The following is a 54,361-nucleotide window of genomic DNA, read 5'->3' on the forward strand; positions in this document are numbered from 1 at the left end:
TCCTTTCGAGGTTTATGGTAAAGGTATTCGGCATTCCCCCTGTTATTCCTACCAACTTAGCCAAACAAAAAAACCCCCGCCAGCCAAACGGCCAAGGGGGGGGGGGGGGGATTCGTCATTTCGTATTTCCACTGCGCGGGTTAAAGGCGAGCTCGTAGAGTCCAGTCGACGAAAGACCGGCAAAGCCGCCGGCCCATAGCCGCAGTACCAATTCCAACTCGGTGAACGGATAGGCCGCGGCGCCGATCGCGATCCCAATAGCCAATCCGACAATCGGCACAACGTTCTTCGGCAAGGTAACCGTGGTCTTGACCAGCTGCACCAGTGCCATGACTACCACAGCCAGAAGCGAAGCGAAGGCCATTACTTGCGACATCATTCCATTATCCATAAACTAATCCTCCCCCTTATTTATTTGCTTGTCGTTATGCCAGCTGCTGCGCGCAGCTCGTTTGCAAGGTAATGCTGCCAATCACGAAGCTGCTTGCAGGCAGCCGCCTTCTTCTCATCCCCGAGTTTAAGGGCTTGCTCCATCTGAGTGTTCAAGGAATACCACTCCGGCGAGAGATACGAATCGATAATATTCCGGGCCACGTCGGGGTTCAACTTCGGCACGCCGACTTCCTCCTCTTCCATTTTCAAGTCGCATTGCTGCCCCCACAAACCGGCTTCACCGTACAAGTCATTCCAGTCCACGCCGATCCCGTTAGCTCGGACATCGATTTGCCGCTGGTAGACGTTTGCTCGCGACGAGATGCTTCCTCGGCTCCAGGCGACGGTCTGCCAGAAGTATTTGACTGCGCCGCGTGCAGCCATGGCCTCCACGACCGAATAAGAGCCGTAGACACCGATCGCATAGCCGGGGATCTCTTTTGCGGCAGCTCGCAAGTATGCTTCGATCCGGTCGAAGTCGCTGGCCGGTGCATCGTAGTCAACGGCAAAATAAATGGCCGAACCCGTAGGCTGGCCAATTGATCGTGCATGGGCGTAAGCGATTTGTCCGTCTTCTCTTCCTGCTACCGCTCCGCCTTTTGTGCGGTCCGCTGTGCGTTCGAAAACAGAAAGAATGGAAAGCCCAGATGCCCGGATCACGGCGGCCTCAGATGGCCCAAGCGTCTTCCAACTGCCGGGTGTAACGTACCGACCAACGAACCGGACTCCTTGCGCTCGAAACTTAAGCGCAAGCTCTGCAGTGAGAGCAGTTGCACAGTCGATACCGATTTCTTTGAGCATTTCATCCACCTCCCCTTGTCAGTAAGTTCAAAATAAGCGCCCCGACCGTTGCCCCGATCACGTAGGTCAGAAACGACATCCACGACTTCTGCATGGACTTGCGTTCCGAGAGACTATCTTTCTGATTTTGCTGAAGAAGCGTAAACAGCTTCATCTCAAGCGTGTCGAACCTCGCCATAATTTGATCAAACTGGAATTTCATCTGCCGAGTGGAATCCTTCAATTCACGGATTTCTTCTTCGTACCGTTTGGAGCTCTCCTCGAGAAGTTTTAGATGCTCTTGATGTGTTAGGGACTCCCGGTTAAGCCGCAGCAGCTCCCCGCTCATACCTTGGAGTTGCTTCTCGACTTCCTCCAGCTTGTCCAGCGCCTCCTTGCTCATGAGCTCCATGGCGGCCCTCCTCCCCCTCAAAAGAAAAAGGACCCTCGATCAGGGTCCTCGTCAACTTGCTCATTTAGGTGTAGCGATGATGTCCCGCTTCTCTTGCTCCGTGATATAGTTCTTCGCGACGGCCGTCTCTAGTTGCTGCTCTGACACCGTATCATTTATCCAGCACATCAAGAAATAGTTGAACAATCTGCTTGCCATATTTAATCATCCTTTCGTATTAGAGTCCGAGCAAGAAGTTGATCGTTTCCTGCATCTCTTTCAGGTTTCTATCTTGAACCGCCAGTTTCTCCCGAAGTTCATTGACCTCAGGTTTGGTGGCGACAGTTAAGAATGTGAGCTCTCCTGACCCGTCTTGGTTTCGATGCTCTGCGATGATCGGGTTATCCTTATTCTCTTCCACAATCAGGCCACGCTCATCCATGTCCCCATAGGGAACGGTTAGGTTGATACTAGACACTGGTCTGTCCCTCCCTAGAAGTATTTCTCGTTATCCACCTTGGCCCCGGGGCATCCTTGTTGGTGATTTTGGCCCCCCATAGGGAGTATCCATTCTCCTGATACTCTGTTCGGATAACGATGTCAAGGATGTCCCCTCTAGTGAGGTCCAAGTTTAACGAACAAAAGTAGTTGACGTTAGGATTGGACCTAAACCAAGTGTTAGCGAGGGTTCGTCCATTGACTCTAACATCGGCAATCCCATAGGAGGCAAACATAGTCCAAGAGATGTTATAGGCGTTGGTTCCATGGGCATCTATCGTGAAGCTTCTGGCTATCCGATAGGTGGTACTATTGCCGAAGAAGGTGTCGCTGCCAGCATCCGAGTTGTAAGCATGAGGTATGCCAGTACCCGTCATCCCCAGCATAGTCCATCCGTTGAGGATGTATGGTTGCAGGAAATTGGGGTCGTTGATTTGAATCTCGGGGTATCCGGTTGCTGTAGGTGTCCGGTACATGCCCAGTGGAATCCTTACCCACAGAGTACCGGGAGTCCCTACATAGTTGACTGGAGGTCCATATGCACCGCGCTCCGGCTGAGTTCCAACATACCGTACTCCGTTGGCATAGAACACCTTTCCGGAGACGGCATCAGCAGCTACGGCATTACCATCGCTGGTGTAGGTCCCTCTCACATACTGCCCAGGTGCCCCTAAGGTACTGTTGGCCCCAATGGTCTGCCCGGCTTTAACCACCTCAGGATTCAGGCCGTAGACTTCCTGCCGGAGGATGGTATTCTGATCTATATAAGCCGTGATCCCGGGCTTGAAATACAGGCTTCCACCGTATCCGTCTCCCCACAGGCCAAAGCCGGACACTGAAGTAATCGCGACCGTATTGGCGGCATTATCTGAGACGGTCTGGCCACCTCGGTTCGAGAGGGTTCCGGTACGTTTAGCACCGCCAGCATAGAATGTCACTCCAGATAGCACCTGACCAACTGCGGCATTGGCATCCGAGGATATGGCCTTGATTTTGTTGGACAGGGTTGCAAAGGTATCAGCCGTAGTAGCGGCCTGGTTCATGGCCACAATCGCATTGACGATGGCCGATTTGCCCGATTCCACGTTAGCTGCGGCCTGAGTTATCCTGGCTTCCAGGTCATTCAGGTTCGCCGGCGAAAGCGGCGTTGTCTCGCTCCACTGCATTTCTTCACCTCATTCATTTCGACTTGGTAAGCAGCTCCGTCACCTGATCGTCAAGGCTCTGCATATACGCTGCGGTTATGGCCTTTGTGCCGGTCATCGGTGTAAAGCTACGTGTGTCGATTCTCTCGATTTGTAGTGCCTCCATCTCCGTCTTGGTCTTGTTGTAGGGCTGCTCGTCTACTTTGATGTCTCCCCGCATGCCGCCAAACCATGCCACCTTAGACAGGCTGCCAATACCCTCGAACGGAGCAATGTAGGATAAGCTCGTGATGCTGCCGGTATCCGCGCCGATCTGCTTCGTGATCACTTTCCGTAGCAGCTCTTTACCTTTCGTATCGTAAAGTGCCACCGTCTTGACGCGGTCGGCGTACTCGAACATTGGGAATAGGCCGGTCGACGGAAACAACGTGCTGGAGGCGTAGACCTCCTTGAAAATGTTTGGCGCTTCGGCAGCTGTCCAAGTCTTCGTGAAAGGGGCCAGCGTTATCAGCACCTCATCCTCGCTGATATTCTCCCTGATGACGAACGCCTGCCCGCGGGTCGCCATCCGTTCAAACACCCGCGCCCAACTTCCTTGCTCCGGACCCTCGGCTGCAGAAACCTCGTAGATCAATTTGCCGGTCATGTCCCGGATGGTCACACTCTCGATCAAGAGCTCCGCGTCGATCAGCCCATGCTTAGGCAAATTGACCGTAACGATCTGCCCGGCTTCCAATCCTTTTCTGGCCGTTCTGAACTTTACACGCCGCCCGTTTTTCGCATACTTGGCCAGCTTTGCCCCAGCGCTTTGGAAGGCCGCCTCACGATTCGTTGTCTCCGGCTCGTCCTCTACGTCCTCATTGATACCTGAATTCTGCTCGAGGTCTTTCCGCAACTCAATCTCGTCTTGGTCCCTCGATATGACAACGATTGAGAATTCCCCTTGATAGGTCACGGACAATACGTCCGTGTCCTTGATCGGAGTGGCATCGGTATCCTGAGAGATCGTGTTCTCGCCCTTGGACCAATACCACTGCTTGCCTGTTTCAAGCCCACGGATGCCTACTGTTTGCGTCAGGCCGTTCAGTCGGACAGTCGGTACCTTGGCAACCTTGAAACCCGTGGTGAACGCCGTCCGCATCCCGTCGCCCTTAAACACTTCTGTTTGCGGATCAGTAATGTCCGTGCCGCCTTTGATGTATTGGGAGTTACGATATTTCGGATTGCCGTGCTCTACCGTGATATTTGGGTCCACATCAGCCGTCACGGTCCAGGGAGCTGAATACGTCGCCCGCTCAACAAAATGGAGTGTACGGTCGAAATCAATCCACCACAAAAAGCCCGCCTTCTCCGCCAGCGCTTCAAGCGCCCGAGAAACCGGTACGTAGTTGAAAATGGCTTCCTGCACGACAGGGCCGTCCTGGATGTTACCGGCTATGATCCCTTCCTCGGATAGCTTGCTGCCGAGAATATCCCGGACTATTTCTCCGGCCGAGGTTTCCTGGTAAGCACGCGCCAACACACGCTTGTCCGCCAAATAGTGCATATCCTTGCATCGGATGGTGTGCAGTAAAAAGTGGGCGCCAGGCGGGCGCCTTTCCGACGGCTTGTCAATTACGCCAGCGAAAATAAGCGTTTGATCGTCGTCATAGATCTCCACCGGCTCTCCCTGCTGGAAATGGATTCCTAGGTCCGTCTCGACTACAAAAGTTGCCGTGGACCGCTCGCCAATGGTGTCTTCTATGGAGAGGGTGTTTACCTGTCTCGTGATCCTCTTATTGTTGATCGATGAAATTTTGTGTGTGACAATCTGCCAAGGGCTAAGGAACACGGTCTTTTTCAAGGTTACTCACCTCCCTCCACCTCAAAAGAAAAAGGACCTCGGAGAGGCCCTTCTGATTCATCGCTTATTTAACTATAGACCTTCGTTAGTTGTTTAAGCCGGGAGACTCTTGAGCGGTTCTGGACAATTTTCAATTACCCAATCCCCGCCAATCAGTTCGGCGTTTTTGCCGGTTGCGTTATACCTTGAGATAAGGACAAACATGTCGAGGATAGGCTCATCTTCACTCGGCTTGAACGTTTCGGCTATAGTTTTCAATTCGCTTACAATCTCCGCTTTTCTCTGTTCTGTCATGGGACTTTTACCCCCATACCCTTAAAATTTTTACGGTTACTGTGGCCGTATCTGTTGCATGGTAATTAGTAACCCGGCCTTTTAATCCTCTATCATAGGGAATCTTATATAGCCTCGCCTCTTGCATGTTTGCCGGGTCAATCAAATCAACGGACGTACTAACCCGCTGCCCCAGATGCAAGGAGACGCTAGGACTTGCATTGCCGAATGTTTTCGCATTGTTGTTTTTGCGCGGAAAATACATTGCAGTTCCGGCATCGACCCCGGCGTAGAATGGATGCGCGCTCCCTTCAAGGCTCCACGGCTGCTTATCAATAGAGACTGCAAGCCAAATTTCCTTTTCGGTTGTAGGATTGATATTAAAATCATAACTCGCCTTTGCTGGAACGCTCACGGCATTTGCGATCGTTTCAAAAACAGTAAGGCCTCCCGTTTGATATACAGGAAGTGCTTGCTCTTTTGGCACAATACTCCCCGTTAGCTTCACAGCGCCTGGGTTTGCATCCGTCATTAACGGAGTCCCGTTGGCGCTGTAAAGAATGGTCCTCGGGCCGGTTGCAGCTGAGCCTTGAACCGGTTCGTATTGATCCGCAGCGGGGTTATATACCTGCGGGACAACAACTCCTTGTGACTCAATAAGACGCTTTGTGTTATACGGCATGATCCGCCCTCCTTTATATCCTTATACCTGTCTTGACGCGGATCAGGTCGACCAGAGGCTGCCCCACTGCCTGTGCGATAGTATAGCCATCAAGCTCAACGATGATATTGGCTGAGCCGCTTCCTGCGCCTTCACCGTAACCACCAGTGGTCCCCGCTGATTGCATCTTAGGAACGGCCGCCTGAGCCATCTCTGCTGTTTGACGGCGTACATCCGCGACGCTGTTCTGCAGACCCAGGGCAAGTCCCTCTCCGGCGTATTCTCCCAGCTGCATGAGGACGCGAGACGGCGAGTGGATGCCGAGGAAATCTCTAATTTTGTCAGGGATGGCCGTTACGATCTCGCTGACTTTATCCTTGACCTTTCCGGCCATGCTGCTTATACCGTTGACCATACCTTGGATCATATCTTTTCCCAGCTGCATCATTTCGGACGGCAGCCCCTTGATCCAATCAATCGCTGACGATATGCCTTCCACAATGGCGTCTTTGACCGTACCTATTGTGTTTACCACCGCATCGAGCATACGGTTGAACATGTCGGAGCCGATCGTGTAGAGTTTTCCAGGCAGCTCGCGAAACCAATTCAACATCCCGTTCCAAGCCTCTTTTATCCAGTCAACCGTCGCTGAAATGATGCTTGATATGACTGTTTTAATGCCCTTCCACGCCGTATCTGCCGTTGAGCGGATACTACCCCAAGCAGCGGATAAAGCGGACCCGATAAGACCAAGAGCGGAAGAGAAAACTTGCCCAATGCCGTCCCACATTTTGCGAAACGCCTCTTTGAGGTTGTTCCATATGGCTTTAGCATCACTGGAAAGAGATTCGAAATCTCCTAATACCAGGTCAATGAGCAGCAGCAACGCGCCGGCAAAAATATTCTTGATCATATCCCAAAGCCCGCTGAAATACGTTTTGAATCCATCCATGATTGGCCGAACGACATTGACAACGGCCTCAAAAGATGTGCGGGCCATCGACTTGATCGCATCCCAAGTCGTTGTCAAAAATCCCACAATACCGTTCCATAACCCGGTTAGGTAAGACGCAATGTCGTTGTAGACTCTCTTGGTCGTGCCGCTGACCGCGTCCCACGCTGCGGTGAGGCCGGACTTGATGGCCTCCCATGCCGCGCTTGTCGTATTTACAATGCCGGCCCACAGGTCGATTAAAAACTGTTTGATCGGCTCCCAGTTGTCATAGATGAGGTAGGCTGCCGCGGCAAGTGCAGCAATGGCAGCGATAGTAATACCAATCGGGCCAGTCAGAACGGCGATTACACCACCCGCCGCAGTTATCGCTCCTGATAGGGCAGAAAACGCGCTTATTATTGATCCTACGACCGTTACTAGCTTGCCTATGATAATCAGTGCAGGACCTAACGCAGCAGCTAATGCCGCAATTGTAATGATTGTTAGTTGAATCCCTGGATCAAGTTGCGCAAACCATACTACCATTTTGGCCAGCGCATTGATCAGAGGCATTGCCGCCTCCATCGCTTTTTCCATGGCCGGAATCAGGGCATCACCCAGCGTAATCGCAACATCTTTCAGCCGGTTCCACATAATTTGCAAGCGGCTTTCGAAAGTCGCGTATCTCTGCTCGGCTTCGTTGGTCAGCGCGCTGTTTTCTTCCCATGCTTGGCTCCCAAGTTCAAGTGCATTGCGAAATAGGTCCCCGGCGCCCGAAGCGCGAAGCAGTGCGTCGCGCAAGCGGATTTCACTCAGCCCTAGGTCTTCGAGCGTGCCGAAGACATTTCCGCCTGCTTTGTCGATCTTCCCAAGGCCCTCAATAAACGAAACAATTGCTCCTGCCGCGTCATTTTTGAAAGACTTGGAGAAATCGGCAGCCGATACCCCGGCGACTTTTGCGAAGCCATCGAGCTTTTTGCCGCCTGTCGCGACTTCATTCGCCATGTCGATCATGAGTTTACTAAACGCCGAGCCCCCAGCCTCCGCGTTAATCCCCACTGCAGCCAGCGCACCGGAGAACGAGAGGATTTGAGCTTCGCTCATGCCCACAACGTTGCCCGCCCCTGCAATCCTGAGACCCATTTCAACAATCTCAGATTCCGTCGCCGCCAGATTATTGCCGAGCCCGACAATCGTTGCTCCGAGCCGGTCAAAATCCTGCTGGTTCATTTGCGTGATGGTCGCGAGCCGCGCAAGAGACATAGCCGCGTCTTCGGACGACATATTAGTCGCTACGCCCATGTTCACCATGGTCTTGGTAAATCCAAGAATGGCATCATTTTTGATCCCGAGCTGACCAGCAGCTTCCGCTACTCCGGCAATCTCCGTGGCCGCTTGCGGCATCGTATTCGCCATATCTCGAATACCTTGTTTAAATGCGGCGAATTCTTCCTCCGTTGCATCGACTGTCTTACGGACGCCAGCGAAGGCAGATTCAAAGTCAGAGGCGACCTTAAGGCTTACTCCGCCGGCAGCGGCAAGGGGAACGGTCAAACCTTTTGACAACGTCCCCCCGGCATCCGAAATACTTTTGCCTGCTTCCTGCATCGACTTTCCGATTTGATCAAGGTTGAGCTTCGTTTTCCCGAGCTCCGTTTGCAATGAATTCAGCTTTTCCTCAGTCGATGCTAATTCTCGCTGGAATGCACGATATTGACCCTCGCTGATTTCGCCCTTCGCAAACTGATCATTTACCTGAGCTTGTGCGTCCTTAAGACGGTCAAGCTTCTCTTTCGTGTTGGCCACTGCGTCGGACAATAGCTTCTGTTTCTGTGCTAGTAGGTCCGTGTTAGTGGGATCAAGTTTCAGCAGCTTTTCGACCTGTTTTAATTCTGATTGGATATCCTTACTCTTTTTAGTTACGTCGGACAGAGCCGAGGATAACCCGGTCGTTTCGGCACCGATGACAACGTTAATACCTTTTATCGTCTCTGCCACAGTTTCTCACCCTCTCCTCTCTATCCGCCGAAAAAGGCGTCAATGTCACCTTGAGTAGCATCCCGCGGCCCGTCTTCCTCTGCCCCGCTATAGCACTTGGCGAGATCAAGCAGATCGCGGATGCGCAGCTCGTTCATTTCCGCGAAGTTCAAGCCAACTCTTTTACCGATGGCTAGAAGCTCAATTTCCGTTTTATTTCCGTCTGTTTTGCTTTTTGCTGGCTTGATCGGCCCCCGCTTTTGCTCCGGCACGAAAAAAGCCATCTGCGGCCTCCTCCATGGCGGGTACCATGAAAGCAGGGTCGGATATATCGAGCCCTTCAAGTGTGGCCAACCAATCTACAAACGACGGGAACTGGTTCCCGTAGGCGTCGGCTTTTGCCATCGCCCAAACCAATTGCAAGATAGCAATTACGTCAAATCTGCTCGGGTCGATCTCTCCGTTTTCGTCCTTCTTCAGAAGCTCTCCCATCTTCAAAAGATCAGCGAGCACATCCGCTTGAAACTCCTGCCGATAAAAAAGAAGAGCCAGGGGCGTCGCCCTGACTCGTACCGTTTGTTCGCCAATTTTCAATTCTCTCATTGTGGACCTCCTATACCGAGGGGGTGAATTTCGGCTTGTACACAGACGCAAAGAACGAATTGTAAGCTGTCCCGTTCGTATCGCTCAACTCCAGATCGCCTTTGACAAGCGTTTTGCCGTCAATATCGACCGGCGATACTGCAATCGAAATAACATCCGTATTCGGCGCGACGCTCTCGTTTTTAGTGGTCTGCTCTTTACCCGATCGGCTGGCTTGGCAATCGTAGTAGACAAAGCGGCGATTGCGCTGGTCGCCTTGTACCTGGCCCAGCAGTGCAAACTTCTCAGGCGTGCCGTCTGTGGTCTCGACCAGCATGCCATTATCGTCAATCTGCCAACCAAACAGTCTGGCCTTTACCGAGTCGGGGACGTTTGCCATCTCCAGTTCGCCGGTGTAGCCGTTGTTCGCTGTCATGCGAAAATAAGCCGAGTTATCTGCGTAGAAAGTGAACGTCTCGCCCTGGGCTTCCGGTGTCCAGCGCACGGCTCCTGGGATCGCAATTGGCGCTTCCCAGGCCGGTTGTTCATCGGTTGCTTTCGGATCGACAAAAGCGATATGGACCTTATCGAGTCCAAACGTTACTTTATTTTTGCTCATGGTCATCCTCCCACTAATTGAATTTCATAAATGATTTGACGAAGCTTTTCTTCCGGCAGCCAGGCTTCTACCTTGCTATAAGGCAGCCGCAGTTCCTTGAGCTTGTCCTGCACCAGCTTCTCGTTTTCCGGCTCTTTTTTAGCCGTGTAGAGCTCAACTTGAAAATTCCCTACCTCCACATAATTGTGGTTGTCGGCAATCATGTCGGAGCCATAGGCGAACTGGTAAGTAATAAAAGGGGGAGGCGGCGCAGGCGCCTCAAACTCGCCGTAAGCCACCGGCATGCCGAGAGATTTGAGCGCTTGAAAGAGTTCCGCCTGAGTCGTGATTTCTTTTTCATTGATCGCTGATATCAGCCAAGGACTGAGGAAACGGATATTTTTCAAAGCGTGGCTCACCTCCTCATGTGCCGCCTCCGTTCCTGATGATACGCTTAATGTCATCGGGCAACCCGGCTGCATGGCGGTCATACGCCGGCCGAAGGTGGGGTCTTCCCGCTACTCGGCCGCCGCCACGCTTGGCGTGTCCGAACTCCAGGAGATGCACACGGCGATGGTCTTTCTTGTTCCAGATGACTCGCTTTGTCTTCTCTGCTTCGTCACGCTTGGTCTTTTTAAAGCCCTGTGCGTATTTGCCTGTTCGCTTCGGGGCGTTGCTCTCTACATCCTTCAGGACCGCGTCGGCAACTTCGTCCACCTTCTGTTCGATCGCATCCGCTACATCTTCTGTGTATTCCCGGACAGCATTTGAGATCGCATCCGCCAGCTGGTCAATCCGGATATCAGCCATCGGCAGCCACCCTCTCGCACGTGAGCTCGATTTCCTCTGTTCCCTCGCCGTAGGTTCTGACCACCCGGTAACGCACGTCATCAAATTCGACCAGACGCTGCCCGTCGTATTCGTAGGCGTGGATAACAAAGATCAACTCCGGCCGAAGCCCGGCGGTCGCGGCACTGTAAAACTCGTTTCGCCCTACGGATTTCAGCCCACAAAGGATATCCGTTTTAGATAAGGCCGGCACATGGTTGCCGAGCTCATCTTGCGTGTTATCCTCGTGGATCAGCGTCAGCTCGTGGTCGTATGTCATACCGGCGGCCTCCTCACGGAGAGAATCAGATTATGCAGGCGGTACTGCAGATGCCGCGGCATGGCCCCCGGCTCGTCCCGGCTCTGGTAGCGCCACGTAGCCAGATCACACACAAACATAAGGTGAGCAGAGTTGGCCGCATCCAGAGCTACCCCCTGCTCACCCTCCAGCTCTTTAATTATGCCGTCGACAATGGCGGTCAGGTATGTGTCCCGGACAGCCGTCCGGATCCCCAGCCGCTCTTTGACGAGGGCGACGACGGCTGCCGTGTCCATTACTGCACCGCCTTGATGGCCTCGAGGATCTCAGCCTTATTCATCGCACTGGTCACGCCGTCGATTTCGTTCTCCTCCGCGTATTTCAGCAGCTCAGCCTTTGTCATGTCCTCGAGCGGCTTGTCGGCGGCTTCCGCCACATAGCCGAGCTTTGCCAGTTCCTCGGCGCGATCGCCTTCGTACACATCGCCGACGTCGTACAACATCTTCGTAAATTTGTCCCGAAATGCTTTAACTACTTCTGCCATGTTGATTCCTCCTCTCAAATTGTGGGCGGCCGTCAAGCCGACCGACCCTCACATATCATGTTCGCTTACACTTCTGGCGTCAGCGTGATAACGACAAAGTAATCCGGGTAGATCGGTTTGCCATCGTAACGAGCGGTCCCTTTAAAGACCGTCTGATCCTCGATAAAGCGGACGTCCGTCGATACCGCCAGTTGCACGCCGCGACGTTCGCCGAGCATGTACTTTTTGAAATCACCCATGACAATCTGATCCGCCGGCGCGTACTGGGAGAACACGACACGCGTGCCATCGGGAAGCCGCGGAGACTGCGCCGTCTGGATGACCAGGCGTCCATCAGCGGTCGGAAGGAAAGTTTGCGGGGCGATGCGGGCGTAGTACGTCGACCGGCGCATGACCGCGATGACCTCGCCGATCGGCACGCCATCCTCTCCGTCGTCAAGCAGCGACATGTTGGATACGATGTCCTTGAGTGTGCCGTCGCTAGTTACGCGACGTTCAGCGTGCTCTGCTGCCGCCAGCGCCGTAATGATGCCGAGCGGCTGCTTTCCGGAAGCCCCGGTGCCGACCAGGATTGCCTTGTCCAGTGCTTTTGCGATCGCCATAGCCAGCCGGCTCTCGATAAAGTTTGCCAGGTCGATCATGGAATCTTCCAAGATCGCGTTGCAGACCGGGATAAATCCGCCGACCTTGAAGCCGTCCAGCTCCGTTTGGCTAAACGACGTTGCCAGCTCCTGCACAGGATCGCACATTTCGGTCCAAATGGCCTCCGGAATGGCGCCGTCCATGACGATCCGAGCCGTACCGTTGAGCGTCTCGACGTTGACTTCCCGGTACAACGTGGAGTAGTCGCCCAGGCGCTGCTGGATGGCGTTAATCACCACTTCCGGGATGATGATATCAGTGTTGCTCAGCGCCCGCTTGTTTTGGATCGCTGTTACGATGTTGCCGTAAAACTCCCGTACCTCGGGACGGTTCAGGCGCTCCAGCATTTGAGCGCGGGTTTCGTACTTGTTACCTTTCATTCTCGTTTCGCCCCCTTGGTTTTGGTTTCTAGCTTCCGGCGCCGGTGCAGGCGTCTGGTTATTGCTCGGAGTCTTGCTGTTAAGCTGCTCGAGCTCTCCCTCCAGCGCTTGGATCTCGCCTTCTAACGTGCTCTTCTTCTCGTCGAGATCGGCCTGCTCCGTTTCAATAGCCCCGGCTTCTTCTTCGACGGCCGCGATTTCCTCGTCCGTTTGTGCCTCCTCCAGCGCCTTCTCCGCATTGGAACTGCGCGTCTTGAGCGCTGTTTCCTTCTCGAGTAACTCGGAAAGGGTCGCCTTCGCTCGCTCGATCTTTTTACCGAGCATGAGTTGTTTAAGCATTTTTTCTCAACCTCGCTTTCAAGTTTTGTTTGCGCTGCTCCAGCTGCCGCGATTTGTGTTGCTCGAGCTCAGCCTTCCGAGCTTGGACGCCTGTCGCCTGGTAGGCCGGGAAGGTACACACCGAAACCTCGTGCAAGTCAATGTTCCGGAGCGTCCAGAGAACAGATCCGTCATCGCGGAAGTCGATGTCCTCCTTGAGGATGTTGAACCCAAAGGAACACTGGTCCACATCTCCTCGCTTCACTCGCTCGTATAGGTTGACTGCGTCCGAGTCGTTGGGATTGACCTTCACGCGCCCCCAAAGTCCGTGAGAGTCCGCTTTGAGCTCCAGCGTGCCCGCCTTATTCCGGCCTAGGACAAACATCGTGTCATGGTTGATGAGCGCCCGCACATCGTTTCCTAGCGTGCTATTAAAGGCGTCCGGGGCAATCTGCTCGAACGCCCCCGCCCATAGCTCCGTAGGCTGGTTAAAAACTGCAAAGTACCCTTCGATCACCATCTCCTGCCCGTCGCCATCCACCCGCGTTTTGAGCTCCGTCTGGAGACTCCGCGTCTGCTGCTTGTCCCTATCCATCTCCCTCACCTCCTCCCGGGTTCAACTTCTTCTGATCACCGATCATGCCCGCGGGGATAAAGTTTTCCAAGATGACGAGCTGGTCAAGGCCTTCCTTCGGCGACATGCCGATCCAGTCGCGGACCTCGTTGCCCTCCATCAGCCCGCGAATGTAGAGGTTGCTGCCTACATCGGCCAGTTCCTTGAGATCGTAGGCGTAGAGGGATCGCGGATTGAACTTGAAATACAGATCCGGCGCGTACAGCAGCTTGCGGGTCAGCTCCTGCTCAATCCCCTTGGCGATCGGCAGCAGTGTCGATTGGATAAAGGCGTTGTACTCGTCCTTCTTGAAATCTCCGACGCCAACAAAAAAAGCCGGCACTCCGAAGAGGCCCGCCACAGTTCGCTTATCCAGTTGCACCGCATCGTTGATCGCCAGGTCCTCCAGCGTCAGCGGCTTCACCTCCTGCACCTCCAGCATCTCCGCCGGCACAATCCAGGGTTGCCCCGCCTCCGAGCGCTTGAGGTACATATCGAAAACCTTATCGCGGCCTTCTTCGCTGGAGAGCTCCGCCGTATTCGCGTCAACCTTGACGATAAGACTTGGCATGTACTTGCTGCCCATGAAGCCCTTTTTCGTCGCAGTGGCCTGCTTAAGGTTGTCCGCGATATCTTTTAAGGCGGCCCGGTAGCCCGTGCCGATCCATGGTCGGTCAGGGTTCGGGTTGATAATAAAATGCAGCACCTCGTCATGGTTATAGGCCCGGCCTTGATAAATGACCTGATAGCCGTCCGACGTATCTTGATAGGACACGCTGCCTGCTTTAAGCGGTATCAGCTCGTCGATCAGGCCTTCCCGTATCCGCGGATAGACGACGCTATTCCCCTTCCCATCCAAAAGCATCGTATAGACGATGTTGTAGACCCATGCTTTACGGGTCATGAGGGTATATGGGTTTACGTCAAGCTTCCGGCTGAGCGCGTTGCGGACCCGGATGTCGCCGTTGTCGGTGTTCTGCATCAGGTGGATGGTCATCGAGCTGATCAGCTCCGCGATCTTGTGAACCGCCATCTTGACCTCTGGATTATCTGATAACCGGGTATAGCCCGGGATGCAAAGCGTATCATGGGCGTCCGTTGTCAGGAACCACCCAATGGGTGACTCCGGCGCCGCCCGTGTGTTTGCCTGTTGTCGCTTTTTCTTCTTGCTCAAATACCTCACCCCCCGTTCAACCATTTGCTGGCGCTGGCTGCTTTCTCAGCGCTTTCCATTTTTCGCACACAAGCAAAAACCGAAGCATCGAAGATATCAATCCGCTGCTCGGGCATCACTTTTTCATATTGGATCATGTCGTCTGTTTTCTCGATTGCTCGGACGTTCTGCAAGCAGTATTCATAAGCGCTGGAATGCAGGTAATAAAGATTGCCCTCCTTGGCCTTTTGCTCGATCCGTCGGAAGCCCTGGCTCTTTCTCCAGAAATACTGCGGTTCGTCGATCATGGAAAAGCCAGCCCGTTTCATTCCGAGGAAAAACTCACGGCTGAACTTGCGGTCGAAGCCGACCTGCTTGATGCGGAAGCCTTTTTTCTTCATCGCGACGAACCAGTTCGTCACCTCCGCATGGTTGACCACTGGCGTATTCGTCATCGTGAGCCAGCCTTCATCCTTCCAGCCGAATAGAGGGATATTATCGTCCTCCGCTTTCCGGGTGGCCGCGACGATCGGGAACCAGGCGTGAGGAACGATGATGTCTACGTCGCCATAGGACCCGTACAACGCAGCCGCCGTAAGGTCATGCAGCTTGGAGAGATCCGCACCGCCAAACCAATCGATATCCAACTTCGCAAGCTGCTCGAGCGTCCACTTGTATTGCCGATCGCTCGCCTTGAATTCGTCCAGATTGAAGTAAGCCCGCATGGCCGCCGTGTAAACGTTGAGCGACTTGGCCAGAAAGTCCTTCCGCTGCTGCGGATCGTTCTGCGCCTGAGCTGCATCATTGACGATGTCCTCCGGCCGGATGGTCACTCCGTAGTTAGGGTTGGCCATCTCGTGCTGGACGGGATCGGTATAATCGACTTCGCCGGTTTCCGGGTTCTCTGCAGCCTTGGTGATAAACACGAAGTAGGCATCGTCCCGAACGGTGCCGTCCAGAATCTTCTTGCAATACTGGAGACGCTGATAACAAAAGCTCGTCATGTCGTCGCCGGCCGTCGTGATCCCGATCATGAGCTTGTTGCTGTACGCCTTCATAGCCTCTTTGATGATGTTGTACTGCTTCGGTGACTTATAGGCGTGCAGCTCGTCGGCAATGGCCAGGTTACAGTTGAGTGAGTCCTGCCGATCCGGGTTGGCCGCCAGCGCCTTGATGTAGATTGACCCGTCGCCCATGTCCCCGCTGATGGAGTGCTCCTGGTTGTTGTCCAGGATCCGGAAGCTATCCTCTTCCCCCATCTGTCGAAGGTTGAACAGGATAAAGTTAAAGCTCTGCAGCGATTGTTCCAGCGCAGCGCCAACAATATAAATCTTTGACCCGGACCGGCGATTCAAGAGGGACAGCGCCCAAGACAGCGCGGCCACAAACCTGGTCTTGCCGTTCTTCCGCGGAATGAAGATGAACGCCTCTTTGTACCGGCGAAGCTTGGTCCCCTTCTGGTAAAAGCCCAGCAGGTTGTAGACGATGAACATCTGCCACGGCTCAAGCAAAAACGGCTCCCCGCGGAGCGGAGTGCCGTCTAATTTCTCGCCCTGATCGTGGACGAAGGTCTTCTCGATGATCCCGATGACAAACTCGGCATCCTTCGGCAGAAACTCGTAATCTGGACTATCCAGGTCGCGGAGGAATCTTTCGCAGCTCTGGACAAGCTCCTTGCATGCAACCTTCCTCCCCTCGACAATGGACCGGGCGTATTCGATTACGGAATCATGGTGCTTGAATTGACTCATCCCATCTCACTCAGCGCTGCCGCAAGCGCTGACTTGCCTTTTTTCTCGACCGTCACGGTCTCCAGGGACTTCGGATTAAGGCAAAGGCGGTCGGAGTACGCCAGCAGGTCTTTTCGCAAAGATTCAAGCGTTGCCACGATTGGCGCCTTCTTCGCACCACCGTCAGCCGTACTTACCTGGTATCGCATCCCGCCATTCACAAAGCGCTCAGTGATCATGTTGTACTGAACCACGAGCTCTGCGTAAACCTTAATCAGCGGATCGTATTCCGGCTTGTAAACGCCGAGCGCCTTCATGTCAGAAACGGTCCGATCGATCACCAGTTGCTGAGCAGCCAACGCTTTTTCTCCTGCCTTCGACATCGCCTCACCTCCCGAAAAAAGTTTTGAAAGCTCGCTCTATTGGAAAAGGGTCCCCAGCCCGGTCCCAAAGCTCTAGGGTGCTGCACTCTGAGGGAGGGGGGATACCTTCTCCCGCCACCGTTCGCCAGCCTCAGTCAATACGCCCGTCGTCCGGTCATGCATCTTGTCGTGGCATGGATTACACAGGCTCACAAGGTTGGGGCTCACTAGTGCAAGCTCCGGATGCCGTTCCAGTGGATTGATATGATGAACCGTTGCGGCTGCCGTAGACCGGCCGTACCGCTTGCACTCCTGGCACAGGTATTCGTCACGCCTCAGGATCTTCTCTCGTTTGGTCTTCCAGCGTGTCGACTTGTAGAATGATTGCGGCACCACGCAGCACCTCCCTGTCATAGACACAGCCTGTCCGGTATGGTATATTATACCTGCCTGCGGAAGCACCGCGGCCTAAGCTCAGTCCGGAAGCACCGGCTGGGCTTTTTAATTTGCAAACGAAAAGACCGCCCCGAAGGACGGTCTACCCAAATAAGGAGGTCGGTTATAGGCGGCACGCTTTGTCTCCTACTTCCGACACTAGCATAATACCACGGAAAGTGACGTCAAAAGTATCATGATAGTATCATTTCAACGCCAACCGATTCGATCTGACACGGCTTGAACAATCCCGTCTCTCCACCGAATCGCCGTAATCCGGCTAATGCCCAGCTGCATGGCGATACCATCCCACGTGAGCTGCTGCGGTCGTGTCCAGTACTTCAGCTTCACCAGTTGCTGCCGGTCTTCCGGGAGTGCAGCGTAAACGGATTGGATGGCGTCGTGAATGCGTTCCAGGTTCTCCAGCTTCCGGTGACTGGTTAGCAGAACGGCTACGCGGCTGGTAGGATCGCCCGGAAGATTGCTCTTCCCGCCGCCGACGTTTTCGTCCGTCGTTCCCGATCCGTGGATGATCTCGTTCTTCAGCCGAATGATTTCCCGGCCGGTTTCGTGAAAGGTGTACAGTTCCGACTCCACATGCTTGAACGTGCTCTTTCGGATCGCCATCATGTCTATCCCTCCAGTTTCGAAATTCTCGCTTTTACGGCATCCATCAGCGCGTCCTGCCCTGCCGCTTTTGACTCCAGCGCCTCCATGGCGTCCTCGTCCATCGTTCCCTCGGTGACCAGGTGATGGATGATCACGTTCCGGGTTTGGCCCTGCCGGTACAGCCTGGCGTTGGCCTGCTGGTAGAGTTCCAGGCTCCACGTGAGGCCGAACCATACGATCACGCTGCCACCGTCCTGCAGGTTGAGGCCGTGGCCGGCGCTTGCCGGGTGTACGGCGAGGATCGGGATTCGGCCGGCGTTCCACTCGGCGATGTCCCTCGTCCCGTCCGCACCTTTTCTCAAGGTTCGGGTTTTCGGGAACCGCTTCTTGATCCGCTCGAGGTCGTGCTGGTAGGAGTAGAACACCAGGACCGGATGACCGTTTGCCGCCTCGATCACGTCCTCAAGCGCGTCCAGCTTCCCGTCGTGGATTTGGCGGACGCCGCGATTCTCGTCGTAGACGGCCCCGTTCGCCAGCTGCAGCAGCTTGTTGGACAGGACGGCGGCCGAAGAAGCCACCACATCCCCGCCAAGGAAGGGAAGCAGCAGATCCTGCTCCAGCTGCTTGTACTTTGCCTTCGATGCCTCATCCATCCGGATCGGTACCACGCGCGGGATCGACTCCGGCAGCTCAAGCCAGTCTTCGGCCTTCATGCTGATCGCGATGTCTCCAATCGCTTCGTAAATCCGCTCTTCCGCCTCTTTCTTCTCCTTCCACTCGTAGACCACGTGCCCGCTGCGGGCGCCGGCGGTAAAGTAGCGGTCGCGGAATCCGGTAATCGTTTTGCCCAGCCGCTCGCCCTGGTCGATCAAGTACATCTGCGCCCATAGATCCATCAGGCTGTTTGGTGCCGGCGTGCCGGTCAGCCCAATCACCCGCTGCATCATCGGCCGCACCCGGCGAAGGGCGCGGAAGCGTTTGGAGTTACTTGCTTTGAAACTAGAGAGCTCGTCGATCACAACCGTATCAAACGGCCACTTACTCCCGGTCATGCTCACCAGCCATTCCACGTTCTCGCGGTTGATGATGTACAAGTCCGCGTCCGCCTTCAGCGCGCGTTCCCGCTGCTTCCGGTCGCCCAGGATTTTGCTGATCCGCAGATGCTTCAAGTGGTCCCACTTTTGCGATTCCCGGGCCCATGTATCGTCAGCCACTCGAAGCGGGGCGATGATCAAGGCCTTGCCGATATCGAACCGGTCGAACAGCAGCTCATTGAGAGCCGTCAGCGTGATCACTGTCTTGCCTAGGCCCATTTCTAGAAAGAGCGGGATGAAGGGCTCGTCCAGGATGCGGGCTGTTGCATATTCCTGATACTTGTGCGGCTTATATCTCATGGATCGCTTCCTCCGAATCAATCACCCGGACATCGAAGCCCAGCACCTTCAACTCTTCATGCCGCTTGACCTGCAGCGGGCGCGGTTTCTCTCCGGGAGCCTTGACCTCCACGAACACCACGCGCCCACCGGGTAGCAGGCAGATGCGATCCGGCACGCCGGCCGTTCCTGGCGACTCCCACTTCCAGCACTTGCCGCCCTGCTGGCGGATATGGTTGACGAGCTTTCGCTCGATTGCTGATTCTCGCATTTGCTCACCGCCTCCAAGTGACGGTATCAGATGTATCAGAAAATTCCCTATACGTGCGTAATACGCGTTTAGCATACGTGCGCCCTGTACAGTTATCCCTTTTTACTATGCTAATTACTATTTCTCTATATAAGGGTATTTTACTGTTACTTCTGATACCGGAGAGCCCAAACCCTTGGTACGTAAGGCTTTTTCCGGTATCAGATACGCGACGTTTTACTGTTACTTACTGATACCATCTGTTACCGCTGGATATTCTTTACTGTTACTTTTTTGGGCTTACTGTTACCGTTACTGTTACCTTCGAACGTATGCGGTTTGAAGCCCATACAACCGAAATTTCATCCGCCCGCTCTCCCGCTCCTGCCAGTCCAGCAGCCTCCGCAGGATGTCATAAATGGCCCTCGCCTCGCGGACGTTGAACTTGGCCGGGTCCTGGCCAAGGGCTTCTGCCCAGATCTCCGCGGCACACACTCGAGTCCGCGGGACATTCCCGGTCGGCGCCTCGAGGTACTGCCGCCGGGTCCATATGTCCATGCCGTCCCAGTCGTCCGGCAGCGGGGTCTCTAGGTATCGAACGATCAAGCCTTCCCGCGGGTCCTGCTCCATGTGCAGGCCTTGCACCCGCTCCGCTTCTTTCGCGGCTTCCCGATCCAGCTCCAAGGATTCCCCGGCCTTGTACAGGCGCAGCGCCTCCGCCCAGATTAACCCCACGAGCTCGTCCGTCAGATGATCCCAATGGCTATGTTCCCGCTTCTCCGGCTCCACGCTCACCGGCCAAAAGCGGCGGTTTCCCGTAGGATCACGTAAGAAATCGTGGTTGTTGGTCGTGCCGAAAAAGACGCACTTCCGCGGGAACTCGGACACTTGTCGGTCGTATGCCACCCGGTACCGGTCCTCCGTCTTCGAAAGAAACTGCTTGATCTCCTCGATCTCGAACTTTTTCATGGCCGCCAGCTCTCCGATCTCGAAGATCCAGGAGCCTTGGAGATGTTCGCCGGCCTCCTTGTTCTCGAACGTCCGCAGGCTGTCGCTAAACCACTTCCGGCCGAGGCGGGCAAGCAGACTGCTCTTCCCGGCCCCCTGCGGCCCAACAAGGACAAGCATGTTGTCAAACTTGCACCCCGGCTCATATATTCGCTTCACGGCCGCCAGCAGCATCTTGCGCGTCACGGTCCGGACATAATGGGTATCCTCGGCGCCCAGGTAGGTTACAAATAGCCGGTCCACGCGGTTCACGCCGTCCCAGCGCTGCGCCTCGAGATACTCACGGATCGGATGGAACGTATTCTTGTGGACCACTTCGGTAAAGGCGTTCTGGATGGTCGACGCCGATTTAAAATCATGGACCTTGCCGAAGTAATGCAGCATCCGCTTGTCGTCGGCGCCGAGCCACGGCTCGTAGTCCTGCCACGGCCGCTCCCGCTCCCGCCAGGGCAGCGGTTTCCGCAGCACTTCCGTATTGCCGAACGCGTCATACGCCAGCACGCCGGCGAACGGCCCGCTGGAGAGGATGATCTCCGCGTTCTTGGCCGTTGGGAGCGGCTTGCCGGTCTTGGGATGGACTTCGAGCTGGGTCAGCCAATCCGTGTCGTCATCGTCCAGCTCCAGATCGTCAAAGTCCTCAGTCAGCCGTACCTTCTTCACGGCGGGATCATTGGCAGCAAAGTCGAGCATCGCCAGATAGCTTGGCATCTTGGTCTTGTTCGTCTTCTCACTGGCGTCCGCGTCCAGCTCGCCGAACTTGTGGATCCGGACCAGGTCGAAGATGTTATGGCAATGGCCATCGTTCGCGGGGTCACTTTGGTGCTCGCTGTACGCCCACTGGTCGTCGTACACGCGCATTCCGCCGACTGAGGAGCCGCCGGCATAGGTCCAGCGGTCCTCGTGGCTTGTCGGGAGGTAGACGTCCGGGATGAACGTTTCAATGCCATCGGCGATCGTGTACAGCCGGCAGAACACTCCGATGACGCCCGGCTTCTCCGTCGGGTCGCCGAGCTTGTTCCGCATGGCCTCAAGGTGCTTGACGTCGTCCGGGTGCCGCGGCCACTGCATCGGATCCCGCCAGTCTTCGTATTGCGCCAGCACATCTTCTACGCTGAGCGGCTCCCCGTCGACCTCGACCAGCTCTGGCTCCGCGTCGCGGCTGCAGCTGGGCAGGTACATGAGGCGGTGGACGTCAAAGGTCGTCCGGTCGAAGTAGTGCATGCCGATCTGGCCGGCCACCCACCGGCTGACGGCCGCGTGCTCATCCGGCGTCATCGCCCGGTCAACAGGGGCCACGACACGGTATTTGGGCGCTGCGGGCCGGTGGCCATGAGTGGAGTAAACGAAATAGGCCGAGCTGCCGAGGACCAAGTCGACGCTAAACAGGAAGTCGTCGTCCGCCTGGTCCGCGTCCAGCGTGAGCAGCCACCGGCTCTCGACGTTCTCTTTCTTCCGCCGCCCGCCTTTGACCAGCCCGCCGACAAATGCCCGGCCGTCCTTGACCTTGCCCTTCTCCGCGGTGCTCATGCGGTCATATTCCGCCATCGTCTCGCCAGTCCGCCGGACCTTCCGCAGCCGCTCGACGACCTCTGACCACTCTAGATATTCAGGTTTCCAGTTGGTATCGGCCCGGTTCCGGCCAAAAGATATATCCAGCATGGCGTTCGCCCTTCCTAAGCTGTTTCGGTGTCTATCTCAATGGCATCCAACCAGCCAATTACTTGACCCAAAAACGGGCCGTCGGACAGGATCTGAAAGGTAACGGTGCCGAAGAGCGGACTTGTTATTTTCCTTGCCTCTAGAACGGTCATCTGCTGCGGGCCGCCTTCAACATTGCGGATTATTTTGATTTTCATCCGAATCCTCCTGGTATCTCAATAATTCAGTCGGTGTTTACCGGCTGCCGTGCAAGCATAAGTTCCTTCGCGTCTTCCAAGGAGCGCATCAGGGCGTCGATCGATTCGACCCTCGCGAAAGTAATGCGTACCGGCGTTTCCTCGATCTCCCACCGGTTATCTGAACCGTAGGTGGTCACCGTGCCGATCTCGTTCGCCGTCTCCCGCTGTTTGAAGCATACCGTCCCGATCACTTTCTCTTCGTCCAGAAAACCCCAACCTATTTCTACGTCGCCAAAGCCGAGCTCAACTTGTGCGGATTCTCCGATTTTTACGATTGGCATATTAGCCCTCCTCATGTCATTCATCGAATTACTTCAACCGCGCCGGCGGCGCGATCGGCTTCTTCCCGCGCTGAACGTCCAGCACATACCGCTTCCCGGCCACCATCAGAACCGTGGGAAGGCCGTCTCTGGCCTTCTCCACAGTCGCTTGCAGCTTATCGCCCCGCTTGCTCATTGGGTTCCCTCGATCAGCCGGTCAATGTACCAGCGCGCCTTCCGCAGGTCCTCAATCCCGTTCTTTCGCTTCCAGCGCCACAAATACTTGATCGCCGCGCCCGTGTTGTAGGCTTCGCCCGCGAGCAGACCAACCGTGGCCGCCTCAATCGCCTCGATGCACTCGACGCTGCCGGCCGTGTAGTGTGCCGGATGATTCACCGGATCATTGATTACCGGATCTGCAGGCACGGGTGTTTCGGCTGGCGTGACGGCCGCCTCCAGCTTTTGTGGCGGCGTTTCCGTTTTCACCGGAGCAACAGTCTTTTTAGAAGTGGACTTTCCCTTTGTGGCTGGGGGCGTTTTGCCTTTCAATCCCCACTTTTTTATGTGATAGGCCAGAGTGTTCTTTTTCAGTCCCAGTTCCTTCTCGATCTGAACCACGGTTTTCCCCTTGTTCAGCTCCTCCTCGACAACCTCCTTGGTCAGCCCTCTCTTAATCCGATCGGTAAAGTCCATAGGCGGTTTAGGCGCTTTTTTCTGCGGCTTCCCGTCAGGCTTCCCGTCAGGCTTCCCGCCGGACTGGCGCAGCTTTTCCAGCTCTTCCGGCGGCAGTGTATATGTGGTAACTGGGCCGGCACCTTCCGACGGTTTCTCGAGCCCCATATTCCGAATCGGTGTACGTTCCATATCACTCTTCCTCCTTAATCCTTCTTGTAAAATGACGTTTCAAATGCGTCGGCGCGGAGCGGCAGCCCGGGGGCCCAGTCGATCGGCCGGCCCATGAGCTCGACAATCTCCGGCAGCGAATCAAACTCGGCCGGCTCGTCGATCACGACCTCGTCGTGAACGTGAAGCCGTATCCGGTAGCCGGCCGCGTCCAGGCGCCGCATGCTAACCGCGAGACAGTCCCGGGAGATCGCCTGAACGATGTTCTCGACAAACTTCGGCCCGTAGCTGCTGATCCGACCCCACCGCTTCGTCTCTTGGTCCAGTCCCTCATAGGTGATCTGCATCTTGTCGAACTTGCCCGGCTTGATCTGCGGGTTCACGTAAGCGAGCCGGCGCCCGGACGGCAGCTGGATGAACAAGTAGCCCGGCTCGTAGATAAACCGTATGCCGTGGTGGAAGGCGACTGTCCGCCGCTCCTCTACGGCCGTCATGGCAGCCTTGTCGACGTCCCACCAAAGCTTCGTTATCTTCCGGTTCGCTCCGCGCCACGCGTCCACCAGCGGCTGCAGCTCCTCCTCATGCAGCCCCATCTTGAGAGCACCCATGGCGACCAGGGCGCCCACGCCGCCGCCGTAACCCAGCGCGAGCTCCGCGATCTTGCCCTTCTGCCGCAGGTCCTTCGTGATCTCCTCGATCGGGATCTGAAACATCTGCGACGCCGATGCCTCATAGATTTTGCCGTGCCCCTGAAAGACGTCCAGCCGCCACTGCTCCCCGGCCAGCCATGCGATAACGCGGGCCTCAATGGCCGAGAAGTCCGAGACGATGAACCGGCAGCCCTCCGAGGGGATGAATGCCGTTCGCACCAGCTGCGACAGAACGAATGGCGGCGCACCGAACAGCATTTCAAGCAGCTCGTACTCACCCGCCAGCAGTAGCTCCCGTGCCAGCTCGAGATCCTTGATCTTGTTCTGCGGCAGGTTCTGGACTTGGATCAGCCGCCCGGCCCATCGCCAGGTACGGTTTGCCCCGCAGAACTGAAGCAGCCCGCGTGCCCAGTTGTCCGAGCAGATCGCCCGGTCCATCGCCTGGTATTTCTTGACGCTGGTTTTCGCCATCTCCTGCCGGAGCTCAAGCGCCCGGACCGCCTCTTCGTCCCCGCCTGCCTGGTCGATCAAGATCGGCACTGTCTCCTTTGTTAGCCCCCCGTCTACTATCAGGCCGCGGCCCTGCAGCCAACCGATAAGCTGCGCGACGCTGTTCGGGTTATCGAGCCCGGTCAGCTCCCGCGCCTCCGCGACAAGCCGTTCCGTATATTGCGCGTCGCACGCAAGCGCGTGCCGGACAAGCTCCGGCTCGAGCCGGACGCCGGCATCGTTGATCCGCTGGTCGAGCGTCCACAGCTCCCACTCGTGCGCGGGCACCGGGTATTTCGCTAGCCGCTTCCGCAGGTCCCGCTCCGTCTCCACGTCTTGCCGGCAATAGGCCTTGTACTGCTCCCATTTCTCCGGCGCGTGGTGCGGGAGGTTCCGGGTCCGGCCGCCGTTCGCCTTAGTCGGCTTGCAGGGGACGCTGAAATACTTGATCAGCAGCTTGCCGGCCGTGTCCTTCTGCTCCTGGAGCCCGAGCACCTTCGCCACCTCGCCGAGCGACCCGGGGAGGCCGAGGGTCAATGCGTGGACCGACGAGCAGCGCCAGGCTTCCGGCGGCATCGGCCGTCCGAAGTGCCGGGCCAGCGCCGTCCGCTCGAAATTGGCATTGTAGGCCGTCTTGATCAGCGTGTCGTCCGCCAGCGCCTTGACGACGTCCGCCGGCAGCTCCTCGAAGTCGGTTAGGTCGATCACTTGCACCGGATCGTCGTCGAAGGCGAAGCCGAACAGCAGGATCTCGAAGTCCGGCGCCTCCACGTAGCGGTACACCCCGCATTTGATCAGGTCGACGGAGGAATAGGTTTCGAGGTCAATTTGCAGGACGGTCATGACTATATCCGCTTGCCCCCGTGCCGGTACGCACGTCCATTGTTGATCTCCATCTTCTCGCGGATCGCGGTCTCCAGGTCGAGCCCCATGTACCCACAGGTATCGAAAATGCGGATGCAGACGTCAGCCAGTTCCTCGGCAATTCCGGTTTTGAACCGCTGCCCGCTCTCCCGCCGGTAAACCTCCAGCGCCTCGGAGAGCTCCGAGTGCATGAGCGCGATGGCCGTCCCGAACTGCACCGGCTCCTCATACCAGCCTTTGTCGATTGCCGTTTGATGGGCTTCCGTGCAAAGCTCGCTTATGGTTTTTGGCATTTTGCTTACTCTCCCTTGGATAGTTATAGATGCGGACACGCCGCGGATGGCATTCGCCGCAAAACCGGTCGTCGCCGCCAGTAGCCGCAAAGCCGAGTTGGCATTGCTTGCAGGTGACAATTTTCATAGATCCTCCCGAATTTTGAGATAAAGAAAGAGGACCCTTGCGAATCCTCTTCCGTCGGCTGCCCCTAGTTCAGAAAATCGTCGTCTCCGCTGATGTCCACGATGTCGTCGTCAAAGTCGTCGCTCGCGCTGCTCCGGCCGCCCAGGTATTCCCCGTCCGCCAGCTTCTGGATGTTGTTCAGCCCCGCGGCCACGCCCTTATTACCTTTGGCGTCGTAAGCGTAGAAGTTGAGGCTCACCCGACCGTAGCAGCCGGAATAGACCTCCGTCGAGTCAAGGATCTCGTTCCGGTCCTGGTCGACGATGCCCGGCTTCTGCTTGCTCGTGCAATTGAGGAAGTAATGCCCGGCATATTCCGGATAGGCGTCGGTGTCCTTCTCCGTGTCACCGTCGCGCAGCGGCTTCTTGAGGTTCGGCGGGATCTTGCCACCCCATTTGCTCTTGCCGGCCTCGATCGCCGCATTGACGGCCGCCTGAATCTTCCGAAGCGTCTCCTTGTCGGACTTCTTGATCAATAGGCAGACGGAGTATTTCGGGTCTTGGCCGTCCTCCATCGCCTGCGGCTTGAAGACGTGGCAGTAGCTGAAGCGCACTTTCCCGGTAACGACTTTCGTATCTTTGTTTGTGATGGCCATGTGATCAGTTCTCCTTTTGTGGTATTTGCCCGAAGGCCACTTGCCTGACGTCATTTGGTCGATGTGATAATCTGCAATGTCACCCATGGTTTAACTATCCTCAAAGTCCACGGCCGCCGACGCCGCCGATGACAGCTCCGGCCGTTTGTCACTCTCCGGGACAAGTACCGGCTTCCCGGCCGGCTTGATGATGTATGAACCAAGAAGCTCTGCGAACCGTTTCTTGCCCAGCGTCTTCTCCATGTCGCCGATCTTGAGGATCTCTTGTGGCGCATAGATCTGGGATTCCTCGAAGCCTTCCAGGATGAGGGTCTGTGCGACGGCCTCCCGGTCGCTGTACTGACGCCGGCTGATGCCCTCAACAACCTTCCAGCGTGGGAAGTGGACACCATGGTTCAGCGCCTGGTCAAGCGCGTACTTCTCGACCTTCTGCGCCCAGGCGACCAGCGGACCGACACGCTCGAGCACATCGGCGATCTCCTCGCTGTTCAGCAGGTCGCTATCCCGCCGGTTGTACTTTTCAAGGTCCAGCGCGTAGAAGGCGCGGGCCCGGCAGTGGGACTCTGCTTTGCAGAAGGTGCAATGATCGCCCGCTACCGTCTTCCCTCGACCCGTGGCGGCCAGCTCCGCCCCAGGCCGGACCACTTCGTCAGCCCACCGGAGTAGCTCGTCCACCTGCATGTCGTCGGTCGAGACGCTATCCAGCCGCGGCTGGATGATCGTCATCCGGATCCTGTCGAACTCATAGAGGATTCCAAACTGGCTGATCGCGCCAAGCGCATATAAACGCATCTGGGTATTACCCTCAGCCGACACCGGGACGCCCTTGCCGTATTTGAGGTCAATCACGTCCAGGATGCCGTCGGCGATGATAACGACGTCGCCGGTCCCGAAGCCCTCCGGCACCCACTCCGAGAAGTCCAGCCGTTGCTCGAGGAGCACTTGGGCGTCCGGCGTCCTGGCGCGAGCCTCGTTGACCCGCTCCATGACGACCGTCGTGTACTGCTCGAGGTAATCGTACATGGCTTCAGAGTAGTGGGGACCTTTCTGCAGCTCCTGCAGCTTGGCCGTGAAGTCTTCCTCCGGCAGCTCACCCAGCTGATACTGCAGCATGAGCTCAGCGAGCTCGTGAGCGGCCGTCCCTTCCTCGGCGAAGACGCTGGTTTTGTCGTCGAACATATCCTCCAGCCCTACGCTCCCAGGGCAGCTCAGCCAGCGCTTTGAGCTTGAAGCTGAAAGTCGGGCGTGTGCCCTTCCCGCATGTTGGCTCAATCCATACACCTCCGGTTCAGGCTGTCCTGCAGCATCCGCAGCTCGTTCTCCAGTCGGTCGACCTTCGCTTCGGCGTCCAGCGCGCGCTGGATCGCCTCCGGCCAACCGGTGGCGGCATCCACGAAAAATGCTGCATCGACTTCGCGATTGAATCTCGCTACTACCCCGTCATCTTCATCCAGATATACGGTAAATACTTCACCGTCACCCGCAGTATCAAGCCCCTTTGTCGCCGCTGCGCAGATCTCCAGATCCTTCTCTAAATCACGCATCAGCCAGCGCCTCAAGTTCAGTCATGAACGCGGCACGCTTGTCTTCGGGGATCGAGCTGACCGCTTTCGCCTCGTACTTGGCGAGCAGCGCTTTGACGTCGGCCTGCTTACCCTGCTTGGCGATCTCGGATGCCTTGGCTCGAAGTTCTTCGACGGTAACAGCGAACTCGTCGGACTGACTCTCTGGCTTGGTCTCTTCCGGTGCGGGCTTGATCTCAGGCTCGGGCTTTTCGGCCTTTTGCTCTGGCTCTTCGGCCTTCGCCGGCTTCTCCGTCTGCTTGCGCGGCTTCTTGGGGGCTTCCGGGGCTTCCGGGGCTTCCGGCGCCGCTACCGTTCCGCTAATGAGAGCCGCAGACAGCGCGGCTAGATCTTGCAGAGCTTGTCCGGCGTCGTCGCCGGAAATATGGATTTGTACTGGCATGGATGATTCCTCCTAATTTATGATTGCTTGACCCTATCAGGCTCTCGCCAGTGCCAATGTTTTGATGCAAGGTGAGCAGACTTGCTTACTGGCCAGACCACGGAGCTGATCCGTCGACCCGCAGAACAGACACCCAGGATGGTATTTGCGGAGAATGATTTTATCGCCGTCAACAAAGACTTCGATCGGGTCCTTCTCCTCGATCCCCAGCGTTCTGCGGAGCTCCATTGGTAAGACTACTCTCCCGAGCTCATCTACTTTCCGAACGATACCTGTCGATTTCATTTCGTTGCCACCTTCCGGACCCTATGATAGAATGAGTCCAATCGTATATTTTTCGTTTCTCTGTGACCCTGCGGCTCCTACCCCGCGGGGTTACTTCAATTTCCGGCCTTGAAACATCAGGTTGAATTGCGATGTGTACGAAGCGCGAACGCGTTCACTTGTTGCTGTCTCGATCATCTGCGCAAGATTCCCACAGCTGCGAATCCATTGCCTCCTTCTGTTCAACTCCTTCACCCCCTCTCATGAGATGCCGCCGAATCCACTCTTCGAATGTAAGTTCCAGGATCCATGGTTGGTTCTTCGCCACATACGAGCTGGTGAAAAACTCACCAAGCTTGTCCAGCTGTTCATCGGTGATCCGCATTACGCCCCCGCTGTAATTCCAAGATGCTCGAGTGCGGTCTCGATGTGCTCTAGGGCCAGCGAGAGGACGGCGATCTGTTCCGGGTCCCGGTCATTCGCTGTGAGGTAAAGGAACGTTGTGTGCGCCTGCTCTTTAGCCTTCAGGAGAGTTTTAGCCAGCGCGTCTTTCCGGCGTTGATCGTGAATGTTCAACGGTTCTGCACCCTCCTTCTTTGGCGCCATCTCGCTAATACCAACAATGGCGCCGCTGCCATTCCGCTTGATCCAAAGCGGTTCCTGTGCCCAAGGAAACACGGTCATCATCCTTTCGGTTGTTCTAGAATCCACTGTTCCAGGAAGGCTCTTGTCTCTCTAGCGGGAAAATACCACTTGGTGCCGACCTTCCGTTTCGGAAATCTTTCATCGAAGAAGAAGTTATCTTGGATGAAGTTCCAGCTCATGCATGTGCGGCGCTTCAGCTCCGCCGTATCCCAAAAGATGTACTCTGCATCGACTTCTTTGAGCAGTTCATTGATTTTCTGCCGACAGAGCTTGAGGATCTCCACTTCATCCAGCTGAACGCTGATAACAGGTTTACTCACGAAACACCCTCCATTTGATAATATTTTTATCAACGAGGATAAAAAAGGAAAATGATGTAAACAATATTGACGATAAAGAAATTATCGCCTATAATCGTAGGAGATAATATTTTTATCAACGAAGACAAGCTTAAACATCCCTGCTGTCGCCAAACAAATCAGGGAACAAAACTTCCAAAGGCCGATCATAATAAGTTGAGAAGCGAATCATTAAATCACGGCCCGGTTTCATCGTACCGTTCTCGATCATCCGAAGATAGACTTTCGAAATACCGAGTTCAGAACAAACCGAGTCTCGGGAACCTTTTGCTTCTCGACAAGTAATTAACTGCTGTCGTTTCTTAGCCAACAACCATTCACCTCCTTGCCTTGATCCGATTATATTTGATAATAATCTTATCGTCAACAGTATTTGCTAAAAATTTTATCTTTTTCCTTTGAAAGGTCGGGTATCTGGTATGAAATTAGGTCAACGAATAGCCGCATTACGTAACCGCAGACACCTTACACAAGAACAAATTGCCGAAGCACTTGGAGTTAAGCGGGCTAGGTACAACGCTTGGGAGAACGGTATTTCTAATCCGGATCACGAAATGTTAGCAGCTCTTGCAAAATTTCATGGGGTTACTGTCGACTTCCTTCTCGGACTACCCCATCCGGAAAACGTAGCGCTGCTTCCCGCGGATATGTACGCGGATGGATACACCGATAAAACATTCTTTGAGGATCTGGAAAACCATCTGCGTAATACAAAGCCTGCGCCCGAAGAGTCAGCACAATCGACAACCCCTGAATGGGCATCCTCCAAAGATATACGCGATTTCAAGAAAATGCTTCAGGAAGATGTCCCTGTCATGTTTGACGGCGTGCCTATCGAGGGCGAGGCCCGTCAGCGGGTGATGGACGTGTTGACCGGTCTATTTTGGGAAGCGAAGGAGATGAATAAAAAGACATACGGCCGCAAGAAGAAAAACACCTCGGACGACAACCAAGAATAGAGGTGCTTTAATGGATCGGATCATTTCTCAGCTGATCAAACGATTCAAAACGAACGACCCTTTTACGATTGCACGGGGGCTTAACATCCTTATCCGGTACGCGGATTTTGAGGATGGGACTCGCGGCCTTTACTATCGTGTGCTCCGCCGTCGCTTTATCGTCCTGCATTCCGGGCTGGATGAACACTGGCAACGATTCGTTTGTGCGCACGAACTTGGCCACGACAGGCTCCATCCCGGATACAGTCGATTCTGGCTGGATGAAAATTCCCTCTCCAATCCCGGAAAGTATGAGCGTCAAGCTAACCGGTTCGCCATTCAGCTGCTGACAGCTGGCGATACCGCGGGTAGCGGTGAGGCGGTTTGCGAGCTGCTGCGTCGTAACGGTGTGCCTGAGGAAATGCGTTCATACTACTACTGATCGTCCGCTTGAAAGGCGGTACGGTTCTTTGCCGCACCCTTTTAACCAAACACAAGTTCGCTTGGGAGGAGATTTATATGGCTTTTTACCGCAAACGCGGAGAGAAGTGGGAGTATAGGATCAGTTATGTAGATCGACAAACCGGTAAGCAAAAGGAAAAAACTAAAGGGGGGTTCCGGACTAAGAAGGAGGCGCAGCTGGCAGCAGTTGAGGAAGAATCGAAGATTAACCATTTCGGTTTTGGAGAAAACGGGAGCGAAACGGTTGCAAAGTATTTTGAGGACTGGCTAGAGGTTTATAAAAGACCGAACGTAAAACCGATCACTTATAGTGTGCAGGAAAGAAATGTCCGATTGAACATAATTCCCAGATGGGGAAACTATCGATTGAAAGATTTAACACGAACGGAATACCAAAAGTGGATCAATGAGCTGCGTGACCATTACAGCGAGGGCACTGTCCGTCGTATTCACAGTATCTTCTCCACTGCCATAAATGACGCCGTACACGAGTTTAAAATACTTCGAGAGAATCCGATCCAGAAGATCAAAATCCCTAAAGAAATCAACAAAGATGCCAAAGTGCAGTACTTCAACCGCGATCAGTTGGCTCTCTTTTTAGAAAATTGCAAGCCGGTGAAGAATGCAAAATATCAAGCATCTATGCAATACCTAGCTCTGTTCACTTTACTTGCCCGAACCGGTCTCCGGATCGGCGAGGCTTTGCCACTTACATGGAGCGATATTGATTTGGAAGCAAAGACGCTAACCGTTAATAAGACGTTAGTCTATCCGCTTAATTCTGAACCGTATCTGTCCACTCCAAAATCAAAGACTAGCGGCCGAACGATAAAACTGGATGATGCGACCGTCGCCGTGATGCGAAAGCATCGAACAAATCGTAAAGAGGTTGTTCTCCGGTACGAAAATTATAAATCTCCAGAGGACAACCTGGTTTTCTTCCAGCAAGACGGTAGATGGCTTCGTACAAATGTTGTCCGTGAATACTTCAAAGAAGTCTGTAAGCGAGCTAACCTTCCGGTATTATCCCCGCATGCCCTCCGGCATACCCACGCAGTTCATCTCCTCGAGGCTGGTGCAAATATAAAATACGTGTCCGAGCGACTTGGCCACGCAAGCGTGAAAGTCACAGCGGACACGTATCTACATGTTACGAAAAAGATTGAAGATGATGCGCTCGCCCTTTACGAGCGATACATCGAGAAATAACTGACCGGACAAAAACCGGACAAACCACTCTGAGAAACCCGATAACCCTCGATATTACAGGGTTAACCGATACTTCCTTCCATCTCGAACTTGATGAGACGGTTCATCTCGACGGCGTATTCCATCGGCAGCTCCTTCGTGAACGGCTCGATGAAGCCCATAACGATCATCTGGGTCGCTTCGGCTTCGGTCAGGCCGCGGCTCATCAGGTAGAAGAGCTGGTCCTCGGACACTTTGGAAACCGTTGCTTCGTGCTCCAGCGTAATGTTGTCGTTCATGATTTCGTTGTACGGAATCGTGTCCGACGTGGATTGCTTATCCATGATCAGCGTATCGCACTTGATGTTGGACTTGGAGCCCTCGGAGTTGCGTCCGAAGGAAGCGAGCCCGCGGTAGGTCACCTTGCCGCCGTGCTTGCTGATCGACTTGGAAACGATCGTGGACGTCGTATCCGGCGCCAGGTGGAGCATCTTGGCACCCGCGTCCTGGTGCTGGCCTTTGCCGGCAACCGCGATGGACAGCACGGAGCCTTTGGCCCCGCGGCCTTTCAGGACAACGGCCGGATACTTCATCGTCAGCTTGGAGCCGATGTTGCCGTCGACCCATTCCATGGTCGCGTTCTCTTCGGCAACCGCGCGCTTGGTGACGAGGTTGTAGATGTTCGGCGCCCAGTTCTGGATCGTCGTGTAGCGGGCGCGGGAGTTTTTGCGGCAGATGATCTCAACGACCGCGCTGTGCAGCGAGTTGGTGCTGTAGATCGGCGCGGTGCAGCCTTCGACGTAGTGCACGAAGCTGTCTTCGTCGGTAATGATGAGCGTGCGCTCGAACTGCCCCATGTTCTCGGAATTGATCCGGAAGTAGGCCTGCAGCGGAATTTCGCACTTGACACCCTTCGGCACGTAGATGAAGCTGCCGCCGGACCATACGGCGCTGTTCAGCGCGGCGAACTTGTTGTCGGACGGCGGAACGACCGTGCCGAAGTATTCGCGGAACAGCTCCGGATACTCACGTAGTGCGGTGTCCGTATCGGTGAAGATAACGCCCTGGTCCTCGAGGTCCTTTTGCATGCTGTGGTAGACAACTTCGGATTCATACTGGGCCGAGACGCCGGCGAGGAACTTCTGCTCGGCTTCCGGAATGCCCAACTTGTCGAACGTTTCCTTGATTTCGGCCGGCACCTCTTCCCATGTCTTGCCCTGCTTCTCGGAAGGCTTGACATAGTACTGGATGTCGTTGAAATCCAGATCGTCCAGATTGCCGCCCCAGCGGGGCATCGGCATCTTAAAGAATTGCTCCAGCGACTTCAGCCGGAATTCCAGCATCCATTCCGGCTCGCCCTTCATGCGCGAAATTTCGGTGACGATTTCGCGGTTCAGGCCCTTACCGGATTGGAAGATGGCTTTGTGCTCGTCGCGAAACCCATATTTATACTCTTCCATCTCTGGCATTTGCTTAGCCATCGGGATCCCTCCTTGGGTTCAAACCCTGCTTTCCTGCCTCTCCGGCGGCCACGTAGGCAGCCGGGCGGCGGAGTTATTGCTTCGCTTGCTCGATTCCTTTGCGCATCGCATTCCACGCGAGCGTGGCGCATTTGATGCGGGCCGGGAATTTATTGACGCCCGAGAGCGCCTCGATATCCTCGTATTCGAATTCGACGTTGTTGCCCTGCATCAGCTGGGAGAAGTTCTCCGCCAGCTGAAGCGCTTCTTCCAGCGTCTTGCCCTTCACGGCGTCGGTCATCATGGACGCGGAAGACATGCTGATCGAGCAGCCTTCCCCGGTATACCGGGCATCCTGAACGACTCCGTCTTCGACCTTCATTTGCAGGGAGATTTTGTCGCCGCAGGTCGGGTTGTTGAGGTCGATGGTGAAACCGCCGTCCTCGAACTGTCCCCGGTTCCGCGGATTCTTGTAGTGATCCATGATGACTCTGCGGTACAAATCATCCAATTGCATGGTCAAAGAACTCCTTTGTTTGGTTTAGGGCGCTGACCAGGCGGTCGATCTCGTCTTCGGTATTGTATAGATAAAAGCTGGCCCGTGCCGTTGACGACGCCTTCAGCCACCGCATCAGCGGCTGGCAGCAGTGGTGGCCGGCCCGGATCGCGATGCCCTTGGTATCGAGCACGGTCGATACGTCGTGGGCGTGAATGTCGCCGAGGTTGAAGGTAACGAGGCCGGCCCGGTGCTCGCGGGGCCCGTAGATGACGAGATCCTCGATCTCCGACATCCGGTCCATCGCGTAAGCGGTCAGCCGGTGCTCGTGCTCCGCGATCGCATCCATCCCGATCTCGCTCAGAAAGTCGATGGCCGCCCCGAGGCCCACGGCGCCGGCGATAATAGGAGTGCCGCCCTCGAACCGCCAAGGAAGCTCTTTCCAGGTTGATTCGTGCAGGTCGACATGGTCGATCATCTCGCCGCCGAATTCGACCGGCTCCATCTTCTCAAGCAGCTCTTTCTTGCCGTACAGCGCCCCAATTCCGGTCGGTGCGCACATTTTGTGGCCGGAGAAGGCGTAGAAATCGCAGTCCAGATCCTGCACGTCAACCTTCATATGCGGCGTGCTCTGCGCTCCATCGACGACCATAACCGCTCCGTTCCGGTGCGCGATGGCCGCCAATTCCTTGATCGGGTTGATGACGCCGAGCACGTTCGACACGTAAGTGGCGGAGACGATCTTCGTATTGCTCGTAATCGTCGCTTCGGCGTCCTCCAGCGTCATCGTCCCGTCCGGCTGAAGCGGAATATACTTGAGCGTGGCACCGGTCACGCGGGCTACCTGCTGCCACGGAATGAGATTGCTGTGATGCTCCATCGGGGTGATGACAATCTCGTCGCCTTCGCGGCAGACGGCCCGCGCGTAGCTGGCCGCCACCAGATTGAGTGCCGTCGTCGTCCCGCGGGTGAAAATGATCTCCTCCGGGTGACGGGCGTTCAGGAAGCCGCGGACCTTGTCGCGTGCTCCCTCGTAAGCGTCCGTAGCCCGCGAGCCCAGCGTGTGAACACCGCGGTGGACGTTGGCGTTATCCATCTCGTAATAGCGTTTCACCGCTTCTAGCACCTGGACCGGCTTCTGGGAAGTGGCCGCGCTGTCCAGGTAGACGAGCGGATGGCCGTTGATCTCCTGATTCAGTACAGGGAAGTACTCACGGATTCCGGACAGGTTCATTGCCCCAGCTTCCTTTCGACGACCCGCTGCAGCCGGCTCTCCAGCTCCTCGATCGGGATCTCCGATACGACCGGCGCCAGGAACCCGTAGATGATCAGCTTCTGGGCCTGCTCCTTCGAGATGCCGCGGGACATAAGGTAGTAGATATGCTCCGGGTTCACCTGGCCGACGCTCGCCGCGTGGCCGGCCTTGACGTCGTCCTCGTCGATCAGCAGGATCGGGTTCGCGTCGCCGCGGGCTTTGCGGTTCAGCATGAGCACGCGCTCGGTCTGCTGGCCGTTCGCGCCCGTGGCGCCCTTCTCGATCTTGGTGATGCCGTTGATGATCGCCGTCGCTTCGTCACGCATAACCGCACGGGTGATCATATCGCTATTCGAGTTTTTGCCGAAATGGATCGCGCGGGTCGTCAGGTTGAGCTTCTGGGCTTCGGTACCGACGCAGATGACCTTGGCGTCGGAGTTGGAGCCGTCGCCCTTCAGCACCGACGTCGTATCGGAGACGCCGTTGCCGTTGTTCATCTCGCCAACCACCCACTCAATGACGCCGTCCTTCTCGACGATCGCCCGGCGGTACGAGATGTCGGTCACCTGGTCGCCCATGTTGTGGACGGACGAGTAGCTGACCTTGGCCGACGAATGGACGAAGACTTCGACCATTCCGTTCGCGAGCAGCTCGCCTGTTCCGTCCGCGGAGAGATGGTTGTCGGTGTAGGTCACCGAGCTGCCTTCCTCGGCTACGATCAGAACGTGCGTGGAGAGGGCGGCGCCCTGTTCGTCGGCGACGAACAATGCCTGGATCGGAGCTTCGACAACTACGCCGCGCGGCACGTACAGGAACGCGCCCGCGTTCCAGGCGGCTGCGTGCAGTGCAGTAAGACGGTGCTCGCCCGCTTCGATCGCCTTGGTGAAGTACTTCTGCACCAGATCTCCGTGCTTCTCCAGCGCGGTGTGCAGATCGGTGAAAATAACGCCTTGGGACGCGGCCGCGCCGGACAGCTGCGCGAAGACGATTCCCGAGCTGAGCTGCACGAGGACGTTGTCCCGGTTGTTCTCGCCCAGATACGCCCGGGCGCTCTCCGGCAGCGCGTCGACCGATTCGGCCGGCTTGGCTTCCGTATAAGTACCGACGGAACCGAGGTTCCACCGGTCGATTCTTGTTTTCTCTAATTTAGGCAACTCCAACGTACCGGCCAGCTCCAACGCCTCCAAGCGAAGGTTCAGCATCCATTCCGGCTCTCTCCGGCTCTGGGAAAGCCCGGTGATGGATTCTCGGTTCATCGGAAGAAAGGTTTCAGTGCTCATTCTCTCTATTCCTCCCAGCAACTTGCAGCGGCAAGTCTTTCTTCAATGCGATTCACGAATCCTGTCTGAACGGTTCGGCAAGCGGCGATTGCTTAAGCCTCTTGCTCTTGTCCTACCGTTTCGTCCTCGATGCCGAGTTCTTCCTTGATCCAATCGTAGCCATCCTTCTCGAGGCGCTCCGCAAGCTCCGGACCGCCGGACTTGACGATGCGGCCCTGCATCATGACATGGACGAAGTCAGGGGTGACGTAGTTCAGCAAGCGCTGGTAGTGAGTAATGATCAGGAAGCCTCTCTCCTCGTTGCGCAGCGCGTTCACGCCATTGGCGACGATGCGGAGGGCGTCGATGTCGAGGCCGGAGTCGATCTCGTCGAGAATGACGAGACGGGGCTCGATCATCATCATCTGCAGAATTTCGTTGCGCTTCTTCTCCCCGCCGGAGAAGCCTTCGTTCAGGTAGCGGTGAGCGAACTCTGGGTTCATCTCGAGATCCTTCATCTTGCCTTCCATTTGGCGGATGAATTTAATAAGGGAGATCTCGTTGCCTTCGCCGCGACGGGCGTTGATCGCACTGCGCAGGAAGTCGGAGTTGGTTACCCCGGCAATTTCACTCGGATACTGCATGGCCAGGAACATGCCGGCGCGAGCTCTCTCGTCGACTGCCATCTCCAGCACGTCTTCCCCGTCCAGCGTTACGCTGCCCTCGGTTACCTCGAATTTCGGATGGCCCATCAGAGTGGAAGCCAGCGTACTCTTCCCCGTTCCGTTCGGTCCCATGATGGCGTGCACTTCGCCGCCCTTGATTTCCAGGCTGAGACCCTTCAGAATCTCTTTGTTCTCGATCGTTGCCTTCAGACCGTCTATCGTGAAATGTAGCGCGTTTGCCATACTGACCATTACCTCCAACTATAATTAAATTCAGTCTTACCTGAGAATCATTCTAATTGATTATCAGTGATTCTCAATTGTATATTATTTTTCATTATAGCTCAACCGGGGGCATCAAGAAAGGGGCCCTGCTCTAATTTTTCCCCTTGTCCGCCGGAATCTCTGCCGGCGAGGCCGCCTGTGCCGCGACCCGGTCTTCGGTTAACCCGCAAGCGGGCCGTGCTGCCGGACGCTACCGTCCCAGCAGCCTTCGAACCTCCGCGGCTTGCTCGGCGAACGCCTCGCCGCTCAGCACCGGCTCGGCCGGCACGCCGTCCGGCGCATCTGCGCCCAGCTCGATCCAGGATTTGCAGCCGCCGTAGGCGGCGCGAACAGGCACTTTCCTCGCCTCCTTCAGGCGGTGCACCCGGACCAGCAGCAGATGAAGCGGCTTGGCCGGCTTCCAGCGGAACCGCTGCAGAGCGTAATCGCCCGTAAACATATGCAGAGCGGACAGCCGCTGGAGCTCCGCAGGATCATGGAGCTCCAGCTCCTCGGCCGCCTCCGCGAAGGCCGACACGGTGACAAAGTCCGGTTCCGGCCTCCATTCTTCTATCGTTTCATCCACATGGGGGCGATATACGTCCTTCAGCCACTCTTTTTTCTGATGCTCGTAGGTGGGGTAGAGATAGAAGGAGCGGCTGCGGAGCCGGAAGTCTCTCGTCTCCTCGGCGATTCCGCCCTTGCGCAGCAGCATGATCTGGCCGCCGGTTTCCAGCACCCGAATGACGGACGCCCATTCCTTCAATGCAACGCGGCTTCGTTCGATCGACGATTCCCCCTTCCCCGGGCGATGGCGCCCGTCCATATTGACTCTATCATACCACTCCCGCCTCAACAGTTCATCCCATTCGGCGGCTTCTTCGATTATGTGCATAACAAAGCTCCCGCCCGGGGGGCGGGAGCGAATCGTCGACGTCGCTTCCTTCATCTATAAACAGGCAGCCGGACCGCCAGCGCGTATGCTTCGGCGTTGGCCTGCTCCCATTCCCACATAGCCTGATAAACCGGATCCGTATAGGCCGACGCCAGCGCGGCTCTGCCGTATGCCAGCTCCTCCGGCACCGGCTGGCACGCGTACCAGCCCAAGACGCCCCATAAGAGAGCGATGAGTCCCCCCATCACCTTCATCCCGGCACCTCCTTCACTTGCTGTCATTGTGGCATAGAAATGTTCTCTAAATGTTTACCCACAATGAAGAGTTTATGAAGCACCGGGCAGCGCCGGGGCCGGCTAGCCGTCCAGACCCGCGACGGGGACATGCTGCCGGCCCCGCCTTTCTTTGACCAGCACGACCGTCATCAGGCAGACGGACAGTACGATAAGCGCGCTCGGAATGTAAAAAATGCGGGGCGTCAGCCCCTCAATCAGGAGCGGCAGCCCGTATCCGATCAGCGTCGCCGTCTGGGAAATGAAGACGTAGAGGCTTGCTCCGAAGCCGGTTCGGAGAAGGAACATCCGCTGCACATAGCCCATGCCGACCGCGTACAGGACGGAGACGAAGCCCGAATAGAGCGGCTGCACCAGGAAAAAGGCGGGCAGGGAGCTGCTGAAGGCATACGTCAAATACGTGATGAGCGCTAGCAAACTGCTCAGCAGGATGACCGGCTTGCTGCCGTACTTGGCCGCCCAGTAGCCCGCCACCGTCATGAACAGCAGCTCGAAGATTGCCTGCACGCTCCAGATATACGGCATCAGCCGGGGGCTGCCGAACGTCTCGTTCACGACAAGCGGCAGATAAAGGCCCCGGATCGCGTCCGCGCAGGACAGGATCAGAAGGGCGATGAGCATGAGAAGCGAGAACGGCTCGCCTCCCTTGGCGGCCGCCGGAGCCGCCTCCGCCGAGATCTCCCGATAGACAAGCAGCAGGACAAAGAGCAGCGCATACCCGGCCACATTGCCCCAGAGCACACCCTGGAAGGTGGCGAGCAGGTAAAGATTGGCGCCAAGCAAGAGGCCGGTGAAGAAGCCGATGCTGAGCGTCGTGCGCAGCCAGATCTGGGCTATCTCCACGATTTCCGGCGCGCGCTTGGCGAAGTGGTTGCGCCCCATGGCGAACAGCTGGCCTGTAATCATCCCCGAAGGGACGGACGCAAGCAGCATCCCTCCGAGCGCGGAGCCGTACGAATCGGCCCGCATGTAGACCAAAATACCGATCAGGCAGAGCAGCGAAGCCGCGACCGGAATGGGCTTGCGCCGCCGGATGCGGTCGCTGACGAGACCAACGCTGATGGTGACGATCATATTAAGCAGCAGCGTAATGGCGAAGATGCTCGTTACCTCGCCCTTGGACAGACCAATGCTGTCTTTGAGGTAGACGGCGTTCATCGGTGCGAGAATGCCGGTGCCGATGCCGTAGCCGAACATGGCGGCGATCAGCACGCGGGAGCCTTTGATGGAGGCGAACGCCTTCAAGTCGTTTACAATACGCATGGGTCAGCTCCTTTGTCGCCTCCTCCCGGCGGGAGGCGGCAGTTCGGGTGAAGCCGGGGAGCCGCAGCCGGAACACCGGACGGCTCCCCGGCCGGATGGCTTTCATAATAGCCTCATCCAGCAGTCGAATGATGCCAAAACCGTCACGCCGTCGGCCAAATTTTAACGAAATGGATAGCGGGGAGACACCCGGTATTCCCCTCTTCTCTACTTTCGTTTATACTAATCCGTAAAGAGAGAGCGTACGGAAGACGAATAAACCCGAGTAAACTTCCACAGATGGTCGGAATTAATGGATTCAACCCGCCGGCCCCGCTCGACAAGTCCAGCCATCAGGAGGAACGCCCATGTCCCAATACCATGCCCTAACATTAGAAGAAGCCGTCGCTTATGCCCGCGAGCTGCCGAATCTGTTCGCTCCGGACGCCGAGCTGTCCGTGCGCGAAATCGGCGACGGCAACCTGAACCTAGTCTTTCATATTCAAGACGCGACGAGCCAGAAGAGCATAATCATGAAACAGGCGGTCCCCTATGCCAAGGTGGTCGGCGAATCGTGGCCGCTGTCGCTCGAGCGGGCCCGCATCGAGAGCGAAGCGCTGCAGCTGCATGAATCGCTCTGCCCAGGCCTCGTGCCGCATGTGTTTGCCTATGACCACGACCTCGCGCTGACGGTCATGGAGGATCTAAGCGATCACGTCATCATGCGCCGCGGCCTGAGCGAGGGCAACCGGTACCCGTTGTTCGCGGGACATATCGGCGAATTCCTCGCCCGCACGCTGTTCTTTACGTCCGATCTTGGCATGGACCAGCAGCAGAAGAAGGAGAACGTCCGCAGGTTCATCAATCCGGACCTGTGCAAAATCACGGAGGATCTGATCTTCGACGATCCGTATACCGATTCGCCCAACAACTCGTATAACCCGCTCATCGAAGACGCGGCGGAATCGCTGCGCACGGATACCGCCCTTCACCTCGAGGTCGCTCTCCTGCGGGAAGCATTCCTTACGCATGCGGAGTCACTTCTGCACGGCGATCTGCATACCGGCAGCATCTTCGTCACCGAAGAGTCGACGAAGGTAATCGATCCCGAGTTCGCCTACTACGGACCGATGGGCTTCGATATCGGCGCGGTCCTCGCCAATCTGCTGCTGAATCTGGCCGCCCAGACCGGCCGTATGCCGGACGAAGCGGCACGCGTGGATTTTCAGCGTTACTTGCTGGGCACCGTCCGCGACGTTTGGGACGTCTTCGAGACCACATTCACGAAGCTGTGGGAAGAACACTGCGTCGACCGGATCGCCCGCACTCCCGGATACCGTGAGGTCTATCTGAAGAAGGTGCTGCGCGACACGGCCGGCTTCACGGGCGCCAAGATGGTGCGCCGAATCGTCGGCCTCGCCCACGTCTCGGATATCGAAGGGATCGAGGATCCCGAAGTCCGGGCGCGCGCCGAGCGGCTGGCACTCGCGATCGGCCGGGCGCTCATTCTGAAGGGCCGCCAAGTGGAATCCATCGAAGAGATCATCGCCACGGCCGAGCAAGCGGCCGGGCTCGCCTAAGGAAGGAGCGGCATCCATGAACCGACAGACAGACAACGCCGGCGCCAAGCCGGAAGCACTCGTCTCCCTGCGCTGGAACAGCGATCATCTCGAGCTGCTGGACCAGCGCCAGCTTCCCGAGGAGATCGTCTACCTCCCGCTCCGTACCGCGGAGTCGGTGTGGGAGGCGATTCGCAGTCTCGCCGTGCGCGGCGCGCCGGCGATCGGCATCGCGGCCGCCTACGGCGTCTGCCTCGGCATCCAGGCGGACGAGCCTGCCGGCTCCCCGGCGGAGCAGCTGGCCGCCCTGCAGCGGCGCGCCGAGGAGGTGGCGGATTATCTCGCCACGTCGCGTCCGACGGCCGTCAACCTGTTCTGGGCGCTCGACCGGATGAAGCGGCGCGCCGCTTCTCTCGCCTCGACGGGGCCGGACGGTCTGACCGTCCAAGGCATGAAGGAAGCCCTCCTCGAGGAGGCGATCCAAATCCAGGCGGAGGACGAGGAGACGAACCGGCTGATCGGCGAGCATGCGCTCACGCTTCTGCAGGATGGTACCGGGGTTCTCACCCACTGCAACGCGGGGGGACTCGCGACCGCTCGCTACGGCACCGCGCTCGCTCCCCTCTATCTCGCCAAGGAGAAGGGCTGGGACATCAAAGTGTTTGCCGATGAAACCCGCCCCGTGCTTCAGGGCGCCCGCTTGACCGCGTTCGAGCTTCAGCAGGCGGGCGTCGACGTCACGCTCATCTGCGACAATATGGCCGGCATGGTGATGCGCAAGGGCTGGGTGCAGGCGGTCATCGTCGGCACCGACCGGGTGGCGGCCAACGGCGACGTCGCGAACAAGATCGGCACCTACAGCGTAGCGGTGCTTGCCAAGGCGCACGGCATCCCGTTTTATGTCGCCTGCCCGATGTCCACGATCGACCTGAAGACGCCGACGGGCGACGACATCCCGATCGAGGAACGCCATGAGGATGAGGTAACGACCGGCTTCGGCAAGCGGACGGCGCCGCAGGGCGTCAAGGTGTACAACCCCGCCTTCGACATTACGCCGCATGAATACGTCACTGCCATCATCACCGAGAAGGGCATCGTGCGCGAGCCGTTCCCTGAGGGGCTCGCCCGTCTGTTCGAAGAGTAGCTTGACCCGTTTTTTTGCCTCTGTCTGCACTAGCAGGCAGGGGCTTTTTGGCTTGTCTACCTCCCAATCTTCCAATTTTGTGGTAGATTTTTTAACCGGTTCTAGTATACTAATGAGGAATTTCCATTACGTGAACAAAGGCGTGACTCCGCTGCTGAAAGACCTTCTCCTCAATGGCTCCGTTCTGCTAGCTTTTCTGTTCGTGGGCAACTGGCTGATGACCTTGCCCCGCCTGGCGGCGCTCTATCGCCCTCGCCCCCGCCTGACTCCCTTGCTCGTCGGATTGCTCGGCGGCGCGCTCGGCATGCTGCTGATGAGCGTAACCATCCACCTGCCACCCAACGTGCTGATCGACCTGCGTAACCTCGGCGTCGTGCTGGCCGCACTCTACGGCGGCCTTCCGGCCTCGGTCCTCGCCGCTTCTCTCATTGGCGCCACGCGCGTCCTGCTCGTCGGAGAGTGGAACGGGGCGACGGCGGCCGCTCTCTCTTCGCTGCTGGCCACCGCTGCGGGATGCGGGCTGCTCGTCCGGCTTCCGGGATGGCTGCTGCTCCGCTGGACGCTGCTAACCGGCTGGAGCCTCGCAGTTTCCTCGACCTTTCTGACCTATCTGCTGTACGGCGGCCCCTACCTAGGCTCTGTGCTGGTCTCCTACACGATCGTGTTTACGGTGATCTCCTATTTGGCGTTCCAATGTCTAGAATACATGAAGCGGAGCCATCTGCTGTTCGAGCGGTACAAGGCCGAGGCGGGCACCGACTTTTTGACCGGACTTGCGAACGTCCGCCGCTTCGATGCTCTCGTCCCCGAGCTGCTGGCGGCTTCCCGGCTGCATGGCGAGCCGCTGTCGCTTATCGCCGTCGATATCGACCATTTCAAGCGGGTGAACGATACGTACGGCCATCCGGCCGGTGATCAGATTCTGCAAATTCTCGCCGGTCTGCTCAAGAATGCGAGCCGCTCCTACGATATCGTCACCCGCAACGGGGGTGAGGAGTTCTCGCTGCTGCTGCCGGATTGCCAGCAGGATAAGGCCGGGGAGATCGCCGATCGGCTGCGGCAGACGGTGGAGCGGCACGCGTTCCGCCTGGCCGACGGGCAGATGCTGCACATTACCGTTTCGCTCGGCATCGCCTCGGACGACGGGCTGGCGAATGCGGCCGAGCTGGTAAGGCGCGCGGACGATGCGCTCTACGAGGCCAAAAAAACCGGCCGCAACCGCGCCTGCCAGCACAACGCAAACACCCTGAGCTTGTCCAAGTAAGGAAAGCTCAGGGTATTTGTGTGGATGCGTGCAGCCGCCAAGCGGTCAGAGCTTCGCGCCGACGGCTTCGAGCCAGGCACGGGCGATGAGCGCATGTCCGGCCGGCGACGGATGCACGCCGTCATGCGCCCAGCGGGCCGGCTCCATGCGGGCCGAGGCCTGGGCGAACAGCCCATCGAGCGGAACGAGCTTCGCGCCGTACTCGCGGGCGAGCTCGCGGACGACGTGGATTTTGGGATCGAGGTCAACCCGCCATTCCTTGCGGTCCTCCGGCACAGGCAGAACGAACGGCTCGATCAAAACCAGCTTGGGGTCGAGCTCGCGCTTCGTCGTCTCCAGCAGGTCGCGGTATCCCGCCTCGAACTGCTCAACCGACGTTGGGTCGTTGCGGTCGTATCTCCGCCAGCAGTCGTTCACGCCTATGTAGATGGAAACCAGCGTCGGCTTCAGGTCCAGGCAGTCCTGCTGCCAGCGGGCCTGCAAATCCTTCACCCGGTTGCCGCTGATTCCCCGGTTGTAGAAGGTAACCCCCATCTCGGGGTATAAAGACGCGAACAGCCCTGCCGCCATCAGCGCATACCCTTTGCCGAGATCACCCGCTGCCTCGCGGTTGCGGCCCGCGTCCGTGATGCTGTCGCCCTGGAACAGAACGACTTCCCGATCTGCAATCAACAATCTGTATCCATCCTTTCTCTACCAGATTGTTCTAGTATGCCATAGGTCAGCGACCGTGAACAGCCGCAAGTACCGGCAGCGGCCGCCCCGCCCTTAATGAATTTCTCCGCACACGAGCCGGGCTCCCGAATCGCCGGACGGGTCGGTCTTGTAGTCGTCAGGCGCCTCGTGCAGTACCATGGCCGTGCCGCCTTCCTTGCGGAGGGAATTCGGCTTGCCCTTCTCCAGCGTAACGTCCTTCGTGAGGATCTCCACCTTGAGCGTGCCGTCCTGCGCGACCTCGACGTTCGGAAAATCCCCTGCATGGTGGCCGTCCGGATTTTCGTGCCCGTGCTTCTTTCCATCCGGATTATAATGGTCGCCCGCCGATTTGAAATCCGGCCCTTGGCAGCTGCCGGTCGTATGCAGGTGGAAGCCGTGCTTGCCCGGCGGCAGACCCGCTGCATCAATCGTCAGCTTGACGCCCTTGTCCGATTCGCTGAGCTTTGCCGTGCCCACCTTTTGCCCTTGCGTGTTGTGCAAATCAACCGACATCGAGTCGTTGCCGCTGCATTGGGTAAGAGACAGCGCCAGAAACACGGACAGCACCCCTACCCGCAGCCGATTGCTCATGCTCATCTCCTCCTTGTCCAAGAATAGGGTCACACACCTCCTTACACGTTTCCGAGCCGGGCCAACCGAATATTTGATCCTTGAGCAGGAAATTGCTACCAGCGGCATCGTCTGGGCGTCCTATCCTTGGGCTCCTTCCGGGTCGCAGGACCCTGACACGCCGGCTCGCCCGGCATGGATCGGAGCCACGTAGCGGGGTGGTGCGGAGAGCCGCTTGAGGCATGGGCGAGGCAGAGAGCCGGAGCGGTCCGCAGCTGGGGCGAGCCAGCGCTGTGAGCAGGCAGAAGGCGCGTGATGAGAGCCGGCGGAGACACGGGCGATCCAGAGTGCCATTAGCGGTCGGCGGCGCGGGCGGGCAGAGCCGCGGGCGGGGCAGAAGGCGCGTGATGAGAGCAGGCGAAATAGTGCTCGTCGCGTTCAGCCGTATGTGCGGGCCTGAGCCGTGAGCGGAACGGGTGCGGCTTTCTTTTCACCGGAAGTACCCTTTCAAGCAGGAGAATCTCTACCGTCTTCCCCTTGTCTGCGCCTGCCCTTATACTGGAAGCTAACAGCCGTCGGAAGAGGTCGGTCAGCCGCTCGGCCTACCCTATGATCTGCAAGTCCCCGGCCAGCTGACGGCGAGCGCGTCCTGCCGGCATCCGGGTTACCACGAACCCGCACGGATGCGCGTCATGGTTCGAGGAACCGGACTGCAGGGAGATAGACAAGGCTCAGGCTAAGGCGAGGAACGGCCACAGGAGGAATGGATGATGGAGTTGAAGACGCTTATACAGGGAGTCGACCAAATAACCGCCCGCTATTGCGAGACGCACGGCATCGCGAGGACGGGAGACTGGTACTTGCTCAAGATTCAGGAGGAACTCGGCGAGCTGACGCAAAGCTATCTGGAGCTGAGCAAGCAGAGCCGGAGCCGCGACAAAAGCCCGCAGCAGCTGCAAAAGGAGTTCCGGGACGAGCTGGCCGATGTGGTGGGTCTGCTGCTGTCCATGGCCTCTTATCATGGCATGGACCTCGAACGGGCACTGCAGGACAAATGGCTGTGCCGGCTGGAACAGGCAGCCGCTTCGAAGGAAGCTGGCTCCGGAGATGAGGCCTCCGCCGCCGTCGCCGGTAGCACGGAGGCGGAGGCCGCACGAGGCAGCCGCTGAGCGAAAAGGCGCAGCTCGGCTGCATCCCGAGCCGCTCCGCCGCACCGCGCAAACCCGCGCACGAAGCGCAGCACGAAAAAGCGAGAAGGCCCGGCCGGCCTCCTCGCTTCTTCGTGCCTCTGGCTTCGTGCGGCATTGCCGCCTTCGGCTATTGCGGCTCTCCCGCTCCGTACTTGATCCGGAGCGCGGCCGCCGCTTCCGCAGCCAGCCGGCGCGCTTCCTCTACGGTGTCCGCCGTCGAGAGCGCGACGGCCATCCGCCGCCCCGGCTTCGTCTCGGGCTTGCCGAAGACGCGCACCTGGGTATGCGGAAGCGCCAGTGCCTGCTCAAGGCCGCCGATGCGGAACTCCCGGCTGTCCCGGTCGGCCTTGCACGTATGCGTCGCCGCCGGCGTCAGCAGCCGGATCGTCGGCACCGGGAAGCCGAGAATCGCGCGGACGTGCAGCGCGAATTCGGACAGGTCCTGGCTCGCCATCGTCACCATGCCGGTATCGTGCGGCCGCGGGGACACTTCGCTGAAGATGACGCGATCTCCGGCCAGGAACAGCTCGACGCCGTACAGCCCGTAGCCGCCCAGCTCGTCCGTCACCGTCTTCGCGATCCGCTTGGCCTCCTCGAGCTGCCCCTCGGTGATCGGATGCGGCTGCCACGACTCGATGTAGTCGCCGTCCTTTTGCACATGGCCGATTGGCTCGCAATAGGCGGTGCCCGAAACCGAGCGGACGGTTAGCAGCGTAATCTCGGAGTCGAAGCGGATGAATTCCTCGACGATGACGCGCGTCTTCTTGGCCCGGCCGCCCTCCATCGCGAGCGTCCAGCAGGTTTCGATGTCCGCTTCCTCCCGGCAGACGCTCTGTCCCTTGCCTGAGGAGCTCATGATCGGCTTGATGACGCACGGCAGGCCGATCGCGAGAACCGCCTCCTTCAGCTCCTCCAGACTGTCCGCGAACGCATAGCGCGCCGTCGGCAGCCCCAGCGTCTCGGCGGCCAGCCGGCTGCCTTCCCGGTCCATCGTCAGCCGGGAAGCGCGGGCGGTCGGAACGACGCAGAAGCCTTCCTGTTCGAGCTCGATCAGCTCCTCGGTGGCGATCGCCTCGATCTCGGGCACGATCCAGTCGGGCCGCTCCCGCTCGATGACTTCCCGCAGCCGCGCCCGGTCGAGCATCGGGATGACATAAGACCGGTGCGCCACCTGCATGGCCGGCGCATGCTCGTACCGGTCCACTGCGACCGTTTCCACGCCCAGCCGCTGCGCCTCGAGGATGACTTCCTTGCCGAGCTCGCCGGAGCCGAGCAGCAGCATTTTTTTCGCTTGCGAAGATAAAGGTGCTCCGTACATTCCATCGCCCTCCGTTGTTCTTAACCTGGATGCTTGTCCACGAATTCTGGTTCTCCTCTATCTTAGGGGATGCTCCCCCACGGAGCAAGATCGGATAAGCTCCGACGGCTGGTCCGTTCACACGTCCTCCGGGCGATCGTCCGCTCGGAACCCACCATACATGTCAAGGAGCTGATTGTATGACCATTGCCATCGAACCGATCTCCCTGCCGGACCAGCTGGAGCCCCTCATCCGGGAAAGCGTCCGGGAAGGCTACCGCTTCGTCCAAAGGCTCGCCGACGAATATTCCTCCGGCGCGAACCGGTTCGACCGGCCAGGCGAACGACTCGCGGTGGCCCGCATCGGAAGTGAGCTCATCGGCATCTGCGGCTTGAACGAGGATCCTTATTTGGGAGATCCGGCGTTCGTTCGGCTGCGCCATCTCTATGTCTCCGCCGACTGGCGCCGGCAAGGGGTCGCCCGCCGGCTGGTTGAATTTGTGCTTGAGGAGGCGAGATGGGAAGGGAAAACGGTCGTTCTGCGCACCGACAACCCCGAGGCGGACCGGTTTTACCGCAAGCTCGGCTTTGCGGCGGGGAACCGGTTCGCGCATGCGACGCATTACCTGCTCCCCGATACCCGCGTGCAGAAATAGCCGAGAGATGGGCTTCCCCATCTCCCGGCGTGTAAACCCGGAACCGGCTGCCCCGGGCGGGACTTCCCGGTATGCTGACACGCGTCTCGTAAGCCCACCGTAATCGCCTGCGGCAGGCGCCGCGGGGTCACTTCCACGACGCTGCAGGATCCCTTTCACGATAGACGAACACGCTACGGGGTCACTTCCACCACATACGACACGATGATCATTTCGCCCTTCCGCTGGAACTGGCCCCAGATTTTATAGAGCCCCGGCTTCGGAAAGGTGACGTGGAACATGGCATCCGGTCCTTTGGCCTTCTCGTCGGCCGGGTGCGAGTGCAGATACTGCTCCGTGTCCTCGCTCAGCACGACCACGTGCCCGACTGCGCCGAGATACGGCTGAAGATCGGTGATCGGCTTGCCGCTGTCCTTGTCCCGGAAGCCAAAATTGAGCATCGTCATCGCGCCGGCCTGCAGCCGGTCGATCGACAGCGTCACCCGGGCGGTACCGTCCGTCTTGGTGAAGCTGGTATCGGCCGCCAGCTTCTTGGATGCGTTAGCCAGCGGCGCTCCAGGCAGAGTCACCCCTTCGCTGAGCGTTGTTTGGGCCTGGCGGGACGGGACGAAATCGGCGAACAGCTTGTACTCCCCTCCCGCCGGGAAGGTGCACTGGCCTTCGAACCGGCCGCCCCCTTGGTAGTCCGGATGCAGATGCTCAAAATAGGTCAGGTCCTTGCTGACCACGATCAGGTGCAGCTTCTTTTCGTGATTGATGTCGAATTTCTCGACCGGCTTGCCGGCCTTGTCGGCAATCTGGATCGTAATCGGGCGGACGTGGTCCGCTCCTTCCTCACCGACCGTCCAGGCCGCCTGGTAAGCGGAAGGGTCACCCGGCTCCGCCGAGGTGGAGGCCGAATGGCTGTGTTTATGCGGGGCGGCATGCTGGGGCAGCAGGCCGAATTCGCAGCCGGATACGAGAAGCATCGCGGCGGCGGAGACGGCAACGGCCGCCAGACGGGTACGTGCGATCAAAGGAAGCCCTCCTCTAGAATGGAACACGCCGACGGCTAAGAACGGCATGGTTAACGATAGGGTACCCCGGCATGCTTCTTTTCTTCCCTGGGCAGCAAATAATTAGGAGCCCGGTTTTCGAGAAGGGAGAGCAGGAAAGCCGCCGGGCGGACTGGCTTCTATTTTATCAAATTTTTCCAGCCTTTGGCTGCTCATCCGACATTTTTCCCGCCCCGTCCCTCACAAAAAACCCAAAAAAACGACGCTCCTCCAAAGGAGAAGCGTCGTTTGTGGCACAGCTGAACAGGGAGCCGGTCGGGCGATTGCCAATGGTCATGCGACGCCCCGACGCCCCTGGGTGCTGCCCGGGGCGAAACGCGGCTCCCGGGGCGACCGGGCCGTCGGCGTCAGCCCGGTATCCACGGTCGGGACGACCGGGCAAGCGGTGGCGGCCGTATCCGTGGCCAGCATCAGGTCCCCTTCCGCCCCCCGCTCAGGTCAAAGCGGTCTGCAGCCCGTACCGCGCATCCTCCCAGGCAATCTCCTGGAACGAGCCGGTGCGGGCGGATTCGGTTGCCCGGATGCACATGAGGGCGCTCAGCAATCCCTCGCCCAGCGTCGAGACCGAGCGTCCGGTTCCGCTCATCAGCTCCGTGAAGTTCCGGGCGAGCGCCGCGTCTCCGCCGAAGTGGCCTTCCCCGTGCTCCAGCTCGTACGTCTCGACGCGGGGCGTATGGTGCATGTAGACCTTGATCAGCCCGGTCATGAAGTCGAATTCCAACGTCCCCGCATAGCCGAGGAACCGGGCGCCGCGCGCGCCCGCTTTGCGGCGGGCAAAGAAATTTTGCGAATAGGAGACGTGCATGCCGGACTCGTATTGGATGAGAGCGCTGCCGGAATCCTCGTTCCCCGTATCGACCGCGAAGGCGCAAGCGTCGCCTGCGTGCCGGCCTTTGGCATGGGTGACGACGCTCTCCATGCAGGTGTGTTTCTCGTCGCAGGCGGGACAGGTGAGACCGGCCGGCTTGTCGCCCTTGAAGATCTGCTTCGACGTCATCGCGCAGACGCGTACCGGCTTCAGGCCGAGCACATGGTTGATATAGTCGAAGTCGTGCGTAGCCTTTTGCAGGAACAGCCCGCCGGTCTCCTTCTCGTTGCGGTACCAATTGTGGTAGTACACGCCGCCGTACGGCACGTTGTTGATCGCCTGAACGTGCTCGACCGTGCCGATCTTGCCGGAATCGACGATCTCCTTCACCAGCTTCACGATCGAGGTGACGCGCAGCGGGAACGAGACGACGACGTCCGACTTGCCCTCCTCGTACCCCCGCTTCAGCCGATGCGCCTCCTCGATCGTGATCGAGACGGGCTTTTCCAGGAAGAGCGGAATGCCGGTCGGCAGCACCTTGAGCGCCATTTCCGTATGCAGCGAGCAGCGGGTGCCGATCAGAACCCCTTGCAGGTCAGGATGTTCCAGCAGCTCCTCCGGCGTCGCGTACATCGCGGGCGGCTCAAGGCCCTCGAGGCGAAAGCTCTCCGCAATCTGCTCTCCTTTGGGATCACAGATGGCGGCTATGCGGACAGACGGATCCTGCTTCCGTATTTCCTCAGCCACGTGGCGGATGCGGGCTCCATAGCCGATAATGCCCAAGTTCATCGTTCCTTCTCCTCCCATAATGAACCATCGTATACTTCCGGCCCGCCTGCCCGGCTCGGCCGGCTGTCGAGGACGGCTGACGCTAGGGACAGGACCGACCGTTCTCCTAGTGCCTAACCATGTACCTTGACCCCTTGCTTGTAAACCTGCTCGAGCTGCAGCCGGTCGTCCTGCCACCGGAAGAGCACGACGTCCGCCGGCGCTCCGGCCGCGAGGCCCTCCGCCTGCGGCAGTCCCATGAAGCCGGCGGGGCGGATTGACGCCATCTCCCAAGCCTGCTCGGCGGAACATAAGCCTAAGCGGACAAGATTCTCGATGTTGAACGGGAGCATCTGCGCCGAGCCGGCCAACACTTTGACGTTCTCGGCGGTGTGAAGCCGTCCCTCGGGCGTAAGCACGACCCGCCCCCCGATATGCGTGTCGTAGGTTCCCGGCTCCATCCCGCTCAGGTAGACCGCGTCGCTGACGATCATAAGCTGGTCGGGCTTTGCCTTAAGGAACACCTTCATCACCGATTCCGGCAGATGGAAGCCGTCGGCGATCATGCACGGCCACAGTTCGTCCTGGGCCAGCTGCTCCCAGATGTAGTTGGGGTGGCGCGGAAGCATGAGGAGCGAGCCGTTGCCGAGGTGCGTGGACATCCGCGCGCCGGCGGCCACCGCCGCCCGGATCTGCTCCGGCTCCGCGACCGTATGGCCGATGGAGACGGTAACGCCGCTCGCCGCGCACTTCTCGATGAAGGCCGGGGCGCCGTCCCATTCGGGAGACAGTGTCAGGATACGGATGCGTCCGCCGGCCGCCTCCTGCAGCCGCTGGAACATCTCCCAGTCCGGCGCCTGGACATACCGCTTGTCGTGCGCGCCGCGCGCCCCGTCCACCGGCGAGATGAACGGCCCTTCGACGTGAATGCCCGCGACGCTGGCGGCTGTCAGCGGATCGCCCTCGCATGCCTCGGCGATGGCCCGAACCGACTGCGCGATCGCATCCTCGCTGTTCGTGATGACCGTCGGGTAATACGAGGTCACCCCCTGCGCCCAGAGCAGGCGGGTCACCCGGCGGACCGCCTCCGGATCGACCGGAGGCGTATTGAAGTCGATGCCGGCGTAGCCGTTGATCTGCAGATCGACCAGTCCCGGCGCGATCCAGGGAAGCTCCGACGGATGCTCCCGCGTCTCAACCGCATCGTACAGCGGCGACTTGCCGAGCGGCTCAATCGACCGGATGCCGTCCGGCCCTGCCGTCACCCGGACCGGCAACCCGGTCTGGTAATGCCGCGCCTCCCAGACCTGGGTCTCCCCGCTCATGGCCGGCCTCCGTAAGAGTCCGTGTCCACGTAGAGCGTGCAGTCCGGATGATTCCGCAGAATAGACGCCGGGCATTCGGTCGAGATCGGGCCGTTCAGCGTGGCATCCACCGCCGCTCTCTTGGTCGGCCCGGGTACGACGCAGAACAGATGCCGGCCCGCCATGAGCGCCGGAATCGTCAAGGTCAGCGCATGCGTCGGCACATCGCCGAACGACGGGAAGCAGCCGTCGTTCACCTGCTGCTGCCGGCAGGCGTCGTCAAGCTCCACCGGCTTCACGAGCAGCGGGTCCCCGAAGTCCGCTACCGGCGGATCGTTGAAGGCGATGTGGCCGTTCTCCCCGATGCCGAGGCAGACGATGTCGATCGGCGCTTCCGCGAGCAGCGCCGAATAGCGCGCGCACTCCTCCTCGCTCGGATTCGAGCTCTCGATCAGATGCACCGTCCCCGGCCGCACCACATCGAACAGCCGGTCCTTCAGAAACTGGCTGAACCGCTGGGGAGCCCCCTTCGGCAGCCCTATGTATTCGTCCATATGAAACGCGGTCACCCGCTGCCAGTCGATCCCTTCCTCCTGCGTGAGCGCTTCCAAACATTCGTTTTGCGAAGGCGCCGCCGCGAAGATCATCCTCACCCGTTCCTGGCTCGCCAGCAGCTCCTTGAGCCTGGCCGCAGCCGCTAGTCCGGCAGCGCGTCCCATGTGCCGGCGATTGCCGTAAACCTCGACGCGCAGACGGTCGCGAGCTTCCGTCGCTATCGGTTGCACTTCCGTTGTCATGTCTTCCCCTCCCATTCGTGTAAGAAGCAAGCCTATCCGGCAGTTCGCCTCCATTATGAAACAAATACAGGAGCATGACAACCGGTATGGGACAGGAAAGTACCGAATCACCCTGTCTATAATGGGACGCTATTTACTCACGCTCTTCAATCGATCATCCGTCATCAACCGTTATTCAACCAACGTCGCAACCAATACGACTCCTCTCACGTTAGAGAGGGAGAAGCCTTCGGTTCAGAAAGGAAGGAAGCCATGAAGCGAAGAATCGCTGTCCTGCTCGCCCTGCTGCCCCTGCTGCTGGTCCTGGCCGGGTGCACCGGCAAGCCTCCCGCTCCCGTGCTCAAGATCGGCAAAGAAACGATTCCCTACGAAGAGGGGACCTATAGCTGGCGCTCTCTGAACCGCTCGGTCGTTGCCGACTCCCCGGCTCCTCCCCAGCTGGTCGAACGGAAGAAGCCGAGCAAGGCGGCCCCCGGTTCCGTCCTAAGCATCGTCTACACCGGCAAGCCGGAGCAGATTCAGGTCACGAGATGGAAGCGCGATGCCGATTCTCCCGTGCCGCTCGAGGAGCAGATTCTAGACGGGCATACGTTCCGGCTGCCCGATGAGAAAGGAACCTACGTTTACAGCATCCGCACGGAATGGAAAAAGGGCGGGGGCACGTACGCTTTTGTTATTGAGATTGACTAGCTGCGCCCGACAGAGCTTCCCTGCCCCTGGCAAGCAACAAGCGCTGACATAAAAAACCGCCTTCCCTCAGGAAGACGGCCGGCTGCGCACATAGTGCCGGAACGTGTGCGCGTGTTTGTTGTTGTCGTCGACGACGCCTTCCCGCTCCTCCTGAAGAATCCAATCCTCAAGAGCGAACTTCGGGAACAGCGCGTCCCCCTCGAAGTCCTCGTCGATCAGCGTCACCCACATCTCGTC

Annotated in this window: 67 protein-coding genes (1 of these 67 only partly in view); 9 read left to right on the plus strand and 58 right to left on the minus strand. The window is 57.9% G+C overall.

Going from position 1 to position 54,361, the window contains the following annotated elements; translation table 11 throughout:
- Positions 1–115: 115 nt before the first annotated feature.
- The 42 genes from KJS47_RS07685 to KJS47_RS07880 form a co-directional block, all read right to left on the minus strand.
- Positions 116–376 carry a holin gene (locus tag KJS47_RS07685; RefSeq protein ID WP_213525017.1) on the minus strand — a complete coding sequence of 87 codons (261 nt, stop codon included), beginning with the start codon at positions 374–376 and terminating at the stop codon, positions 116–118.
- Between the two features lie 35 nt (positions 377–411).
- A complete protein-coding gene (locus KJS47_RS07690) occupies positions 412–1,233 on the minus strand; it encodes a DUF1906 domain-containing protein (RefSeq protein WP_213524175.1) in 822 nt (273 codons plus the stop codon).
- A 1-nt stretch (position 1,234) separates the two neighbouring features.
- Positions 1,235–1,624, minus strand: coding sequence for a hypothetical protein (locus KJS47_RS07695; protein WP_213524177.1), 390 nt, complete (start codon positions 1,622–1,624; stop codon positions 1,235–1,237).
- A 60-nt stretch (positions 1,625–1,684) separates the two neighbouring features.
- Positions 1,685–1,822: a hypothetical protein gene (locus KJS47_RS24385; protein ID WP_374707001.1), complete on the minus strand. Its 138-nt coding sequence runs from the start codon at positions 1,820–1,822 to the stop codon at positions 1,685–1,687.
- 19 nt (positions 1,823–1,841) lie between these two features.
- A complete protein-coding gene (locus tag KJS47_RS07700) occupies positions 1,842–2,081 on the minus strand; it encodes a hypothetical protein (RefSeq protein ID WP_213524179.1) in 240 nt (79 codons plus the stop codon).
- Entirely contained in the window at positions 2,074–3,267 is a 1,194-nt protein-coding gene (locus KJS47_RS07705; protein ID WP_213524181.1) for a hypothetical protein, read from the minus strand. Before KJS47_RS07705 ends, KJS47_RS07700 begins: the two co-directional genes overlap by 8 nt.
- A gap of 13 nt (positions 3,268–3,280) precedes the next feature.
- The gene (locus KJS47_RS07710; protein ID WP_213524183.1) at positions 3,281–5,089 is read right to left on the minus strand and encodes a hypothetical protein; all 1,809 of its coding nucleotides are present in this window, start codon (positions 5,087–5,089) and stop codon (positions 3,281–3,283) included.
- A gap of 93 nt (positions 5,090–5,182) precedes the next feature.
- Positions 5,183–5,383, minus strand: coding sequence for a hypothetical protein (locus KJS47_RS07715; protein WP_213524185.1), 201 nt, complete (start codon positions 5,381–5,383; stop codon positions 5,183–5,185).
- 7 nt (positions 5,384–5,390) lie between these two features.
- Positions 5,391–6,044 (minus strand): hypothetical protein, encoded by a 654-nt coding sequence (locus KJS47_RS07720; RefSeq protein ID WP_213524187.1) that lies wholly within the window; start codon positions 6,042–6,044, stop codon positions 5,391–5,393.
- A 13-nt stretch (positions 6,045–6,057) separates the two neighbouring features.
- Positions 6,058–8,955, minus strand: coding sequence for a phage tail tape measure protein (locus tag KJS47_RS07725; RefSeq protein WP_213524189.1), 2,898 nt, complete (start codon positions 8,953–8,955; stop codon positions 6,058–6,060).
- A 20-nt stretch (positions 8,956–8,975) separates the two neighbouring features.
- The gene (locus KJS47_RS24235; RefSeq protein WP_283772058.1) at positions 8,976–9,107 is read right to left on the minus strand and encodes a hypothetical protein; all 132 of its coding nucleotides are present in this window, start codon (positions 9,105–9,107) and stop codon (positions 8,976–8,978) included.
- Positions 9,108–9,147: 40 nt separating this feature from the next.
- Positions 9,148–9,537 (minus strand): hypothetical protein, encoded by a 390-nt coding sequence (locus KJS47_RS07730; RefSeq protein ID WP_213524191.1) that lies wholly within the window; start codon positions 9,535–9,537, stop codon positions 9,148–9,150.
- Between the two features lie 10 nt (positions 9,538–9,547).
- Positions 9,548–10,135 carry a major tail protein gene (locus KJS47_RS07735; RefSeq protein ID WP_213524193.1) on the minus strand — a complete coding sequence of 196 codons (588 nt, stop codon included), beginning with the start codon at positions 10,133–10,135 and terminating at the stop codon, positions 9,548–9,550.
- Positions 10,136–10,137: 2 nt separating this feature from the next.
- Positions 10,138–10,521 carry a hypothetical protein gene (locus KJS47_RS07740; RefSeq protein WP_249716160.1) on the minus strand — a complete coding sequence of 128 codons (384 nt, stop codon included), beginning with the start codon at positions 10,519–10,521 and terminating at the stop codon, positions 10,138–10,140.
- A 16-nt stretch (positions 10,522–10,537) separates the two neighbouring features.
- Complete coding sequence (locus tag KJS47_RS07745; RefSeq protein WP_213524195.1) at positions 10,538–10,924, minus strand: HK97 gp10 family phage protein; 387 nt, start codon at positions 10,922–10,924, stop codon at positions 10,538–10,540.
- The gene (locus KJS47_RS07750; RefSeq protein ID WP_213524197.1) at positions 10,917–11,222 is read right to left on the minus strand and encodes a phage head closure protein; all 306 of its coding nucleotides are present in this window, start codon (positions 11,220–11,222) and stop codon (positions 10,917–10,919) included. The genes KJS47_RS07745 and KJS47_RS07750 overlap by 8 nt, the downstream gene beginning before the upstream one ends.
- On the minus strand, positions 11,219–11,497 hold the full coding sequence (locus KJS47_RS07755) for a hypothetical protein (RefSeq protein WP_213524199.1): 279 nt from the start codon (positions 11,495–11,497) through the stop codon (positions 11,219–11,221). The genes KJS47_RS07750 and KJS47_RS07755 overlap by 4 nt, the downstream gene beginning before the upstream one ends.
- On the minus strand, positions 11,497–11,745 hold the full coding sequence (locus tag KJS47_RS07760; RefSeq protein WP_213524201.1) for a Rho termination factor N-terminal domain-containing protein: 249 nt from the start codon (positions 11,743–11,745) through the stop codon (positions 11,497–11,499). The genes KJS47_RS07755 and KJS47_RS07760 overlap by 1 nt, the downstream gene beginning before the upstream one ends.
- A gap of 65 nt (positions 11,746–11,810) precedes the next feature.
- The gene (locus KJS47_RS07765; protein ID WP_213524203.1) at positions 11,811–13,106 is read right to left on the minus strand and encodes a phage major capsid protein; all 1,296 of its coding nucleotides are present in this window, start codon (positions 13,104–13,106) and stop codon (positions 11,811–11,813) included.
- Positions 13,099–13,680, minus strand: coding sequence for an HK97 family phage prohead protease (locus tag KJS47_RS07770; protein WP_213524206.1), 582 nt, complete (start codon positions 13,678–13,680; stop codon positions 13,099–13,101). Before KJS47_RS07770 ends, KJS47_RS07765 begins: the two co-directional genes overlap by 8 nt.
- Positions 13,673–14,872, minus strand: a complete 1,200-nt coding sequence (locus KJS47_RS07775; protein WP_374707004.1) for a phage portal protein — start codon at positions 14,870–14,872, stop codon at positions 13,673–13,675. The genes KJS47_RS07770 and KJS47_RS07775 overlap by 8 nt, the downstream gene beginning before the upstream one ends.
- Positions 14,873–14,877: 5 nt before the next feature.
- On the minus strand, positions 14,878–16,602 hold the full coding sequence (locus KJS47_RS07780) for a terminase large subunit (RefSeq protein WP_213524210.1): 1,725 nt from the start codon (positions 16,600–16,602) through the stop codon (positions 14,878–14,880).
- Positions 16,599–16,964 (minus strand): P27 family phage terminase small subunit, encoded by a 366-nt coding sequence (locus KJS47_RS07785; protein WP_213524212.1) that lies wholly within the window; start codon positions 16,962–16,964, stop codon positions 16,599–16,601. Before KJS47_RS07785 ends, KJS47_RS07780 begins: the two co-directional genes overlap by 4 nt.
- 72 nt (positions 16,965–17,036) lie before the next feature.
- Positions 17,037–17,339 carry an HNH endonuclease gene (locus KJS47_RS07790; RefSeq protein ID WP_306433014.1) on the minus strand — a complete coding sequence of 101 codons (303 nt, stop codon included), beginning with the start codon at positions 17,337–17,339 and terminating at the stop codon, positions 17,037–17,039.
- A 249-nt stretch (positions 17,340–17,588) separates the two neighbouring features.
- On the minus strand, positions 17,589–18,008 hold the full coding sequence (locus tag KJS47_RS07795; RefSeq protein ID WP_213524214.1) for a transcriptional regulator: 420 nt from the start codon (positions 18,006–18,008) through the stop codon (positions 17,589–17,591).
- A 2-nt stretch (positions 18,009–18,010) separates the two neighbouring features.
- A complete protein-coding gene (locus KJS47_RS07800; RefSeq protein WP_213524216.1) occupies positions 18,011–19,381 on the minus strand; it encodes a DEAD/DEAH box helicase in 1,371 nt (456 codons plus the stop codon).
- On the minus strand, positions 19,371–19,631 hold the full coding sequence (locus KJS47_RS07805; protein WP_213524218.1) for a PDDEXK family nuclease: 261 nt from the start codon (positions 19,629–19,631) through the stop codon (positions 19,371–19,373). The genes KJS47_RS07800 and KJS47_RS07805 overlap by 11 nt, the downstream gene beginning before the upstream one ends.
- Before the next feature lie 297 nt (positions 19,632–19,928).
- Positions 19,929–22,277 (minus strand): virulence-associated E family protein, encoded by a 2,349-nt coding sequence (locus KJS47_RS07810; RefSeq protein WP_213524220.1) that lies wholly within the window; start codon positions 22,275–22,277, stop codon positions 19,929–19,931.
- 14 nt (positions 22,278–22,291) lie between these two features.
- Positions 22,292–22,474 carry a hypothetical protein gene (locus KJS47_RS07815; RefSeq protein ID WP_213524222.1) on the minus strand — a complete coding sequence of 61 codons (183 nt, stop codon included), beginning with the start codon at positions 22,472–22,474 and terminating at the stop codon, positions 22,292–22,294.
- 26 nt (positions 22,475–22,500) lie between these two features.
- Complete coding sequence (locus KJS47_RS07820) at positions 22,501–22,797, minus strand: hypothetical protein (protein WP_213524224.1); 297 nt, start codon at positions 22,795–22,797, stop codon at positions 22,501–22,503.
- Between the two features lie 28 nt (positions 22,798–22,825).
- On the minus strand, positions 22,826–22,972 hold the full coding sequence (locus KJS47_RS07825; protein WP_213524226.1) for a hypothetical protein: 147 nt from the start codon (positions 22,970–22,972) through the stop codon (positions 22,826–22,828).
- The gene (locus tag KJS47_RS24020; protein ID WP_249716164.1) at positions 22,969–23,640 is read right to left on the minus strand and encodes a DUF3310 domain-containing protein; all 672 of its coding nucleotides are present in this window, start codon (positions 23,638–23,640) and stop codon (positions 22,969–22,971) included. Before KJS47_RS24020 ends, KJS47_RS07825 begins: the two co-directional genes overlap by 4 nt.
- 14 nt (positions 23,641–23,654) lie before the next feature.
- A complete protein-coding gene (locus tag KJS47_RS07835; protein ID WP_213524228.1) occupies positions 23,655–25,601 on the minus strand; it encodes a DNA polymerase in 1,947 nt (648 codons plus the stop codon).
- Positions 25,602–25,603: 2 nt separating this feature from the next.
- On the minus strand, positions 25,604–25,915 hold the full coding sequence (locus KJS47_RS07840; protein ID WP_213524230.1) for a nucleoside triphosphate pyrophosphohydrolase family protein: 312 nt from the start codon (positions 25,913–25,915) through the stop codon (positions 25,604–25,606).
- 191 nt (positions 25,916–26,106) lie between these two features.
- Positions 26,107–26,676 carry a DUF2815 family protein gene (locus KJS47_RS07845; RefSeq protein ID WP_213524232.1) on the minus strand — a complete coding sequence of 190 codons (570 nt, stop codon included), beginning with the start codon at positions 26,674–26,676 and terminating at the stop codon, positions 26,107–26,109.
- A 90-nt stretch (positions 26,677–26,766) separates the two neighbouring features.
- Positions 26,767–27,957 (minus strand): DUF2800 domain-containing protein, encoded by a 1,191-nt coding sequence (locus tag KJS47_RS07850; protein ID WP_306433015.1) that lies wholly within the window; start codon positions 27,955–27,957, stop codon positions 26,767–26,769.
- The gene (locus tag KJS47_RS07855) at positions 27,945–28,220 is read right to left on the minus strand and encodes a hypothetical protein (RefSeq protein WP_213524236.1); all 276 of its coding nucleotides are present in this window, start codon (positions 28,218–28,220) and stop codon (positions 27,945–27,947) included. Before KJS47_RS07855 ends, KJS47_RS07850 begins: the two co-directional genes overlap by 13 nt.
- The gene (locus KJS47_RS07860; protein WP_213524238.1) at positions 28,213–28,641 is read right to left on the minus strand and encodes a hypothetical protein; all 429 of its coding nucleotides are present in this window, start codon (positions 28,639–28,641) and stop codon (positions 28,213–28,215) included. Before KJS47_RS07860 ends, KJS47_RS07855 begins: the two co-directional genes overlap by 8 nt.
- Positions 28,642–28,677: 36 nt before the next feature.
- Complete coding sequence (locus KJS47_RS07865; protein WP_213524240.1) at positions 28,678–28,926, minus strand: AbrB/MazE/SpoVT family DNA-binding domain-containing protein; 249 nt, start codon at positions 28,924–28,926, stop codon at positions 28,678–28,680.
- A gap of 363 nt (positions 28,927–29,289) precedes the next feature.
- Positions 29,290–29,592 (minus strand): hypothetical protein, encoded by a 303-nt coding sequence (locus tag KJS47_RS24025; RefSeq protein WP_249716166.1) that lies wholly within the window; start codon positions 29,590–29,592, stop codon positions 29,290–29,292.
- Positions 29,589–29,870 carry a group-specific protein gene (locus KJS47_RS07875; protein ID WP_213524242.1) on the minus strand — a complete coding sequence of 94 codons (282 nt, stop codon included), beginning with the start codon at positions 29,868–29,870 and terminating at the stop codon, positions 29,589–29,591. The genes KJS47_RS24025 and KJS47_RS07875 overlap by 4 nt, the downstream gene beginning before the upstream one ends.
- A gap of 130 nt (positions 29,871–30,000) precedes the next feature.
- The gene (locus KJS47_RS07880; RefSeq protein ID WP_213524244.1) at positions 30,001–30,219 is read right to left on the minus strand and encodes a helix-turn-helix transcriptional regulator; all 219 of its coding nucleotides are present in this window, start codon (positions 30,217–30,219) and stop codon (positions 30,001–30,003) included.
- Between the two features lie 109 nt (positions 30,220–30,328).
- Between KJS47_RS07880 and KJS47_RS07885 the strand changes: the two genes are divergently transcribed.
- From KJS47_RS07885 to KJS47_RS07895, 3 genes are all read left to right on the plus strand, one after another.
- The gene (locus KJS47_RS07885) at positions 30,329–30,868 is read left to right on the plus strand and encodes a helix-turn-helix domain-containing protein (RefSeq protein WP_213524246.1); all 540 of its coding nucleotides are present in this window, start codon (positions 30,329–30,331) and stop codon (positions 30,866–30,868) included.
- A gap of 10 nt (positions 30,869–30,878) precedes the next feature.
- Complete coding sequence (locus KJS47_RS07890; protein WP_213524248.1) at positions 30,879–31,289, plus strand: ImmA/IrrE family metallo-endopeptidase; 411 nt, start codon at positions 30,879–30,881, stop codon at positions 31,287–31,289.
- Between the two features lie 77 nt (positions 31,290–31,366).
- Positions 31,367–32,518, plus strand: coding sequence for a site-specific integrase (locus KJS47_RS07895; protein WP_213524250.1), 1,152 nt, complete (start codon positions 31,367–31,369; stop codon positions 32,516–32,518).
- 62 nt (positions 32,519–32,580) lie between these two features.
- Here the strand turns inward: KJS47_RS07895 and sufB are convergent, their stop codons facing one another.
- The 8 genes from sufB to KJS47_RS07935 all read right to left on the minus strand — a co-directional run bounded on the left by sufB (position 32,581) and on the right by KJS47_RS07935 (position 40,347).
- Positions 32,581–33,978 (minus strand): Fe-S cluster assembly protein SufB, encoded by a 1,398-nt coding sequence (sufB, locus tag KJS47_RS07900; RefSeq protein ID WP_213524252.1) that lies wholly within the window; start codon positions 33,976–33,978, stop codon positions 32,581–32,583.
- Positions 33,979–34,051: 73 nt separating this feature from the next.
- Complete coding sequence (gene sufU, locus KJS47_RS07905; RefSeq protein WP_213524254.1) at positions 34,052–34,474, minus strand: Fe-S cluster assembly sulfur transfer protein SufU; 423 nt, start codon at positions 34,472–34,474, stop codon at positions 34,052–34,054.
- Positions 34,461–35,687 (minus strand): cysteine desulfurase, encoded by a 1,227-nt coding sequence (locus tag KJS47_RS07910; protein ID WP_213524256.1) that lies wholly within the window; start codon positions 35,685–35,687, stop codon positions 34,461–34,463. The genes sufU and KJS47_RS07910 overlap by 14 nt, the downstream gene beginning before the upstream one ends.
- Positions 35,684–36,988: a Fe-S cluster assembly protein SufD gene (sufD, locus tag KJS47_RS07915; protein ID WP_213524258.1), complete on the minus strand. Its 1,305-nt coding sequence runs from the start codon at positions 36,986–36,988 to the stop codon at positions 35,684–35,686. Before sufD ends, KJS47_RS07910 begins: the two co-directional genes overlap by 4 nt.
- A gap of 92 nt (positions 36,989–37,080) precedes the next feature.
- Positions 37,081–37,875 carry a Fe-S cluster assembly ATPase SufC gene (gene sufC, locus KJS47_RS07920; RefSeq protein ID WP_213524260.1) on the minus strand — a complete coding sequence of 265 codons (795 nt, stop codon included), beginning with the start codon at positions 37,873–37,875 and terminating at the stop codon, positions 37,081–37,083.
- 232 nt (positions 37,876–38,107) lie between these two features.
- Positions 38,108–38,791 (minus strand): DUF1802 family protein, encoded by a 684-nt coding sequence (locus KJS47_RS07925; RefSeq protein WP_249716167.1) that lies wholly within the window; start codon positions 38,789–38,791, stop codon positions 38,108–38,110.
- A gap of 50 nt (positions 38,792–38,841) precedes the next feature.
- Positions 38,842–39,045 (minus strand): hypothetical protein, encoded by a 204-nt coding sequence (locus tag KJS47_RS07930; RefSeq protein WP_213524261.1) that lies wholly within the window; start codon positions 39,043–39,045, stop codon positions 38,842–38,844.
- A gap of 102 nt (positions 39,046–39,147) precedes the next feature.
- On the minus strand, positions 39,148–40,347 hold the full coding sequence (locus KJS47_RS07935; RefSeq protein ID WP_213524263.1) for an MFS transporter: 1,200 nt from the start codon (positions 40,345–40,347) through the stop codon (positions 39,148–39,150).
- A 347-nt stretch (positions 40,348–40,694) separates the two neighbouring features.
- On the opposite strand from KJS47_RS07935, the gene mtnK reads away from it, so the two are divergent.
- From mtnK to KJS47_RS07950, 3 genes are all read left to right on the plus strand, one after another.
- Entirely contained in the window at positions 40,695–41,906 is a 1,212-nt protein-coding gene (mtnK, locus tag KJS47_RS07940; RefSeq protein ID WP_213524265.1) for an S-methyl-5-thioribose kinase, read from the plus strand.
- Positions 41,907–41,922: 16 nt separating this feature from the next.
- Positions 41,923–43,029, plus strand: a complete 1,107-nt coding sequence (gene mtnA / locus KJS47_RS07945; RefSeq protein ID WP_213524267.1) for an S-methyl-5-thioribose-1-phosphate isomerase — start codon at positions 41,923–41,925, stop codon at positions 43,027–43,029.
- A gap of 130 nt (positions 43,030–43,159) precedes the next feature.
- Entirely contained in the window at positions 43,160–44,293 is a 1,134-nt protein-coding gene (locus KJS47_RS07950; RefSeq protein WP_213524269.1) for a GGDEF domain-containing protein, read from the plus strand.
- A gap of 45 nt (positions 44,294–44,338) precedes the next feature.
- Here the strand turns inward: KJS47_RS07950 and KJS47_RS07955 are convergent, their stop codons facing one another.
- Both KJS47_RS07955 and KJS47_RS07960 read right to left on the minus strand, forming a co-directional pair.
- Entirely contained in the window at positions 44,339–44,968 is a 630-nt protein-coding gene (locus KJS47_RS07955) for an SGNH/GDSL hydrolase family protein (protein ID WP_213524271.1), read from the minus strand.
- 93 nt (positions 44,969–45,061) lie between these two features.
- Positions 45,062–45,580 (minus strand): superoxide dismutase family protein, encoded by a 519-nt coding sequence (locus tag KJS47_RS07960; RefSeq protein ID WP_213524273.1) that lies wholly within the window; start codon positions 45,578–45,580, stop codon positions 45,062–45,064.
- 746 nt (positions 45,581–46,326) lie between these two features.
- On the opposite strand from KJS47_RS07960, the gene KJS47_RS07965 reads away from it, so the two are divergent.
- Positions 46,327–46,728: a nucleoside triphosphate pyrophosphohydrolase family protein gene (locus KJS47_RS07965; RefSeq protein WP_213524275.1), complete on the plus strand. Its 402-nt coding sequence runs from the start codon at positions 46,327–46,329 to the stop codon at positions 46,726–46,728.
- Between the two features lie 148 nt (positions 46,729–46,876).
- Here KJS47_RS07965 and purT read toward each other — a convergent pair whose 3' ends face one another.
- Complete coding sequence (gene purT / locus KJS47_RS07970; protein ID WP_213524277.1) at positions 46,877–48,067, minus strand: phosphoribosylglycinamide formyltransferase 2; 1,191 nt, start codon at positions 48,065–48,067, stop codon at positions 46,877–46,879.
- Between the two features lie 179 nt (positions 48,068–48,246).
- On the opposite strand from purT, the gene KJS47_RS07975 reads away from it, so the two are divergent.
- Entirely contained in the window at positions 48,247–48,702 is a 456-nt protein-coding gene (locus tag KJS47_RS07975; RefSeq protein WP_213524279.1) for a GNAT family N-acetyltransferase, read from the plus strand.
- 173 nt (positions 48,703–48,875) lie between these two features.
- On the opposite strand, the gene KJS47_RS07980 is transcribed toward KJS47_RS07975, so the two are convergent.
- The 4 genes from KJS47_RS07980 to KJS47_RS07995 all read right to left on the minus strand — a co-directional run bounded on the left by KJS47_RS07980 (position 48,876) and on the right by KJS47_RS07995 (position 53,434).
- Complete coding sequence (locus KJS47_RS07980) at positions 48,876–49,718, minus strand: hypothetical protein (RefSeq protein ID WP_249716168.1); 843 nt, start codon at positions 49,716–49,718, stop codon at positions 48,876–48,878.
- Positions 49,719–50,190: 472 nt separating this feature from the next.
- Positions 50,191–51,354, minus strand: a complete 1,164-nt coding sequence (locus tag KJS47_RS07985; RefSeq protein WP_213524281.1) for a Gfo/Idh/MocA family protein — start codon at positions 51,352–51,354, stop codon at positions 50,191–50,193.
- A gap of 113 nt (positions 51,355–51,467) precedes the next feature.
- Positions 51,468–52,658 (minus strand): N-acetylglucosamine-6-phosphate deacetylase, encoded by a 1,191-nt coding sequence (locus KJS47_RS07990; RefSeq protein ID WP_213524283.1) that lies wholly within the window; start codon positions 52,656–52,658, stop codon positions 51,468–51,470.
- Positions 52,655–53,434 carry a glucosamine-6-phosphate deaminase gene (locus tag KJS47_RS07995; RefSeq protein WP_213524285.1) on the minus strand — a complete coding sequence of 260 codons (780 nt, stop codon included), beginning with the start codon at positions 53,432–53,434 and terminating at the stop codon, positions 52,655–52,657. Before KJS47_RS07995 ends, KJS47_RS07990 begins: the two co-directional genes overlap by 4 nt.
- A gap of 252 nt (positions 53,435–53,686) precedes the next feature.
- Between KJS47_RS07995 and KJS47_RS08000 the strand changes: the two genes are divergently transcribed.
- The gene (locus KJS47_RS08000) at positions 53,687–54,124 is read left to right on the plus strand and encodes a hypothetical protein (RefSeq protein WP_213524287.1); all 438 of its coding nucleotides are present in this window, start codon (positions 53,687–53,689) and stop codon (positions 54,122–54,124) included.
- Positions 54,125–54,190: 66 nt separating this feature from the next.
- On the opposite strand, the gene KJS47_RS08005 is transcribed toward KJS47_RS08000, so the two are convergent.
- Positions 54,191–54,361: the 3' portion of a dihydrofolate reductase gene (locus KJS47_RS08005; RefSeq protein WP_249716169.1), read on the minus strand. The gene runs 378 nt beyond the window's last position; 171 of the gene's 549 nt are visible here — the last part of the coding sequence; its start codon lies beyond the right edge, outside the window — the gene reads right to left on this strand; its stop codon occupies positions 54,191–54,193.

The sequence above is a fragment of the Paenibacillus sp. J31TS4 genome, assembly GCF_018403265.1.
In the GTDB taxonomy this organism is placed as follows: domain Bacteria; phylum Bacillota; class Bacilli; order Paenibacillales; family NBRC-103111; genus J31TS4.

Coding starts and splice junctions, on each gene's coding strand:
- KJS47_RS07750 (WP_213524197.1), bottom strand. CDS start 11,222: ATGACATACGACCACGAGCTGACGCTGATCCACGAGGATAACACGCAA.
- purT (WP_213524277.1), bottom strand. CDS start 48,067: ATGTACGGAGCACCTTTATCTTCGCAAGCGAAAAAAATGCTGCTGCTC.
- KJS47_RS07765 (WP_213524203.1), bottom strand. CDS start 13,106: ATGCTTAAACAACTCATGCTCGGTAAAAAGATCGAGCGAGCGAAGGCG.
- KJS47_RS07760 (WP_213524201.1), bottom strand. CDS start 11,745: ATGGCAGAAGTAGTTAAAGCATTTCGGGACAAATTTACGAAGATGTTG.
- KJS47_RS07755 (WP_213524199.1), bottom strand. CDS start 11,497: ATGGACACGGCAGCCGTCGTCGCCCTCGTCAAAGAGCGGCTGGGGATC.
- KJS47_RS07930 (WP_213524261.1), bottom strand. CDS start 39,045: ATGAAGGTGATGGGGGGACTCATCGCTCTCTTATGGGGCGTCTTGGGC.
- KJS47_RS07995 (WP_213524285.1), bottom strand. CDS start 53,434: ATGACAACGGAAGTGCAACCGATAGCGACGGAAGCTCGCGACCGTCTG.
- KJS47_RS07965 (WP_213524275.1), top strand. CDS start 46,327: ATGATGGAGTTGAAGACGCTTATACAGGGAGTCGACCAAATAACCGCC.
- KJS47_RS07835 (WP_213524228.1), bottom strand. CDS start 25,601: ATGACCGTCCTGCAAATTGACCTCGAAACCTATTCCTCCGTCGACCTG.
- KJS47_RS07975 (WP_213524279.1), top strand. CDS start 48,247: ATGACCATTGCCATCGAACCGATCTCCCTGCCGGACCAGCTGGAGCCC.
- KJS47_RS07890 (WP_213524248.1), top strand. CDS start 30,879: ATGGATCGGATCATTTCTCAGCTGATCAAACGATTCAAAACGAACGAC.
- KJS47_RS07795 (WP_213524214.1), bottom strand. CDS start 18,008: ATGATGGCGATCCGAAAGAGCACGTTCAAGCATGTGGAGTCGGAACTG.
- KJS47_RS07820 (WP_213524224.1), bottom strand. CDS start 22,797: ATGCCAATCGTAAAAATCGGAGAATCCGCACAAGTTGAGCTCGGCTTT.
- KJS47_RS07960 (WP_213524273.1), bottom strand. CDS start 45,580: ATGAGCAATCGGCTGCGGGTAGGGGTGCTGTCCGTGTTTCTGGCGCTG.
- KJS47_RS07720 (WP_213524187.1), bottom strand. CDS start 6,044: ATGCCGTATAACACAAAGCGTCTTATTGAGTCACAAGGAGTTGTTGTC.
- KJS47_RS07865 (WP_213524240.1), bottom strand. CDS start 28,926: ATGAAATCGACAGGTATCGTTCGGAAAGTAGATGAGCTCGGGAGAGTA.
- KJS47_RS07885 (WP_213524246.1), top strand. CDS start 30,329: ATGAAATTAGGTCAACGAATAGCCGCATTACGTAACCGCAGACACCTT.
- KJS47_RS07770 (WP_213524206.1), bottom strand. CDS start 13,680: ATGGATAGGGACAAGCAGCAGACGCGGAGTCTCCAGACGGAGCTCAAA.
- KJS47_RS07785 (WP_213524212.1), bottom strand. CDS start 16,964: ATGTCGAAGGCAGGAGAAAAAGCGTTGGCTGCTCAGCAACTGGTGATC.
- KJS47_RS07715 (WP_213524185.1), bottom strand. CDS start 5,383: ATGACAGAACAGAGAAAAGCGGAGATTGTAAGCGAATTGAAAACTATA.
- KJS47_RS07805 (WP_213524218.1), bottom strand. CDS start 19,631: ATGCGAGAATCAGCAATCGAGCGAAAGCTCGTCAACCATATCCGCCAG.
- KJS47_RS07690 (WP_213524175.1), bottom strand. CDS start 1,233: ATGCTCAAAGAAATCGGTATCGACTGTGCAACTGCTCTCACTGCAGAG.
- KJS47_RS07985 (WP_213524281.1), bottom strand. CDS start 51,354: ATGAACTTGGGCATTATCGGCTATGGAGCCCGCATCCGCCACGTGGCT.
- KJS47_RS24385 (WP_374707001.1), bottom strand. CDS start 1,822: ATGGCAAGCAGATTGTTCAACTATTTCTTGATGTGCTGGATAAATGAT.
- KJS47_RS24025 (WP_249716166.1), bottom strand. CDS start 29,592: ATGATGACCGTGTTTCCTTGGGCACAGGAACCGCTTTGGATCAAGCGG.
- KJS47_RS07800 (WP_213524216.1), bottom strand. CDS start 19,381: ATGAGATATAAGCCGCACAAGTATCAGGAATATGCAACAGCCCGCATC.
- KJS47_RS07925 (WP_249716167.1), bottom strand. CDS start 38,791: ATGCACATAATCGAAGAAGCCGCCGAATGGGATGAACTGTTGAGGCGG.
- mtnK (WP_213524265.1), top strand. CDS start 40,695: ATGTCCCAATACCATGCCCTAACATTAGAAGAAGCCGTCGCTTATGCC.
- sufB (WP_213524252.1), bottom strand. CDS start 33,978: ATGGCTAAGCAAATGCCAGAGATGGAAGAGTATAAATATGGGTTTCGC.
- KJS47_RS07780 (WP_213524210.1), bottom strand. CDS start 16,602: ATGAGTCAATTCAAGCACCATGATTCCGTAATCGAATACGCCCGGTCC.
- KJS47_RS07935 (WP_213524263.1), bottom strand. CDS start 40,347: ATGCGTATTGTAAACGACTTGAAGGCGTTCGCCTCCATCAAAGGCTCC.
- KJS47_RS07845 (WP_213524232.1), bottom strand. CDS start 26,676: ATGGCCATCACAAACAAAGATACGAAAGTCGTTACCGGGAAAGTGCGC.
- KJS47_RS07895 (WP_213524250.1), top strand. CDS start 31,367: ATGGCTTTTTACCGCAAACGCGGAGAGAAGTGGGAGTATAGGATCAGT.
- KJS47_RS07990 (WP_213524283.1), bottom strand. CDS start 52,658: ATGAGCGGGGAGACCCAGGTCTGGGAGGCGCGGCATTACCAGACCGGG.
- KJS47_RS07685 (WP_213525017.1), bottom strand. CDS start 376: ATGTCGCAAGTAATGGCCTTCGCTTCGCTTCTGGCTGTGGTAGTCATG.
- KJS47_RS07745 (WP_213524195.1), bottom strand. CDS start 10,924: ATGGCTGATATCCGGATTGACCAGCTGGCGGATGCGATCTCAAATGCT.
- KJS47_RS08000 (WP_213524287.1), top strand. CDS start 53,687: ATGAAGCGAAGAATCGCTGTCCTGCTCGCCCTGCTGCCCCTGCTGCTG.
- KJS47_RS07730 (WP_213524191.1), bottom strand. CDS start 9,537: ATGAGAGAATTGAAAATTGGCGAACAAACGGTACGAGTCAGGGCGACG.
- KJS47_RS07735 (WP_213524193.1), bottom strand. CDS start 10,135: ATGAGCAAAAATAAAGTAACGTTTGGACTCGATAAGGTCCATATCGCT.
- sufC (WP_213524260.1), bottom strand. CDS start 37,875: ATGGCAAACGCGCTACATTTCACGATAGACGGTCTGAAGGCAACGATC.
- mtnA (WP_213524267.1), top strand. CDS start 41,923: ATGAACCGACAGACAGACAACGCCGGCGCCAAGCCGGAAGCACTCGTC.
- KJS47_RS07695 (WP_213524177.1), bottom strand. CDS start 1,624: ATGGAGCTCATGAGCAAGGAGGCGCTGGACAAGCTGGAGGAAGTCGAG.
- KJS47_RS07810 (WP_213524220.1), bottom strand. CDS start 22,277: ATGCTGGATATATCTTTTGGCCGGAACCGGGCCGATACCAACTGGAAA.
- KJS47_RS07825 (WP_213524226.1), bottom strand. CDS start 22,972: ATGAGCAAGCGGGGCGATAAGCTGCAAGCGACTGTGGAGAAGGCCAGA.
- KJS47_RS07910 (WP_213524256.1), bottom strand. CDS start 35,687: ATGAACCTGTCCGGAATCCGTGAGTACTTCCCTGTACTGAATCAGGAG.
- sufU (WP_213524254.1), bottom strand. CDS start 34,474: ATGCAATTGGATGATTTGTACCGCAGAGTCATCATGGATCACTACAAG.
- sufD (WP_213524258.1), bottom strand. CDS start 36,988: ATGAGCACTGAAACCTTTCTTCCGATGAACCGAGAATCCATCACCGGG.
- KJS47_RS07815 (WP_213524222.1), bottom strand. CDS start 22,474: ATGAAAATCAAAATAATCCGCAATGTTGAAGGCGGCCCGCAGCAGATG.
- KJS47_RS07860 (WP_213524238.1), bottom strand. CDS start 28,641: ATGCCAGTACAAATCCATATTTCCGGCGACGACGCCGGACAAGCTCTG.
- KJS47_RS07705 (WP_213524181.1), bottom strand. CDS start 3,267: ATGCAGTGGAGCGAGACAACGCCGCTTTCGCCGGCGAACCTGAATGAC.
- KJS47_RS24020 (WP_249716164.1), bottom strand. CDS start 23,640: ATGGAACGTACACCGATTCGGAATATGGGGCTCGAGAAACCGTCGGAA.
- KJS47_RS07840 (WP_213524230.1), bottom strand. CDS start 25,915: ATGCCAAAAACCATAAGCGAGCTTTGCACGGAAGCCCATCAAACGGCA.
- KJS47_RS07855 (WP_213524236.1), bottom strand. CDS start 28,220: ATGCGTGATTTAGAGAAGGATCTGGAGATCTGCGCAGCGGCGACAAAG.